The organism is Ureibacillus chungkukjangi (assembly GCF_044795995.1).
In the GTDB taxonomy this organism is placed as follows: domain Bacteria; phylum Bacillota; class Bacilli; order Bacillales_A; family Planococcaceae; genus Ureibacillus; species Ureibacillus chungkukjangi.
Genome location: NZ_CP085009.1, coordinates 2,148,500 through 2,206,170, shown reverse-complemented (window position 1 = coordinate 2,206,170; position 57,671 = coordinate 2,148,500). Strand labels below are relative to the sequence as shown.

The 57,671-nt window shown below is 33.9% G+C and carries 61 protein-coding genes, 2 pseudogenes and 1 other annotated feature (2 of these 64 running past the window's edge); of the genes and pseudogenes, 43 read left to right on the top strand and 20 right to left on the bottom strand.

Annotation, left to right across the window (positions count from 1 at the left end; genetic code table 11):
- The 3 genes from LG296_RS10930 to LG296_RS10920 form a co-directional block, all read left to right on the top strand.
- Positions 1–67: the 3' end of a DUF1259 domain-containing protein gene (locus LG296_RS10930; RefSeq protein ID WP_107933147.1), read on the top strand. 317 nt of this gene lie to the left of the window's left edge; the window shows 67 of its 384 coding nt (coding positions 318–384); its start codon lies beyond the left edge, outside the window; it ends in the stop codon at positions 65–67.
- 428 nt (positions 68–495) lie between these two features.
- Entirely contained in the window at positions 496–861 is a 366-nt protein-coding gene (locus LG296_RS10925; protein ID WP_107933149.1) for a hypothetical protein, read from the top strand.
- A 194-nt stretch (positions 862–1,055) separates the two neighbouring features.
- Positions 1,056–1,688, top strand: coding sequence for a YdhK family protein (locus LG296_RS10920; RefSeq protein ID WP_107933151.1), 633 nt, complete (start codon positions 1,056–1,058; stop codon positions 1,686–1,688).
- A gap of 38 nt (positions 1,689–1,726) precedes the next feature.
- On the opposite strand, the gene spoIIP (LG296_RS10915) is transcribed toward LG296_RS10920, so the two are convergent.
- Positions 1,727–2,641, bottom strand: coding sequence for a stage II sporulation protein P (gene spoIIP / locus LG296_RS10915; protein ID WP_404426986.1), 915 nt, complete (start codon positions 2,639–2,641; stop codon positions 1,727–1,729).
- 396 nt (positions 2,642–3,037) lie between these two features.
- Between spoIIP (LG296_RS10915) and spoIIP (LG296_RS10910) the strand changes: the two genes are divergently transcribed.
- Positions 3,038–4,087, top strand: a complete 1,050-nt coding sequence (gene spoIIP, locus LG296_RS10910) for a stage II sporulation protein P (protein ID WP_107933155.1) — start codon at positions 3,038–3,040, stop codon at positions 4,085–4,087.
- 220 nt (positions 4,088–4,307) lie between these two features.
- On the opposite strand, the pseudogene LG296_RS10905 reads toward spoIIP (LG296_RS10910), so the two are convergent.
- Positions 4,308–4,833: pseudogene (locus tag LG296_RS10905) on the bottom strand (SRPBCC family protein).
- 287 nt (positions 4,834–5,120) lie between these two features.
- Here LG296_RS10905 and LG296_RS10900 point away from each other — a divergent pair.
- On the top strand, positions 5,121–6,614 hold the full coding sequence (locus LG296_RS10900) for a multicopper oxidase family protein (protein ID WP_107933157.1): 1,494 nt from the start codon (positions 5,121–5,123) through the stop codon (positions 6,612–6,614).
- A gap of 583 nt (positions 6,615–7,197) precedes the next feature.
- Here LG296_RS10900 and LG296_RS10895 read toward each other — a convergent pair.
- Entirely contained in the window at positions 7,198–7,551 is a 354-nt protein-coding gene (locus LG296_RS10895; protein WP_107933160.1) for a helix-turn-helix domain-containing protein, read from the bottom strand.
- A gap of 136 nt (positions 7,552–7,687) precedes the next feature.
- On the opposite strand from LG296_RS10895, the gene LG296_RS10890 reads away from it, so the two are divergent.
- The 7 genes from LG296_RS10890 (at position 7,688) to LG296_RS10860 (ending at position 16,518) form a co-directional block, all read left to right on the top strand.
- The gene (locus LG296_RS10890) at positions 7,688–8,683 is read left to right on the top strand and encodes a DGQHR domain-containing protein (RefSeq protein WP_107933162.1); all 996 of its coding nucleotides are present in this window, start codon (positions 7,688–7,690) and stop codon (positions 8,681–8,683) included.
- A gap of 928 nt (positions 8,684–9,611) precedes the next feature.
- On the top strand, positions 9,612–10,463 hold the full coding sequence (locus LG296_RS10885) for an abortive infection system antitoxin AbiGi family protein (RefSeq protein WP_107933164.1): 852 nt from the start codon (positions 9,612–9,614) through the stop codon (positions 10,461–10,463).
- 1 nt (position 10,464) lies between these two features.
- Positions 10,465–11,661, top strand: a complete 1,197-nt coding sequence (locus tag LG296_RS10880; RefSeq protein WP_107933166.1) for an abortive infection system toxin AbiGii family protein — start codon at positions 10,465–10,467, stop codon at positions 11,659–11,661.
- Positions 11,662–12,181: 520 nt separating this feature from the next.
- The gene (locus LG296_RS10875) at positions 12,182–13,540 is read left to right on the top strand and encodes an IS1182 family transposase (RefSeq protein WP_107933168.1); all 1,359 of its coding nucleotides are present in this window, start codon (positions 12,182–12,184) and stop codon (positions 13,538–13,540) included.
- 396 nt (positions 13,541–13,936) lie between these two features.
- Entirely contained in the window at positions 13,937–15,151 is a 1,215-nt protein-coding gene (locus tag LG296_RS10870) for a DNA polymerase IV (RefSeq protein ID WP_107933170.1), read from the top strand.
- 72 nt (positions 15,152–15,223) lie between these two features.
- Complete coding sequence (gene rnz / locus LG296_RS10865) at positions 15,224–16,165, top strand: ribonuclease Z (RefSeq protein WP_107933172.1); 942 nt, start codon at positions 15,224–15,226, stop codon at positions 16,163–16,165.
- A gap of 122 nt (positions 16,166–16,287) precedes the next feature.
- Positions 16,288–16,518 carry an acyl-phosphate glycerol 3-phosphate acyltransferase gene (locus LG296_RS10860; RefSeq protein ID WP_107933173.1) on the top strand — a complete coding sequence of 77 codons (231 nt, stop codon included), beginning with the start codon at positions 16,288–16,290 and terminating at the stop codon, positions 16,516–16,518.
- Between the two features lie 264 nt (positions 16,519–16,782).
- Here the strand turns inward: LG296_RS10860 and proC are convergent, their stop codons facing one another.
- Entirely contained in the window at positions 16,783–17,589 is an 807-nt protein-coding gene (proC, locus tag LG296_RS10855) for a pyrroline-5-carboxylate reductase (RefSeq protein ID WP_107933175.1), read from the bottom strand.
- Positions 17,590–17,722: 133 nt separating this feature from the next.
- Positions 17,723–17,940: a binding site (T-box leader), on the bottom strand.
- Positions 17,941–18,087: 147 nt separating this feature from the next.
- Here proC and LG296_RS10850 point away from each other — a divergent pair.
- Positions 18,088–19,032 carry an MBL fold metallo-hydrolase gene (locus tag LG296_RS10850; RefSeq protein WP_107933177.1) on the top strand — a complete coding sequence of 315 codons (945 nt, stop codon included), beginning with the start codon at positions 18,088–18,090 and terminating at the stop codon, positions 19,030–19,032.
- A 70-nt stretch (positions 19,033–19,102) separates the two neighbouring features.
- Here the strand turns inward: LG296_RS10850 and hmpA are convergent, their stop codons facing one another.
- Positions 19,103–20,275 (bottom strand): NO-inducible flavohemoprotein, encoded by a 1,173-nt coding sequence (gene hmpA / locus LG296_RS10845; protein ID WP_107933179.1) that lies wholly within the window; start codon positions 20,273–20,275, stop codon positions 19,103–19,105.
- Between the two features lie 230 nt (positions 20,276–20,505).
- Between hmpA and LG296_RS10840 the strand changes: the two genes are divergently transcribed.
- From LG296_RS10840 to LG296_RS10820, 5 genes are all read left to right on the top strand, one after another.
- Positions 20,506–20,949 (top strand): Rrf2 family transcriptional regulator, encoded by a 444-nt coding sequence (locus LG296_RS10840; RefSeq protein ID WP_107933180.1) that lies wholly within the window; start codon positions 20,506–20,508, stop codon positions 20,947–20,949.
- Positions 20,950–21,042: 93 nt separating this feature from the next.
- Positions 21,043–21,792 carry an SDR family oxidoreductase gene (locus LG296_RS10835; protein ID WP_107933182.1) on the top strand — a complete coding sequence of 250 codons (750 nt, stop codon included), beginning with the start codon at positions 21,043–21,045 and terminating at the stop codon, positions 21,790–21,792.
- Positions 21,793–21,966: 174 nt separating this feature from the next.
- Positions 21,967–23,181: an argininosuccinate synthase gene (locus LG296_RS10830; RefSeq protein WP_107933184.1), complete on the top strand. Its 1,215-nt coding sequence runs from the start codon at positions 21,967–21,969 to the stop codon at positions 23,179–23,181.
- Positions 23,182–23,247: 66 nt separating this feature from the next.
- Positions 23,248–24,618 carry an argininosuccinate lyase gene (gene argH / locus LG296_RS10825; protein ID WP_107933186.1) on the top strand — a complete coding sequence of 457 codons (1,371 nt, stop codon included), beginning with the start codon at positions 23,248–23,250 and terminating at the stop codon, positions 24,616–24,618.
- Positions 24,619–25,030: 412 nt separating this feature from the next.
- Positions 25,031–25,381, top strand: a complete 351-nt coding sequence (locus LG296_RS10820; RefSeq protein ID WP_235867582.1) for a DUF3889 domain-containing protein — start codon at positions 25,031–25,033, stop codon at positions 25,379–25,381.
- A 36-nt stretch (positions 25,382–25,417) separates the two neighbouring features.
- Here the strand turns inward: LG296_RS10820 and LG296_RS10815 are convergent, their stop codons facing one another.
- The 7 genes from LG296_RS10815 to LG296_RS10785 all read right to left on the bottom strand — a co-directional run bounded on the left by LG296_RS10815 (position 25,418) and on the right by LG296_RS10785 (position 31,201).
- The gene (locus tag LG296_RS10815) at positions 25,418–26,056 is read right to left on the bottom strand and encodes an alpha/beta family hydrolase (protein WP_107933188.1); all 639 of its coding nucleotides are present in this window, start codon (positions 26,054–26,056) and stop codon (positions 25,418–25,420) included.
- 47 nt (positions 26,057–26,103) lie between these two features.
- On the bottom strand, positions 26,104–26,583 hold the full coding sequence (locus LG296_RS10810; RefSeq protein WP_107933190.1) for a hypothetical protein: 480 nt from the start codon (positions 26,581–26,583) through the stop codon (positions 26,104–26,106).
- 297 nt (positions 26,584–26,880) lie between these two features.
- Complete coding sequence (locus tag LG296_RS10805) at positions 26,881–28,146, bottom strand: glutamate-5-semialdehyde dehydrogenase (protein WP_107933192.1); 1,266 nt, start codon at positions 28,144–28,146, stop codon at positions 26,881–26,883.
- 14 nt (positions 28,147–28,160) lie between these two features.
- A complete protein-coding gene (gene proB / locus LG296_RS10800; RefSeq protein ID WP_107933194.1) occupies positions 28,161–29,243 on the bottom strand; it encodes a glutamate 5-kinase in 1,083 nt (360 codons plus the stop codon).
- Positions 29,244–29,660: 417 nt separating this feature from the next.
- Entirely contained in the window at positions 29,661–29,798 is a 138-nt protein-coding gene (locus LG296_RS10795; RefSeq protein WP_181417969.1) for a hypothetical protein, read from the bottom strand.
- Between the two features lie 86 nt (positions 29,799–29,884).
- On the bottom strand, positions 29,885–30,007 hold the full coding sequence (locus tag LG296_RS10790) for a hypothetical protein (RefSeq protein ID WP_268968867.1): 123 nt from the start codon (positions 30,005–30,007) through the stop codon (positions 29,885–29,887).
- Positions 30,008–30,664: 657 nt separating this feature from the next.
- Positions 30,665–31,201 (bottom strand): GNAT family N-acetyltransferase, encoded by a 537-nt coding sequence (locus LG296_RS10785; protein ID WP_107933196.1) that lies wholly within the window; start codon positions 31,199–31,201, stop codon positions 30,665–30,667.
- A 300-nt stretch (positions 31,202–31,501) separates the two neighbouring features.
- On the opposite strand from LG296_RS10785, the gene LG296_RS10780 reads away from it, so the two are divergent.
- Both LG296_RS10780 and hslO read left to right on the top strand, forming a co-directional pair.
- A complete protein-coding gene (locus LG296_RS10780) occupies positions 31,502–31,924 on the top strand; it encodes a MarR family winged helix-turn-helix transcriptional regulator (protein WP_107933198.1) in 423 nt (140 codons plus the stop codon).
- Positions 31,925–31,994: 70 nt separating this feature from the next.
- On the top strand, positions 31,995–32,888 hold the full coding sequence (hslO, locus tag LG296_RS10775; protein WP_107933200.1) for an Hsp33 family molecular chaperone HslO: 894 nt from the start codon (positions 31,995–31,997) through the stop codon (positions 32,886–32,888).
- 163 nt (positions 32,889–33,051) lie between these two features.
- On the opposite strand, the gene hpaB is transcribed toward hslO, so the two are convergent.
- Positions 33,052–34,491, bottom strand: coding sequence for a 4-hydroxyphenylacetate 3-monooxygenase, oxygenase component (hpaB, locus tag LG296_RS10770; RefSeq protein ID WP_107933202.1), 1,440 nt, complete (start codon positions 34,489–34,491; stop codon positions 33,052–33,054).
- Positions 34,492–35,030: 539 nt separating this feature from the next.
- Here hpaB and LG296_RS10765 point away from each other — a divergent pair.
- The 13 genes and pseudogenes from LG296_RS10765 to LG296_RS10705 form a co-directional block, all read left to right on the top strand.
- Positions 35,031–35,183 (top strand): annotated as a pseudogene (locus LG296_RS10765) (MerR family DNA-binding transcriptional regulator); the annotation flags it as partial.
- Between the two features lie 15 nt (positions 35,184–35,198).
- Positions 35,199–35,438, top strand: coding sequence for a transcriptional regulator (locus tag LG296_RS10760; protein ID WP_235867583.1), 240 nt, complete (start codon positions 35,199–35,201; stop codon positions 35,436–35,438).
- 35 nt (positions 35,439–35,473) lie between these two features.
- On the top strand, positions 35,474–36,784 hold the full coding sequence (locus LG296_RS10755; RefSeq protein ID WP_107933206.1) for a hemolysin family protein: 1,311 nt from the start codon (positions 35,474–35,476) through the stop codon (positions 36,782–36,784).
- A 114-nt stretch (positions 36,785–36,898) separates the two neighbouring features.
- Complete coding sequence (locus LG296_RS10750; protein ID WP_107933209.1) at positions 36,899–37,315, top strand: hypothetical protein; 417 nt, start codon at positions 36,899–36,901, stop codon at positions 37,313–37,315.
- Between the two features lie 240 nt (positions 37,316–37,555).
- Positions 37,556–37,942: an aspartyl protease family protein gene (locus LG296_RS10745; protein WP_107933211.1), complete on the top strand. Its 387-nt coding sequence runs from the start codon at positions 37,556–37,558 to the stop codon at positions 37,940–37,942.
- A gap of 40 nt (positions 37,943–37,982) precedes the next feature.
- Entirely contained in the window at positions 37,983–38,834 is an 852-nt protein-coding gene (locus tag LG296_RS10740; protein ID WP_107933213.1) for an alpha/beta fold hydrolase, read from the top strand.
- Between the two features lie 99 nt (positions 38,835–38,933).
- The gene (locus LG296_RS10735; protein WP_107933215.1) at positions 38,934–39,608 is read left to right on the top strand and encodes a GNAT family acetyltransferase; all 675 of its coding nucleotides are present in this window, start codon (positions 38,934–38,936) and stop codon (positions 39,606–39,608) included.
- 294 nt (positions 39,609–39,902) lie between these two features.
- Positions 39,903–40,967: a branched-chain amino acid aminotransferase gene (locus LG296_RS10730; protein ID WP_107933217.1), complete on the top strand. Its 1,065-nt coding sequence runs from the start codon at positions 39,903–39,905 to the stop codon at positions 40,965–40,967.
- A 150-nt stretch (positions 40,968–41,117) separates the two neighbouring features.
- A complete protein-coding gene (locus LG296_RS10725; protein ID WP_107933218.1) occupies positions 41,118–41,267 on the top strand; it encodes a YfhE family protein in 150 nt (49 codons plus the stop codon).
- Positions 41,268–41,472: 205 nt separating this feature from the next.
- Positions 41,473–42,243, top strand: coding sequence for a 3-hydroxyacyl-CoA dehydrogenase (locus LG296_RS10720; RefSeq protein WP_107933220.1), 771 nt, complete (start codon positions 41,473–41,475; stop codon positions 42,241–42,243).
- A gap of 67 nt (positions 42,244–42,310) precedes the next feature.
- Entirely contained in the window at positions 42,311–43,462 is a 1,152-nt protein-coding gene (locus LG296_RS10715) for a thiolase family protein (protein WP_107933222.1), read from the top strand.
- Between the two features lie 84 nt (positions 43,463–43,546).
- A complete protein-coding gene (locus LG296_RS10710; RefSeq protein ID WP_107933224.1) occupies positions 43,547–44,233 on the top strand; it encodes an MOSC domain-containing protein in 687 nt (228 codons plus the stop codon).
- 202 nt (positions 44,234–44,435) lie between these two features.
- On the top strand, positions 44,436–44,891 hold the full coding sequence (locus tag LG296_RS10705) for a helix-turn-helix transcriptional regulator (RefSeq protein WP_107933226.1): 456 nt from the start codon (positions 44,436–44,438) through the stop codon (positions 44,889–44,891).
- A gap of 92 nt (positions 44,892–44,983) precedes the next feature.
- Here LG296_RS10705 and LG296_RS10700 read toward each other — a convergent pair whose 3' ends face one another.
- Complete coding sequence (locus tag LG296_RS10700; RefSeq protein WP_107933228.1) at positions 44,984–45,478, bottom strand: GNAT family N-acetyltransferase; 495 nt, start codon at positions 45,476–45,478, stop codon at positions 44,984–44,986.
- A 128-nt stretch (positions 45,479–45,606) separates the two neighbouring features.
- On the opposite strand from LG296_RS10700, the gene LG296_RS10695 reads away from it, so the two are divergent.
- Complete coding sequence (locus tag LG296_RS10695) at positions 45,607–46,392, top strand: metallophosphoesterase (RefSeq protein WP_107933230.1); 786 nt, start codon at positions 45,607–45,609, stop codon at positions 46,390–46,392.
- A 199-nt stretch (positions 46,393–46,591) separates the two neighbouring features.
- Complete coding sequence (locus LG296_RS10690; protein ID WP_107933232.1) at positions 46,592–46,849, top strand: DUF2164 family protein; 258 nt, start codon at positions 46,592–46,594, stop codon at positions 46,847–46,849.
- A gap of 63 nt (positions 46,850–46,912) precedes the next feature.
- On the opposite strand, the gene LG296_RS10685 is transcribed toward LG296_RS10690, so the two are convergent.
- Both LG296_RS10685 and LG296_RS10680 read right to left on the bottom strand, forming a co-directional pair.
- Positions 46,913–48,082, bottom strand: coding sequence for an MFS transporter (locus tag LG296_RS10685; RefSeq protein WP_107933234.1), 1,170 nt, complete (start codon positions 48,080–48,082; stop codon positions 46,913–46,915).
- Positions 48,083–48,200: 118 nt separating this feature from the next.
- Complete coding sequence (locus tag LG296_RS10680) at positions 48,201–48,365, bottom strand: aspartyl-phosphate phosphatase Spo0E family protein (RefSeq protein ID WP_107933236.1); 165 nt, start codon at positions 48,363–48,365, stop codon at positions 48,201–48,203.
- 645 nt (positions 48,366–49,010) lie between these two features.
- Here LG296_RS10680 and LG296_RS10675 point away from each other — a divergent pair.
- From LG296_RS10675 to LG296_RS10655, 5 genes are all read left to right on the top strand, one after another.
- Positions 49,011–49,442, top strand: a complete 432-nt coding sequence (locus tag LG296_RS10675) for a GNAT family N-acetyltransferase (RefSeq protein ID WP_107933238.1) — start codon at positions 49,011–49,013, stop codon at positions 49,440–49,442.
- Between the two features lie 33 nt (positions 49,443–49,475).
- Complete coding sequence (locus LG296_RS10670; protein ID WP_107933240.1) at positions 49,476–49,946, top strand: SRPBCC family protein; 471 nt, start codon at positions 49,476–49,478, stop codon at positions 49,944–49,946.
- A 199-nt stretch (positions 49,947–50,145) separates the two neighbouring features.
- Positions 50,146–51,669 (top strand): DEAD/DEAH box helicase, encoded by a 1,524-nt coding sequence (locus tag LG296_RS10665; RefSeq protein WP_107933241.1) that lies wholly within the window; start codon positions 50,146–50,148, stop codon positions 51,667–51,669.
- 63 nt (positions 51,670–51,732) lie between these two features.
- Positions 51,733–52,506 (top strand): YqhG family protein, encoded by a 774-nt coding sequence (locus LG296_RS10660; protein ID WP_107933243.1) that lies wholly within the window; start codon positions 51,733–51,735, stop codon positions 52,504–52,506.
- A 149-nt stretch (positions 52,507–52,655) separates the two neighbouring features.
- Positions 52,656–53,486, top strand: a complete 831-nt coding sequence (locus tag LG296_RS10655; RefSeq protein WP_107933245.1) for a carbonic anhydrase — start codon at positions 52,656–52,658, stop codon at positions 53,484–53,486.
- A gap of 44 nt (positions 53,487–53,530) precedes the next feature.
- Here the strand turns inward: LG296_RS10655 and cbpA are convergent, their stop codons facing one another.
- The gene (gene cbpA, locus LG296_RS10650) at positions 53,531–54,178 is read right to left on the bottom strand and encodes a cyclic di-AMP binding protein CbpA (protein ID WP_107933247.1); all 648 of its coding nucleotides are present in this window, start codon (positions 54,176–54,178) and stop codon (positions 53,531–53,533) included.
- A gap of 200 nt (positions 54,179–54,378) precedes the next feature.
- Between cbpA and LG296_RS10645 the strand changes: the two genes are divergently transcribed.
- Positions 54,379–54,801, top strand: a complete 423-nt coding sequence (locus tag LG296_RS10645) for a DUF378 domain-containing protein (RefSeq protein ID WP_107933249.1) — start codon at positions 54,379–54,381, stop codon at positions 54,799–54,801.
- Between the two features lie 92 nt (positions 54,802–54,893).
- Here LG296_RS10645 and LG296_RS10640 read toward each other — a convergent pair whose 3' ends face one another.
- Entirely contained in the window at positions 54,894–55,529 is a 636-nt protein-coding gene (locus tag LG296_RS10640) for a hypothetical protein (RefSeq protein WP_107933250.1), read from the bottom strand.
- Between the two features lie 282 nt (positions 55,530–55,811).
- On the opposite strand from LG296_RS10640, the gene LG296_RS10635 reads away from it, so the two are divergent.
- Both LG296_RS10635 and LG296_RS10630 read left to right on the top strand, forming a co-directional pair.
- The gene (locus LG296_RS10635; RefSeq protein ID WP_107933252.1) at positions 55,812–56,297 is read left to right on the top strand and encodes a hypothetical protein; all 486 of its coding nucleotides are present in this window, start codon (positions 55,812–55,814) and stop codon (positions 56,295–56,297) included.
- A gap of 6 nt (positions 56,298–56,303) precedes the next feature.
- Complete coding sequence (locus LG296_RS10630; RefSeq protein WP_107933254.1) at positions 56,304–56,831, top strand: HAD-IIIA family hydrolase; 528 nt, start codon at positions 56,304–56,306, stop codon at positions 56,829–56,831.
- A 47-nt stretch (positions 56,832–56,878) separates the two neighbouring features.
- Here the strand turns inward: LG296_RS10630 and LG296_RS10625 are convergent, their stop codons facing one another.
- Positions 56,879–57,097: a hypothetical protein gene (locus LG296_RS10625; RefSeq protein ID WP_107933255.1), complete on the bottom strand. Its 219-nt coding sequence runs from the start codon at positions 57,095–57,097 to the stop codon at positions 56,879–56,881.
- Between the two features lie 169 nt (positions 57,098–57,266).
- On the bottom strand, positions 57,267–57,671 hold the final stretch of the coding sequence (locus LG296_RS10620; RefSeq protein ID WP_107933257.1) for a uroporphyrinogen-III synthase. 411 nt of this gene lie beyond the right edge of the window; 405 of the gene's 816 nt are visible here — the last part of the coding sequence; its start codon lies beyond the right edge, outside the window; the stop codon is at positions 57,267–57,269.

Genomic DNA, 57,671 nt, shown 5'->3' with positions numbered 1-57,671 from the left:
GGATCCGGAAGAGTTCGCTAGAAGAAGTTTTGAGGCAGCAAAAGAAGCACGTCTTAGATTTGTTTGACATTTAAAAGTAATATTCGACAATCGGGTTCGATTTGTGGAGTACATAGATAGAATAATCAAACTTCTTTATTGTAAATAGTAATTCATTTTAGTACATTAAAACCTTAAAATCAAGTCGCAGAAAAATGATACAAAAATTAATATGGGCTTCAGGTTATAATATTATAGCCATTCGATTTGCTGTAGGTGTTCCTGTGCATAGATTGTTATTACTCCTGAAATTGGAGAGGCAATCATGTCACTAAGTACAATTATGGGTGTTGTATAAGCACAATTGTTTAAAGATCGATTAATTAGTGAAAGTAATTAATTCGCCTACATACTTTAGGTGGATTTTTTATTATTAAAGTATTATAAGAAGTATTAGAATTAAAGAATACACTATATAAAATGAAATGAATCTAAAAAGTTATTGAGGTGAGAGAGTTGTGTGTTAATAATGATTTTATTGAACAGTTTGCATATAAAATGTATGAGGAAATAAATAAAAGTTCATTGTTTAGAGTCGTTCGAGTAGAAGGAATAGAGGGGACATATTTAAATTCTGAAAGTTCAAAGAAACAATGGGATAGTAAGAATCTTATTACAAAGCTCGTGCTCAAAGATAAAAATAATAACTCTTTTGTTGTAAACCCAGATTCTATTGGTTTAAAATTTGCCACTGGAGAAATTAGTTATAAAGAATATAAAAGAATGCAAAAACTGGACGATTTTAAATGGATAAGTTTTTCGCTTTTAGGAATTAGTTTTTTATGTCTAATGATTTATTTTCTATTAAAATTTTTTAACTAAGAATAGCTATGAATAACTTAGATTTAGATAAAAAACAAAGCTAATCTACAATTTGATTAACTTTGTTTTTAATTTGTCATTTCAACTAAAGTAATCATTAAAAAAGTTTTTCTGCATAATTTTTGCAAATTTAAAGTTTATACTACGAGAAGTAGGATAAATTAAAATGAAGAAAATTTTAGGAGGACTATATAATGACAAGTAAAATTATGATAAGTATTATTTCATTGACTGCAGCTTTAGTGCTTTCCGCATGCTCAGGAGATAATAATGAAGAGGCAAATCAAAATGAAACAGCTCAAAAAGAAACAAATGAAATGTCCGGGCATGACATGGAGGGAATGGAAGAGACTGATGAATCTGAAGGAATGGAGGACATGGATCATTCCTCAATGAATCACTCAGGAGATGGTGAAATTCCAGAAGGATTAGAAGAATCAGCTGCTCCTGCATTTCCTGTTGGTAGTAAAGCGACAATTCAAGCAGATCATATGGAAGGCATGAATGGTGCTGAAGCTACAATCGTAGGCGCTTATGATACTACTGTTTATACTGTTTCCTACACTCCTACAAATGGTGGAGAGCCAGTAACAAATCATAAGTGGGTAATCCATGAAGAGTTAGAAGGAGCAGGAGATGAACCATTTAAACAAGGTGATGAAGTAACGATTAATGCAGATCACATGGAAGGGATGCAAGGAGCTACAGCAACAATTGATACTGCAGAAGAAACAACAGTCTATATAGTAGATTATACTTCTACAACAGGCGTTGAAGTAACAAATCATAAGTGGTTAACAGAAAGTGAACTTTCTGCTACTGAATAATTGTAATTAAAGTACACCTTGAACTTTCAAGGTGTACTTTATAATTTTAGGGTGTTAATTAACATTTTCTGTTGGGAGTGTTTCTTGAAGAATAGTTGAAATGGCTTTTGAAAGAACTGATAGAGTGCGATTGAAATTTCCTCTTCAGTATTATCAATGCCACCTAGCTCAATCAATACCATATTTTCTGCGAGATCTTGATTATAGACGCCATCAACATGATCTCCTTTTTTACTAATTACACCACGCGAAATACCAGGGATCAATTCATTTAATTGCGTTGACATCTTTTGAGCATAAGATTTATTCGCAAGGTAATTTGAATGTTCTTCGCCGACAACAAAGTATAGTTTTCCATAAGTCTCATTCTGGTAATTAAGGGTTGTAATTTCCCGGTTTGCAGAGTCCCTGTGCAAGTCTATTATTATGTCATATTTTTTGTTATTAATCTGAGATTCTAAGGCAGGTCTAACTATATTGTAAGCCTCAGAAAACTTTCGATTAGTTTTTGCCATTTCATCCATTGTATTGAATTCCAAAAAATCTGCAGTTATTGAATTAAGTGTAAAGTAATTTTTAATTGTCTCGTTAAATGACATAATATTAGATGTGGAATCATAAACAGCTGTTTTCCCATCTTTACTTTTAACTATCGGTTTAAAGGCTTCGTGTGAGTGAGTAAACAGTATTAATGCATTCCTTGGTACTATTTCTTTAGTATTATCTAAGGGGGTATCGCGGGTATCACTGTTAGTAGAATATACAAGCTGGTTACTTTCTATTTTTTCAGCAATAGCTAAGTCCTCTTGTTGTGTTGTGGGTACTAGTTCTTGTTCAGTACTTGTATTTGTACTTGCAAGGAGTGTAGCATTACTATCCAAAGTTGCAACAACTATTGGAGATATAAATAATAGTAATATAAATCCAAAGAATATTAGTATCCTATTTTGCACATCTTTTCACCTCACAACACTATATGTCAGAGGTGAAATTATTATTTAATAAAAAAATTAAAGTTTTAATATGAAATTTTAACTTTTAAATTTTATAAGGGGTTAGTTTTAGCCATGTTTTTTTAATAGCAAATAAAAGAGAACAATATATCAATCTTATTAATAAGGTAAGTCAATGAATTTATGAAAATGAGTTGGTGCTATGATGAAAATTTTAGGTCCAGCTGGGATGTTTTCGATTTTTGAGAAACGAAATTTAGGCTATAATAAGTAGTTAACAAAAAATAAATTTGTAATTGTTCGTACTTTTATAAATTTTTTACTACAAAAATAAGTTTTTATTATTCGCATTGGATACAAACGAAATGAGAGTCAGGAAAGGATAGAAGTAACTGAATGTCTCCAAGATTAAAACAGAATAAAAAGGCTAGTCCCAAAAAAAGAACTTTACTAGTACTTCTTTTAAATTTTGCATTAATATTATTTTTCCTTTGGTTTCTGAGTTTCCTATGGTTTATGTTTTTTAATGAACCTAATAAAAATGAAAACAGTGAAACTTTTGATAAAACTACTTTACCTGCTAAAAGAAATGTAGGCGATGGTTCGAGTAATTCAAAGAAACCTAATGATACATTTGGTGAAAATACAGAAATAGAAAAAGAAAATAACTTAGGTCCACCAGAGCGTGATGAATATCAACCTTCAATGAAGTCTCTTTTTGAGAAAAGAGAACTTAAATTTGAAAACATAGAAGCTATTTTCGAAAATATGAAATCACCCAAAAGACCTGAAATGCATTCTACTTTTGGAAAAGATGTAGTTTTCGTCTATCATACCCATAGTAGAGAATCTTTTTTGCCCTATCTTAAAAATACATTTAGACCAGAAGAAGCTTATCATTCAGTAGTAAACATTACTTTAGTTGGGAAAATGCTTGCTAGAGCTTTAGAAAGTAATGGTGTAGGGACAAAAGTTGATACATCAGATATAGTACAACTATTAGAGACAAATAATTTAGATTATGTTAGTTCATATGATTTATCAGGAGAAATAGTAAGTGCTGCACAAAGCGAAAATAAGGATTTGGCCTATTTTATTGATGTACATCGTGACTCTTTAAGAAAAGAAAATACTTCAATTGAAATAAACGGTTTAAAGTATGCTAGGTTACTTTTTGTGGTGGGTACTGGACATCCAGATTATGAGAAGAATCTTGCGTTTGCAAATGAATTACAAACAATGTTAGATACTTTATATCCAGGACTATCGAAAGGAATTTTACAAAAAAGTAGTAGTCAAGGAAATGGGGTCTATAATCAAGATCTTTCGCCAAATTCCATTATATTAGAAATTGGCGGTGTAGATAATACAGTTGAAGAACTTAACCGTTCTACTGAAGCTTTTGCTGAAGTGTTAAGTGAATTCTATTGGCATGGCGAAGAGTAATGGAAGGCCAAAATTTTTGCAAATATTAATTTTTGAAAGATGTCCGAAAAAGATGGGCATCTTTTTTTATAAGCTCTTTTAAAAGTAAATGTTGATAGGGATACCTGTTTATTAAACTAAGGGCTACAGTTTAAATAATTTTGGATTTTTCAAAGTAAGAACCGAATTATTAAAACCATCTACTAAATTCTGAATAATAGATGGTTTTGTGCAGTTTAATTTATTTCACAAGTTGGCAACATAAACTGCCTTTACCTTTTTCAAGAGCAGACTTTAAGCTACTTAAAACACCTGACCATGCCATTTGATGCCATTCAAATGCTTCTTTCCAAATATCATCTTCTTTGAATCCTGTATGTTCAATAGTAACTTTAGTAGTGTTGGTATCAACTGGTTCAAAACTAACATTTACAGTAGTTAATTCATTTTCATTATTCATTATAGATTCAAATTGATCTGGGCCTTTCCAAGTAAATCGTAATTCATTCTCGTCAACAAGTTTAACAATCTTGCAACCTTTGGTATTCATTCCAGTTTTATTCCCAGGAATAAAAATAAAGTTCATAAGCCCAACCTTCTATAGCTTCTACGACTGTTTCAGGTGGGAACCATTCTGAAACCCGTTCAGATATTGTCCAAGCGAACCAAACTAAATGCAAAGGGGCGTTAATTGTAACTTCATTACTAATGGTTCTATCATTTGTAGTGGTTCTTAAAACAAATCCTCCTTTTGTAAATAATTTCATTTGTAGAATAGCATTAATAGTAAGTTGAATAAAGAATTTTCTGATTTATCTATCGAAAAAGACTGTGAAGGTTAGTACTTAAAGTAACTGGTAATGTTAGTTGAATAAGTATTAAGGAAACCCAGTTTATTAGGGTTTCTTCTTGCTTTCTCGCCTTTATTAATATTAACGTTTAACAGAGTCTTTATTTAATTTTACGATAAAAAGCCATGGTGCTTTAAAAATGCATATTTTTTTCATATTTATTTGTTACATTACAAGTGTGATATATATAAGGGGGAGATAATATGAATTCAAAAGTTTTATTTACTTCATTATTACTTGGTATTGTAATCATTGGGGGATGTAGTGGAAATAATTTTGAATCCAATGGAAATGCGTCTATGGATCATTCGAATATGTCAGAAGAAGAAATGATGGATATGGAAGGAATGGAAATGGAGGGCGATCCAGAACCTGTTGAATTAAAAAATTCTACAGGAGAGAACGAACTTGTACTCCCACCATTACTTGAGCCTGAAAATGAAAAAGGAATTGTTTATAATATTACAGCTCAAAAAGGAACAACTGAAATCTTTGATGGTGTTCAAACTGCCACATATGGATACAATGGTTCTTTTTTAGGTCCAGTCATTCGACTAACTGAAGGTGATACAATAAAACTTCGCACAAACAATGCTTTGTCAGAAGCAACGACATTCCACTGGCATGGTTTAGATGTACAAGGAGCAGGAGATGGAGGACCTCATCAATTGTTACAACCAGGGGAAACTAAAGAGGTAGAGTTTACAGTAAATCAACAAGCCTCTACATTATGGTTCCACCCACATCCGGAGGGTGCTACAGCTGAGCAAGTGTACAATGGGTTAGCGGGGTTAATTTATGTGGAAGATGAAAATTCTAAAAATCTAGCTTTACCAAATGAATATGGAGTAAATGACTTTCCGTTAGTATTCCAAGACAGAGAATTTTCTAATGATAAACAATTAGATTACCAAGCTGTTTTAAATGAAGATGGGACTCTGGGTGATACGTTATTAATTAACGGAACACTTAATCCAAAACTGACAGTTAGAAAAGAAAAAATCCGACTACGCTTATTAAATGGATCTAATGCCAGAGAATATACATTTAAGTTAAATACAGGTGATAAGTTCCAACAAATTGGAACAGACGGTGGCCTATTAAATAAACCAACGAAACTTACTGAAATAATTTTAACAACTGGAGAACGAGCTGAGATTGTTGTTGATTTTTCAAAGTACAAACCATCAGAAGATATTGCAATAATCAATGAAAATGGTGCAGTTTTGTTACCCTTTAAAATAGATGAACAAAAGTCAAATTCGGTTGATCTACCAGAAACATTAAATAATTATGCAGTTACTGAAGAAGAGCGTAATTTACCTGTTACGAAAAAAATTGAACTTTTCGGAATGGGAGATATGGTAACTATTAACGGTAAAAAATTTGATATGAACCGAATTGACTTTACCCAACAACAAGGTGAAACAGAGATTTGGGAACTCTATAATAAACCAGATATGATGGGGGGAATGACGCATCCATTTCACATTCATGGAACTCAATTTAAAATTGTCTCAATTGATGGAAAAGAACCACCTGCAAGTCTCCAAGGGTGGAAAGATACTGTTGCCATTCAACCGAAGCAAACAATTAAACTAGCTGTGAAATTCAATAATAAAGGAGTATATATGTTCCACTGTCATATACTTGAACACGAAGAAAACGGGATGATGGGACAAGTTGAAGTGAAGTAGAGATAATTTATAAAGCATCTTAAAGATAAATTATGTTTTTTGTAGTTATATTAATATTTTCAATTACTAGCTGAAATTGTTTTGAACAAAATGAAAGAGGTTAGAAGTAGTTATAAAAAAGCAAACCACTAATTACTTAATAAACCTCTATAGAGTCATATTATCATGTATCTTAATAAATATGGGGGAGTTAGATTATATTGTAAGTTTACTTGGTAACGAGAGTGAAACAAGAAAAGAATATATACTTAATAATTTCTATATTCCAATAAATTTAATTGAATTTAAAATAGAAGAGAGAGATATCAAAAGTGCTTTTGAAATTGCAAGAGTCGATTTATTAATATTATTAATTCGATTGAGGAAATTGATATCAAAGTATTAAATAAAGATTCTTTGATATTCACGTTTAAAATATTGAAGATGGAATGAAAGTGGTATGTCGAATTTATTCAAATATTGAACAAAGAGATAAATTGCATATAATATCTAATTAAATTAGTAATAGTAAAAATGCTAATTAGGATTCTAGGAAATTAAAGATTAGAACAGCTTGTGGATACAAATATCTACAAGCTGTTTTTTATTTCACTTTATAAGTACTAAAAATTTCATTTGCAATTTTTATAATCATTGTAATTTCTTCTTCGTTTTTATTTTCAATAAGATTTAATAAAAGAGTTATTAATTCTTTTCTCTTAAAAAATTGATCATTAAGGTTTAAATTTTCGAAATTAAAGATGTTTGCGGGAACTTCATCAAGACCTGTTATTATTTTTTCTAATGTTTGTAGAGTGATATTTCTATCTCCTCTTTCAACATTTGCTATATATGGTGTTTGTAGACCACATTTTTCAGCAAGTTCATCTTGTGTCATTTTTTTTGATTTTCTAATCTCTTTTATATTCAACCCTACTAATTTAACTAAATTATCCACATAATCACCTCACTTTAAGATTATGTGAGGTAATCAAATGATTACAGATACATATATGATAACTTTTATTGAAAATTTAACTTATAAGTTATATAATTTCAAAGTGTCAAATTTTTAATAAGGAGAAATTATTTATATGAGTAATGACTTACTTTCAAATATAGCAATAGAAAACGTAATACAATCAAAGATGCGTGGTCGTGTAACATATCAAGGTTTTGTATCATCTCAAGTGGCAGTTAATTTTTCATATTCAAAACTATTTAATGATCCTTCAGGTAAAGGATATCAACGTCCTATAGATAAAAAACGTTGTAAGGATTTTGCTAATTATCTATCTAAAGGGGAAGAGGCTCTCTATACACCAATATTATTGAATGCAGCTGGGCATTGGGAATTCCATTCATACGATAATCTGCGTCCAAATTATGGGAGGCTAATTTGTAAAAAGAAAGCAACTTTAATGGATGGTCAACATAGACTAGGTGGAATTGAAGCGTATATAAAGGAAACTGATACAACCTTAAATGTTCCGTTTCTAGCATTTCATTTTTTAGATGAAGATGAAGAGATTAAATTATTCGATGTTATAAATACCAAAGCAAAAGGTATAGGTACTTCATTAAGCCGTTATCTCAATAGAGGAAATGATGAAATTAGTTGGATAGCAACAAATTTAATTCTTAAGCCGGAGAGTCCGTTCTTCAGTAAAGGAACACTAATAGGAAAAAGAACAAAAGAGAAAAATATTACTCTTCAAAACTTATATAATATTGTTAAATATTTAACTAAGAAGTCAGAATTAGAGGGATTATCTAAAGAAAAAAAACTTAATATCGCATTGTTTTATTTTAACTTAATCAAAGAATTATTTCCTGAAGAGTGGGAAGATAGCAAAGATTATAAAATCACACATATAACTTGCTTGTATGGCTTAGCAATAGCGGGAAATAAAATATTAAATGATAATTATTTAGCTAAACCACAACAAGTAGATTCAGTAAAAATAGCAAATATATTAGTAAATTTAAAAGAGATCGATTGGTCTTCAAATGGAGATTTAAAGTATATAAAAGGTTTACCTGGAGCAAATATGTTAGCAAGTGATATTTTAAATTGCTTAAGGAACTAAGTGATTGAAAAATCTCAAAATTTATCACAGTATTGATCCCTACTTTCAATAATATAGTAGGGATCTTATTTGTGTTTCAAAAACTTGTGTTTGCAGGAATTTATCTTATTCCACAATAGGCGTGTTTCTGTAACAAGGAACAGCGCTTATTTTTTCATTATAGGGCCATATTATTGAATATAAGCTTTTATGAAAGTTACCAAACGACACTTTTGGGGCATTTTAAAGGATTCTTATAGCCCTGTCTAGAAGTAGTATGTTATTAAAATGAAATTAAATTGGAGGTATTTTATATGAGACATTCTATATATTATATATTTCAATTTGTTTAATGCAATTATGTATATTAACAAACATAACTTTATTAGAAGGTGAATGGAATCACTATGTGGTTAAGTACTGGTAACTTTTCTTTGCATCTACAATTTTTGGATTAAGCCGAAAAAGATTACTCTAAGAAAACAATTGATTTTAAGTGATTTTATCTAAGGTAGTTTCCAAACAACGCTTTGGTACCTTTTGTAACGCAAAAAATAAGCAGGTTAGCTAGACTGAATATCATTTTGGAACTTCAAATTTTTAATTGAGTGGGGGATAAAAAATAAGGATAACAATACAGTATACGATATAAATTCGACTGATTACCAATAATGATTTTTATTTAATGATTACATGGTTAAATCACCCGAAGGTATTAGAGTTCTATGAAGAACAACCTTCAAATAGAGAGAGTGATAAATAAATGTGGTCCCAAAATTTAAGGAAAACACTATATTACACCTTTTTTTATAGAGTACAAAAATGAACCAATAGGTTATAAACAACAATATAAAATTCAAGAAACTTATTATATAGAATAATAAATCCATTTCTGTATAATAAGTATAATTATAATTTTCAATATTGTGAATAAGGATGTGGATTTTGCTTGGTAGAACAAAAGCATGGAAATGAGAAGAAAATTTATGTCGGTGAGGGAAATGTACCTCGAGAAAATAATAGACAATACATAAAACCCGTACAAAGTGCCAATGTACTTTTTAAATTTATGAAGGACATAGAATATTTAAAGACAATTTTATTACATAAAGCCATATTACCTCGATATTGTGAAGAAGATATTAATTACTTAAATATCAATGGGATAAATAAAATTGCTTTTCCTATGTCTTGTTTTTGTGATATTCATTTTAATAAATTGAAATTTCATGTTCATAAATATGGGGCGTATGGAATTGGTCTTAATAAAACATGGGGAATTGAACAAGGAATTCAACCTATTCATTATATAAATATGGATTCGAGATTACGCAAAGATTTTAGTGATGCGTTTAATATTGCATTAGAAAATACTTTTGAGAATAAAGAGTCTGTGAAATACCTTAAGAACTATGTTCTACATCATTTGTTATATATGAAACCAATAGATGGGCAGATGAAAATTGGAAAGGATGAAATTGAAGACCGCAATTTCCATGATGAGAAAGAATGGAGATTTATCCCCGACTTTAATAAGGTTGAAACCCAACTTCCGCAAATCGTGATTCCCCCTCATATAAATTATGGAAGCCTAAACAGTTATTCGGAAGGAATAATTAAAAAACCAGATTTATGGTTACATTACAAACTTGAAAATATAAAATATATCATAGTTAATTCAGAACAAGATAGAACAGAACTAATACGCTTTATCATCAGCAACAAAGTAGCCACTGACGAAGAACAGTATATATTATTTAGTAAAATTTTGGTTTTCAAAGAGTTAGGAGAGGATATTTAATATGTTTATTAATTTTGATAAGGTTTTTTTTAACGAAAATAATTCAAATCAGGTTCCTAAAGAAGTAATAGAAGCATTAACAGATAAATTGCCAAATGGATTTAAGTATGAAACTTTAGAGGGTGGAGCATTAGTTTTAAATCCAACAACTCAAGGAATAAAAATAGGTGGGCTTAAGATTGATTATACTGATCCTATATTTGAAGATTTTGTTCCTAAAGATAATGCAGAAGCTTTAGAGTATTTATACCGCGCCCAAAGAAATTTGCAAATAAAATTGAATGATGAAGATGGATTGTTTATTAATGATAAATTTTTCAGTATGAGTGATGTGATTAAATTACCATTAGTAGAAAGTATTAAAGGGGAACATCAAATTTCAATTATTCCGGAACCATTTCAACCGCCATTTGAATTAAAGTTAGAAACAGAGGACATAAATGAAAAATTTATGGTTCAACGTATGCCCTTAGCCGACATGAATAAATTAAAATTTGAAAGTATTGATGAAGGTAGCTTTAAAATTTCATATATTATAGATGAGAAAAAGAAGACATTTAATTTTAATTTTAAAATTCAGTTCGATAAGATAATAAGCACTTTGGATATGCTTAATGCTTTGAAATTATACTATGGATGTCTCACAAACAATTTTATAATAAATGGACATGAAATAAATAATAATAGATTTAATGAAGAAGAAGCCAAATCTGTATCAAAAAATATAGAAATATGGAAAAAAATTCTATCATTAGAAAGTAAATTAAATGTAAATTTTATTCCGGAAATTGGGCTGGACAAAGAGGATGTAATAATTATTGAGAAATTATATAGAAGTTTAATTGAAAATATGCCTTATAAAGAGTTTATAACACTTAATAATTTTTCAATGAACAGAGTTGGAAGCATTGAAAAATTACACGAGGTCTTGGGCAAAGAGGGAATAATGTTTAGTTTAACAAATGAGGTTGAAATTAATTTGCTAGGTATTCAATTGAAGCTTTATCAGCTGGCTTACTTATTTGATTTAATTGTGATTGATCTTGAAGAAGAGAATGATAATATAAAACTTATAACAGTTGCACCCAAAGGGAAGAAGACATACCAATCTGTGAAATTTTACTTAAATGAATCAGAAATAGAAATTTTTGATAAAGAGACAACGGAATTTCATTATGCCAAGGAAATTATGATATAAGTGGTTGGCATCAGATTTTTAAACGGTCTTCTTGTGTTATCGGGTATTATAATAAGGAGCCATATAATTTAAAAATTCCTAAAAATAAGCTATTGTTTTGAACAATCTTTAATTAAACAACAGGTTTTTATTTGCGATGAAATTAAGATTTAATTGTAATTTTTAATCAAACTTACTATAAAGCTACAACAATCAGACTTTCTAGATATTGCAAAAAACGCTGTAGGTGTATTATCTGAATTAAACGGGTATATACCGAAATTTATCTTGGTATATCTGAATTTCTTAATCTGTACCTCAAAGTCAATAACAAGGGCATTTCTTGAGATGAGCTTGAGCAATCGGGCGCTAAAATTTCTTAAAATATAATTCATCAGAAAAATAAAAAAGAAGCGTAATATACAAATTGTATATTACGCTTCAGACTGTAGACAAACTCGAAATTTCGAGTTTGCCTACAGTCTTTTTTCTTTTAAAATAGTATTAAGAGCTTTTGAAATATAGGTTGAGGTGAATGGATATGATGTCGAAAAATCAAATAAATGAACGTGATCAAATTGAGATGATTACAATTGAACAACTTGTACCACGGGATCATCTTGTCAGAAAGCTTGAATCAGCTATTGATTTTTCTTTCATTTATCCACTAGTAGAACCACTTTATTCAACACTAGGTCGGCCTAGTGTTGACCCTGTAGTATTAATTAAAATGACATTTGTGCAATATGTATTTGGGATTCGTTCAATGCGTCAAACAATAAAAGAAATTGAAACGAATATGGCATATCGATGGTTTATAGGGTTTGGTTTTCATTCTGAAGTACCTCACTTTTCTACCTTCGGTAAAAACTATGAACGTCGTTTCAAAGATACCGATATCTTTGAACAGATTTTCTATCGTATTCTTAAAGAAATCGCAGATAAGGGATTACTTAGTGCTGATCATGTTTTCATCGATTCAACTCATGTTAAAGCGAGTGCGAATAAACGTAAATTCGAAAAGAAGATTGTCCGTAAAGAGACTCGTGCATATGAAGCTAAACTTCAAGAAGAATTGAATCAAGATCGTATCGATCACGGGAAGAAGCCATTTCCACCTGATAAATTTGAAAAAGAAGAAGTGAAGGAAATTAAGCAAAGTACGACAGATCCTGAAAGTGGATACTATGTAAAAGATGAAAGAACGAAACAGTTTGCTTATTCATTTCATGCTGCAGCTGATCGGTATGGATTTATACTTGGATCGATTGTGACACCTGGGAATGTTCATGATAGTCATATTCTTCAGCCGCTTGTTGAAAAGATTATGGAAAAAGTGAAGAAGCCACTTGCTGTTGCTGCCGATGCTGCTTATAAAACTCCTGCGATAACTAAATTCTTATTTGACCAAGAGATTCAACCTGCACTCCCTTATACACGTCCAAAAACGAAGGATGGATTTTTACGGAAACACGATTATGTATATGACGAGTACTTTGATTGCTACCTTTGTCCGGAAGGGCAAGTTCTTAAATATTCGACTACCACTAAAGAAGGTAAACGCCAATACAAATCGAACCCTTCTCAATGTGCAACCTGTCCTTTGCTTACTCAATGTACGAATAGTAAAGATCACCGAAAAATCATCGAGCGTCATATTTGGGCAGAATATGTAGAGGAAGCGGATCATCTTCGTCATCATAACGAGATCAAACAAATATATTCGAGACGTAAAGAGACGATTGAACGTGTCTTTGCGGATGCGAAAGAAAAGCATGGTATGCGCTGGACAACCCTACGAGGGATTAAAAAATTGTCCATGCAAGCGATGCTTACTTTTGCTGCCATGAACCTAAAGAAGCTTGCCAATTGGACATGGCAAGCTCCAGAAATGGTCTAAATTATAATACTCGAAGAGTACTTTTGACTAAAATCAGACTATAAAATACCCAAAAGAATCTCAAAAAGACAAAAGGCCTTCAGAATGTGACCATTCTGAAGGCCTTTTGTCGACAATCTGAAGCGTAATATACAAATTGTATATTACGCTTTTTTCATAATTTAATTTGATTACAAGAAAAATTTTTATATGTTTCACTTTTAAATAAATCTCAAAAAAATTTAAAAAGTGTCTAATAAAACCATATAAAATATTATCAAGTAGATAACAATTAATGAATTTAAAGGTAATCTACTGTTTTATTTGTGTCTAAAAGGTTTATTATGTTAAATATAGCTATAGAGCCTAGTGTATCAATAAATGATAACGATTAGACATTTTTCCCACTAATCATAAATGATTGATATGAATAGCTTTTATGCTTCAGTTGAACAAGCACATAATCCTGATTTGAAGGGGAAAGCAATCGCGATAGCTGGTAATCCAAAGGAACGTCGGGGAATTATTGTTACGAGCTCATATGAAGCGCGGCACAAAGGTATTTATACGACCATGAATGTAGGAGAGGCCCTTCGCAAATGTCCAGAATTAATCTTATTACCTCCTGATTTTCAGAAATATCGTGTTGCCTCCAAGGCAATGTTTACAATCTTAAGGAGCTACACGCAATTAATAGAACCTGTTTCTATCGATGAAGGCTACTTAGATATTACTCAAATAGCATCTACAAGACATCCAATCGAGATAGCGAAAGAGATTCAAATGAGAATTTTTCATGAATTAGACCTTCCATGTTCGATAGGGATAGCACCGAACAAATTTCTTGCAAAAACTGCTTCAGATATGAAAAAACCAATGGGCATATCAATTCTAAGAAAACGTGATGTACCAGAAAAGCTTTGGCCATTACCTGTCATCGAGATGCATGGAGTAGGGGAAAGCACTGCAAAAAAGCTTGCTACACATAAGATTAATACAATTGGTGAACTAGCGAATATAGAAGAATATATAATTCGACAGGCTTTAGGGAAAAATGGGATTCGGTTAAGAATGCGTGCGAATGGTGAGGATTCTCGTGAAGTAGATCCTAATTCTATATATGAAACAAAAAGCGTTGGCAATTCTACCACGCTGCCAATAGATGAAACAGAGCTAGAAGAGTTGGAAAAGACATTTCTAAAATTAGCAGGAAAAGTTGCCGAACGATTGGATGCAAAAAAACTTAGTGGTTCAACAATAAGTATTCAAATACGAGATGCAGATTGGCACAACCATTCTAAGAGTAAAACATTCCAAAATCCGGTTTACAATAAGGATGTAATTTATGAAGAAGCTGTAAAACTATTTCATAAATCATGGGATGGGGCTCCAATTCGGCTATTGGGTATTACGGTTTCAAATGTGATGGACCGAAAACAATCCGTGGAGCAGCTATCAATTTTTAATTTTGAAGATTTCGCAAAACAAGAGCCGATTTATGAAGTGATCGATGAAATAGAGAAGAAATTTGGCAAAGGAGCCATACAAAGGGGAATTGAGATTTCCAAGTCAAGTTATGCGTCAAAAACAAGCTTTAGCAAAGATTTCCTGGAGGACTTAAAGGATAACTAAGTAAGGGCTATTAGGATCTATGAAGGAAAACTAAATTAAATTAAATAGAGTATTACGAACGGGAGAATTAAAATGCAGCTACAATTTTTAGGAACAGGTGCTGGAATGCCCTCAAAGGAAAGGAATACGAGTGCTCTTGCTCTAAAACTATTAGAAGAACGTGGAACGGTTTGGCTTTTTGATTGTGGGGAAGCAACTCAGCATCAAATTTTACATACGACAATAAGACCGCGTAAGGTGGAGAAAATTTTTATTACTCATCTTCATGGGGACCATATTTTTGGGTTACCAGGATTCCTTAGTTCAAGGTCCTTTTTGGGTGGGGAAGATATATTAACAATTTATGGGCCTAAAGGGTTAAAAGAGTGGGTTACGGCTAGTTTTAATGTTTCTAAGACACATTTAACCTATCCTATCGAATATGTCGAAGTCCAAGAAGGCGTAGTTTTTGAGGATGAGCAATTTATTGTTAATGCTCAGTTACTTGAACATGTAATTCCGTGTTATGGCTATCGAGTTGAGCAGAAACCATTACAAGGGGAGCTCTTAATTGAAAAAGCTAAAGAACTCGGTGTGCCCAAAGGTCCTTTGTTAGGGAAATTAAAAAATGGGGAAGATATAACGTTAGAAGACGGAAGGACTGTGTATAGTAGAGACGTAACAGCTCCGCCGAAAAAAGGGTATACAATTACCGTATTAGGGGATACGAAATACTGTGATTCAGCAATAAAATTAAGTGAAAATGCAAATGTTGTCGTACATGAAGCAACCTTTGATCATAAAACGGAGCATTTAGCAGCGAGCTATGGTCATTCTACAAATGTTGAAGCCGCACGCGTCGCAAAGGAAGCCAATGCTGGGTTTTTAATTTTAAATCATATAAGTTCGCGCTTCCTACCTCATGATCTTGAAGACTTACTATTAGAAGCAAAAGAAATTTTTCCAAATAGTTTTTTTGCTAATGATTTTTCACACTTCGAATGGAAAAATAGCGAATTATTAGAAGATAAATAAAGCATCTTAAGCAGGCTTGTTGTAAGCTTGCTTTTAATTTGTCGAAAAATACGATTATATTAAGAAAATAATAGATTATTCGAGCGAAATTTTATATGATAGTGCTTGGGGAGGGATTATGAATGAATCAACCAAAAATAAGTCCCGCAGTTCTGCGTTTACTTGTTATTTTTCCAAATGTTATAAGTTATATTTTATTGATTGGGGTCTTAATATATATCGCTACAAATTTTTCTGGTTTAAGAGCTGCTGAAGCACTTAACTTTTGGCTTATCTTAGTGGCAATACTTGGTCCAATGGCTGTATTTACAACATATTCTATCGTTAAGCGTATACGGGCTGGCGTATTATAATCGAAAATAATTAAAAACGCGTGTGCAAATTTCTACATTTGCACACGCGTTTTTATGTGAAAAAAAGAGATATTTGTAAAATGGTGAAATAAATTACTAGGAAAAAGTACACCTTTCGACAGATGAAAATAGTAAAAAACGACATTTCCTAGGAAATATTATGATTAAAAGTGGAATATTCAACAAAAATCTATTAGGAGTTGCCATTAGTAACATGATTGATGTTTAGTTAATTTGATAGTCTTCACAAAAAACAGTACTAATCTATTGTCCGTTCGCCAGTTCTCTTGATCTTGCTTCAGCGCTTTTTACACAAGCATAAATAGCTTCATTAAATCGATTACTTTCTAGTGCGTGAATTCCAGCTTCAGTGGTACCGCCTGGACTTGTTACTTTCCTTCGCAATACATTCGGTTCCTCATTCCCAGATTGAAGCATGGCAGCAGAGCCGGCAATTGTTTGTACCATTAACTCTCGCACAATTTCTTTAGTCAGTCCGAATTCAGCGCCAACAGCCTCCCAAGCCTCCATTAAGTAGTAGAGATAGGCAGGACCACTACCTGAAAGAGCGGTTACAGCATGCAATTTATCTTCTTCTACTTCAATCACAATGCCAATAGCTTTAAGTAATTGCAGGTAAAGGACTTTTTGATAATCATCTACCTGTGCATTGAATGCTATGCCGCTAGCAGACATTCCGATTGTTGCTGAAGTATTTGGCATTACACGAGCAATTGGTCGCTTTCCTATTCCTTCTTCAATAGTGTTAATTGGAATACCAGCCAAAACAGATAGAACAGCTGTATTTGGACTAATAAATGGTTGAATTCTTTCCATCGCATGAAAGATATCCTTTGGCTTTGTAGCTAAAATAATCAAATCCATTTCACTGATAAATGCATTATCTTCTAGGATATTTACGGAGTAACTCTCATTCAATTTGACTAGTCTTTCGTGATTCGAACGATTTGTTATATAAATGTTTTGGCTTGGTATTACCTTTTGTTCAACCCAACCATGGATTAATGCCTCTGCCATAGAACCAGCACCAACAAAAAGTATTTTTTGCATAAATTATCCCTCCATATAATGTATTTATCCCCCATAAACTTCCATTAGAACCGCTTAAGTAAAATCGATTAAATCTTATTCAAAGGACGAAAATGTATTTAAATAGCAATATAAAAAGCGTTCCCATCCTTATACTAAGGACGAAAACGCTTGAAAGCTTTTCAGCGGTACCACCTTTATTTGCCTAATTTAGGCACAACTCGAATCCTCCTTATCGCAGAGGGGACGGTCATGTTTACATGACAGCTCCGAAGTAGGTTCAATGAAAATAGTGGGTTATGCTACTTGCAGCAAATGTAGCACTCTCTAAAAACCTTAGATTCATTTACTTGTCTTCATCATCGCTTTAATATTTTTTGAATTATGAAAATTATATGCACACTTTTTAATTCTGTCAATTACATACGTGACGAAACACAAAAAAAGAGATAAAATGAATGAATAACAATTCATTATAGGAGTAAAATAGTTTCACTTTCAAGATGAGGGGGATTGTTCATGAATATACATAAGATTATCATACCTACACCATACCCAATAGGGGATGTTAATGCTTTTTTAGTAAAGGGAGATCAGCTTTCGCTTTTTGATGTTGGACCAAAAACAGAGGTAGCTTTAGATGCTTTAAATAAAGGAATCAATGAGGCAGGTTATAAGCTAGAGGATATTGAGCAGGTTGTGTTAACACATCATCATCCAGATCATGCCGGGTGGGTAGATGCATTTCCTAAAGCAGATATTTTAGGTCATGAATACAATGATCATTTCCTTCGCAGAGAACCAGAATTTATGTCTTATCGTACGAACTTTTATCGCAATCAGTTAAGCTTGCAAGCAGTTCCAGAAAAGTATCTTGAGAAAATTGTTGAATCCAAAGAAGCGCTTAAACTATATGGTTCAACGCCTTTAACTAAATTTATAGGTGATGGAGATGTGGTTCCAGGGCATCCAGGCTTGAGAGCAATTTATACACCTGGTCATGCACAAAGTCACCTTATTTTTCTTGATGAATCAACAAATGAGGTAATTGGTGGAGATCTTTTGTTAGATAAAGTTGCGGCCAATCCATTAGTAGAGCCCCCGACGGATCTTTCAAATCGTCGTCCTAAGGCATTAATCCAACAACAAGAATCCTTAAAGCTTTTACGTGAGTTAAACGTTTCCAAGGTATATGCAGGGCACGGAGAAGAGATAGTTGAAGTAAACGACTTAATCGACAAGCGTTTAGAGAAAGATCAACTGCGTTTAAAACAATTAATAAAACATGTTGTTAATACTCCTAAAACAGTTATTGAGCTAACGATGGACTTATATCCAGCACATTATAGGGCTGAATTAGGCTTAACATTGTCTAAAACCTTAGGCTATCTAGATTGTTTAGTTAGAGATGGGCTTGTGTCTGAAGAAATTGTAAATGATGTAATTGTCTATACACGTAACTAAAAAAATCCACAGCTAGAGTGAAATTCTCTGTCTGTGGATTTTTTCGTCGTTAAATATAGATACAACAAAATTAGTTAGCGTTTGATTGTGCTTCTAATGACATTGCAGGACCGAAGAATTCAAAATGAATATTTTCTCCTGAAATGCCAAGCTCTCGAGCAATGGAAATAACTGTCTCCATAAATGGAGCTGGCCCACAAATGTATACTTCTGTATACTCTTTAACAAATGGTGTTAAATCTTCTTTAGTTACATAGCCATTTTCATCTGAAAATAAAACACGATAAGAACCATTTAGATCATTTACCTTTTTCTCAATTTGCTCTCTAAATGCTACTGCTTTTTTATCACGTACACATTGAACAAATGCCACCTGTCTGCCAAGGTCCATTGTTTGCAGCATTGTATTTAAAGGTGTAACACCAATCCCGCCACTAACAAATAGAATCGGGTTGTTATTTTCCTCTAATGTGAATAACCCAGCAGGTGCACTTACCTGAATTGAATCGCCTTCTTTTACTTGTTCGTGAAGATAATTTGAAACAACACCTATTGGATTAACTGCATCTTCACGTTTCACTGTTATACGGAACTCATTTTTATTTGACGGCTGTGATAAAGTATAGTGACGATTTGAAGTGTATTCATCTCCTGGTACTTTCACACGAACTGTAATATATTGACCTGCTTTATATTCAGGTAATTTTACACCATCTTCAGGTACTAAATAAAATGACGAAACTAAATCATTCTCTTCAACTTTTTTTGCTACTTTGAACGATTTAAATAATCTCCAGCCGCCATTTTGCTCAGCTTCCTTGTATAGATCTTCTTCTATAGAAATAAATACATCTGCGATAACTCCATATGCTTCTGCCCATGCATTAATTATGTCATCAGTAGCTGCATCTCCAAGTACTTCTTTAATAGCAGCCAATAAGTTTTCACCAACGATAGGGTAGTGCTCAGGTAAAATTCCTAGGCCACGATGTTTGTGTGCAATCTGCATAACAGGTGGAATAATGGCCTGTAAATTATCGATATATTTTGCTGCAGCCAGAACTGTATTTGCTAATGCAGTTTGTTGGCGACCTCTTGCTTGGTTTGCGCGGTTAAAATAATTTAATAGTTCAGGATGTTTGTTTAACATATTACTGTAAAAGGTTTTTGTAATAGTAACTCCGTGTTGCTCTAATACTGGTACGGTTGATTTGATAATGTCGATTGTTTGCTGTGATAACATACGATCACGTCCTTTCAAGGTCATCTTACGCCTGGCAAATATTAAAAGCAATATCCTAAATGCATCTTTAACAAATCTGACACAAAGTAGTGCGGAGAATACATCTTTAACATTTTAGACAAATATATGTATTGAAAATACATGTTTAAATCAAAGTATTACAATTTATTTTTATAAAAATAAAGAAATCAAGTGATATAATAGTGATATAGAAAGAGTGGTGTTCTAAGATGCGCTTAACTTTATATACCGACTATTCCTTAAGAGTATTATTATATCTTGGTGTAAAAGGGAATGATCGTTTATCAACTATACAAGAAATTGCAGATAGCTATCATATATCAAAAAACCATCTTATGAAGGTTACCTATGACCTTGGACAGCTTGGTTTAATTGAAACAATCCGTGGTCGAGGCGGTGGAATTCGTTTAAATCTCCAGCCAGAGGAAATTAATATTGGACAAGTTGTAAGGCATACTGAGGAAGATTTTCATCTGGTTGAATGCTTTGATGAAGAAAATAACCTTTGTAAATTATCGCCTGCCTGTAAGCTTAAGTTTGCTCTTAATGAAGCTTTAAATGCTTATTTACAAGTATTAGATCAATATAGTTTAGCTGACTTTCTAATGTCGAAGGATGAAATGTTTAGATTGCTTGGAATTGAACAGTATTAGAAGGGTATAGATTAATTCTATACTCTTTTTTGCTTTTCGAGCATAAAGAGCCAGAAATAGTATCCACTAAAGTGAAAGGAGTATACATAATTTATGAATAAAAAGGCAATTTTTATAACAGGAGCAACAAGCGGAATCGGGAGAATTATTACAGAGCTTTGTATAGAGAAAGGTTATACCGTTTATGCAACAGGTAGAAATGAATCTTCGCTAGTAACCTTATCCAGAATGGGGGCTATCGTGTTCCAGGCAGATTTATCAGAGCTTGAAGATATCGATCGAGTTTGTGAGCAGCTTCCTTCTATAGATATAGCTATTATTAATGCAGGTGTCGGTATCTTTAATAATGCTTTTGATTTAGATGATGAAGATATCGAAAATATGATTAATGTTAACGTAAAAGCGCCCATTTATCTATCAAATCGATTGGCGAAGAAGATGATTATTCAGAAGTCCGGACATTTTATATTTATAGGCTCCCAGGCAGGAAAAGTTCCAACAAAAAAAGCGAGTGTTTACGCAGCATCAAAGCATGCAATAACGGGCTTTGCAAATGGCTTAAGAATGGAACTAGCTTCGTATAATATTCAAGTAACAGCCATCTATCCTGGCCCAATTGATACGCCATTTTTACAAAAAGCTGATACAACGAATAATTACAGAGAGACCATGAAGCCTTTTTTATTAAAGCCTGAGAAAGTGGCGTCAGAAGTATTAAAAGTAATTGAAAAAACCGTAAGAGAAGTGAATCTTCCAAGGATAATGTCTATCACAAGCAAGCTTTATGCTGTAGCACCTTCACTTGTTGAAAAGCTGGGAAGCGGTTTCTTTAATAAAAAATGATACATTAGTAAGTATTATTATACGCCTTTAACTTAGGCGTATTTTTATTTGTTTTAAAAATCTAATATTTTATAAAAATACACTTGAATTAATTTTTATTAAATGATAACATTCATGTATAAACAATTATTCGAATGTATAAAAATACATATTTGAAATTGGAGGAGCGGGAACATGGCAAATAAAAAAGTGATTTTAGCTTATTCAGGTGGACTTGACACATCAGTTGCAATCCCATGGTTAAAGGAACAAGGCTGGGACGTAATTGCAGTATGTCTAGATGTGGGTGAAGGTAAAGATCTTGAGTTTATCAAAAATAAAGCACTTCAAGTAGGGGCAATTGAATCTTACATGGTAGATGCAAAAGATGAATTCGCTGAAGAATATGCTCTTATCTCTTTACAGGGTCATACTTGGTACGAGCAAAAGTATCCATTAGTTTCTGCGCTTTCTCGTCCACTTATATCAAAAAAATTAGTTGAAATAGCTAACGAAACAAAAGCTGATGCTGTAGCTCATGGCTGTACTGGAAAAGGAAATGATCAGGTACGTTTTGAGATTTCTATTAAAGCACTAAATCCTAATCTTGAGGTTCTTGCACCAGTACGTGAATGGGGATGGAGCCGTGATGAAGAAATTGAATATGCAGAAAAGCACGGTGTACCAGTACCTGCAACGATTGACTCGCCATTCTCAATCGATCAAAACCTTTGGGGGCGTGCAAACGAAGCGGGAGTTATGGAGGATCCGTGGGTAGCTCCTCCAGAAGAGGCTTATGGATTAACAGTTTCTCTCGAAAATACGCCTGATACACCGGAATTCGTTGAGATTGAATTCGTTGAAGGAAAGCCGATTTCTTTAAATGGTGAGGAGATGAAGCTTGCCGATCTAATTCAAGAGTTAAACAAAGTAGCAGGTGCGCATGGAATCGGACGTATTGACCATGTAGAAAATCGCTTGGTGGGTATTAAATCGCGTGAGGTTTATGAAATTCCAGGTGCTAAAGTGCTTTTAACCGCTCACAAAGAATTAGAAGATATCACTTTAGTGAAAGAATTAGCTCATTTTAAACCAATTATTGAGCAAAAGCTTTCTGAAATCATTTATGAAGGTCTATGGTTTAACCCGATTCGCTTAGCTTTAGAGGGTTTCCTAAAAGAAACACAGAAATATGTGAACGGTACAGTTCGTGTGAAGCTATTTAAAGGTCATGCCATTGTTGAAGGTCGTAAATCGCCAAATTCTTTATATAGCGAAGAGCTTGCAACATACTCAAAGGCAGATCAATTCAATCATGCTTCAGCTGTAGGTTTTATTGAATTATGGGGGTTACCGACAGTAGTAGCTTCACAGGTTAATAAGAAAATAGAAGAAGTAGTTAATAACTAATATAATCGAAATCGATTCAAGCTCTCGAAGGCTACATGAGGGTATTGATAGAAGTAGGTGTAGGGGATGACAAAATTATGGGGAGGTCGCTTCCAAAAGTCCGCTGAAAGCTGGGTAGACGAATTTGGAGCTTCCATTGGCTTTGACCAACAGTTAGTTATGGAGGATATTGAAGGCAGTGTTGCACACGTAACAATGCTAGGTGCTCAAGGGATTTTAGACTCTAAGGATGTAGAGCAAATTCTGGGAGGTTTGGCTGAGTTAAAGCATTCAGCAGAGGCTGGAGAACTCGAGTTTAGTGTTGCAAACGAAGATATCCATTTAAATTTAGAAAAGCTATTAACGGATATAATCGGACCTGTTGGAGGAAAACTTCATACAGGCCGTAGCCGTAACGATCAGGTTGCGACAGATATGCATCTGTTTTTGAAAAAACGTGTTGTTGAGATTGTAGACTTAATCGAAGCTTTCCAAAATACGATTTTACAAAAGGCAGAGCAACACGTTGAAACAATTGCACCTGGTTATACACATTTACAGCGAGCACAGCCAATAAGCTTTGCACATCATTTGATGGCCTATTTCTGGATGCTCGAGCGTGATAAAGAACGCTTTAATGAGTCAATGAAGCGTATAGACATTTTACCATTGGGTGCAGGTGCTATGGCGGGAACTACTTTCCCAATTGATCGGGAAAAATCTGCAGAGCTACTTGGATTCAGTACTGTCTATGCAAATTCTATGGATGCGGTTAGTGATCGTGATTTTATAGTAGAGTTTCTTTCAAATTCATCACTGGTCATGACACATTTATCTCGTTTTGCTGAGGAAATTATTATTTGGTCAACGGATGAATTTAAATTTATCGAACTAGATGATGCATTTTCAACAGGCTCATCCATCATGCCACAAAAGAAAAATCCAGATATGGCAGAGCTTATTCGCGGCAAGACTGGTCGTGTATATGGAAATCTTATTGGATTGTTAACAGTATTAAAAGGAACACCTTTAACTTATAACAAAGATATGCAGGAAGACAAAGAGGGGATGTTTGATACAGTTCATACCATCCTTGGTGCATTGAAAATCTTTGAAGGTATGGTTCGTACAATGACTGTTAAAACTGAAAGGCTTCATCAAGCAGTGCATAGTGATTTTTCGAATGCTACTGAGCTTGCAGATTACCTTGCAACTAAGGGGATGCCATTCCGTGAAGCTCATGAAATTACAGGTAAACTTGTGTTCACTTGTATTCAAAGAGGGATATTCTTATTAGATTTACCTCTTGAGGATATGAAAAATGAAAGTGATTTAATCGATGCTGATGTTTATGACGTTTTAGCTCCTGAAGCTGCTGTTAGACGTCGTAACTCACTTGGGGGCACAGGCTTTGAACAAGTGCGCTTGCAGCTTGAGAAAGCAAAAGCTTGTCTTTAACTATTTGTTACAAACCTAAATTTTAGGATTTGTTATATAGGCCGCTATTAATGATGTACAGAGATGCACAATAGTTTGCCGACTTTTATCAACAAGCCAGAGGGTAACTTGATAAAAGAAAAACTTTATAAGCAGCCATTACTTTTTTAAGTACAGGTGACCATATAAAGTTACATAAACCGTTCTCGGGGTCGCGAGGCGGTTTTTTTGTTTTTGGTGAGAAAATTCTTGAAGTTTTTAATTATTGTTAAGAATTACCCAAGCATGATTATTTAAAAATGGACAATACTTATTTAGATTGCACATTAACTTATTAATTATGAATTGAATCTGTTGTTAATTAATACATAAGATAATTAAGAATATCCTCTTTAGATTAGAAAACACTAATCAAAAGGAGGATTGAGGTCAGTTGAAAACTAAAGTTGCTATTTCTGTGCTGTTGGTTTTAAGTACGATTGCGGTTGGAAAGATATTGACGGTACCTCCAGAGGATCAAACAACGAATGCTGAAGAAATTGCACCTGCTTATGCAAAATGGGGAAGGATGGCCATGCAAAATGTTATGGCCAAATATCCAACATCTGATGTAATCGATTATTTGCATATTGGACGAGAAGTAGGTAGTGTGACTTCAGTTGAAAAGTTCAAGCTTTGGTTAAAGGCAGAGGATAATAGTGAATTTGGAGTTTTCGTCGATATCACTTTTAATAACCAAACCGAAGAAGTTGTCGATATTAAATATACAGAAACAAAACAATAGTATGATGAAAAGAGGTGCGGTATTTTCGCACCTCTTTTATAATATATTTTGAACGTTTTTCATTATTTTGGACAGAGCATTTATAGATTTACTCGTATCAAATTCTACAATATCCAATGAATGGTTCGCATCTTGGACTACTTCAATTTTCAAGTTAGTTTCTTTCGTTAATCGATTAATATTCTCTGCATTATAATGAGGGTCCCTGTCACCTATGACTAATAGCCCTTTATGTTGGCTTATTAATACAGGATCAAATATCTTACCAAAATTTAAAAGTGGGGTGAATAAGATCATTTTAGAATTTAGATATTCTTCTCTTTTCATTAAAGAATTGGCAATAGGAATAGTTCCAAGAGATTTGCCCAAAAAAATAGTCTCTTTATAATCTCCATTAAAAAGAACAGTCGAAATAACTTGGTCAATATCCTCCAACATTATTTTAGACAATTCCTCAATTGATTTTTTCAATGTTTGTTCATCATAGGAATAATGAATATGTACGATATCGATATTATTCTCAATCATCTTCATTGTTGAATAATAAAACAATGGTTTGTCATAATTGTAACCAGAGCCAGAAAACATGAAGCATATCGTTTTAGAACCTAATTTGATATGGGTAAATTTAATTACTTTACCTTTGTGATATATTTCCCTGTTAGATACCTGCATCGTTTCCTCCTAAATTCGTTTATATTTATTTTAACATTTATTTCCAGTTATTTCACCTCAATTTTGAATACATAAGAGCTGTCACCACTTGTTCCCGAGTCATTTTTCTCCCATATTGCATAATAGTTTATGATGTATACCCCCTTCGTAGCAGGAGCTTTAAATTTATGATTTTTAGTTAGGGATATTTCTTCTATTTGATTAGATTCAACGTCACTGATTGTTAGAGTTTGCTCTGTCGGGCGGCGTTTTGTGAGTAGGGTAACCGTTGCCTTTTTTTTAATAGGCAAAGCCTTTTCATATTCAAGAATTTCTATCGGAGTAGGAAGGCTAAGGCATTCTGCTGATTCTTCATCTCGCCAACAGTAATCTCCTTGTTCCATATTGTAAACAGTGTCCTCGAGTTCAAGCTGAACTACTGGAGGTAGAAGCTTCTTAGAACCTTTTTTTACTTGTTCCTCACTACTATCATAAGAACATCCAGCAATTAAAAATAAAAGACTCACAACAGTTAATAATTTGTACAAACAGTAAGCTCCTTCCTATCTTTCACTAACCATTTACGTAAAAATCAGTCCATTTATGCTTTTAATGAAGATTTATTTTCAAAAATATTCGTTTTAGGGGCATTGGGAGTATTATTATTGATAGTAATAATAATAATAGAATCGATAAATAGAATTTTAATAATAAAACTACCAATCTTTTGGAAATTTGAGGTGATTCCATGGTTAATGGGAATTGGTTTCTGGATTTTCCTTATATTCCTTTTTCCAGCAAGAATAGGCACTTTAAACAGCGTTGTAGTTTAAAGTGCCTTAGTTTTATTCTCTTATTTGTCCATTCCCGTAAATAAAGTACTTTGTCGAGGTTAATGCCGGTAAGCCCATTGGACCTCGGGCATGTAGCTTTTGAGTACTAATTCCAATTTCTGCTCCATAGCCGTATTCAAAACCGTCTGTAAAGCGAGTAGAAGCATTATGATACACTGCAGCCGCATCGACACTAGCTAAGAATAGTTGGGCTGCGATTGGATCTTCTGTAACTATGGCTTCAGAATGATTAGTGCCAAATCGGTTTATATGTTCAATTGCTTCATAGACATTTTCAACAACCTTCACGCTTAGCGTTAAACTTAAAAACTCTGTAGCATAATCTTCTTCTGTGGCAAGTGAGATAGAAGGGAGCAATTCACAAACCTGTTCGTCTCCGATGAGATGGATATTGGTAGCTTGTAATTTCTCCAATAACAGTTTTCCATGCTTTGTAAACCAACTACTTTCAATAAGTAAGCTTTCTGCAGCATTACATACAGAAGGTCGCTGAGTTTTAGCATTTAAAATAATTTCTGTGGCCATTTGATAGTTTGCATTTCCATCAACATATACATGACAATTTCCAGCGCCTGTTTCTAATACAGGAACAGAGGCTTCATTTACAACTAGATCAATTAATGCTTTGCCACCACGAGGAATTAACACATCTAAGTATTCTTTTAGATGAAATAATTCCTTTGCGGTTTCATGGCTCGTATCCTCGATTAACTGAACAGATTCTTTAGGTAGGGCTGTGTGCTCTAATGCGCGGTGAACCGTTTCAATAAGTACTTGGTTTGAGAATTTAGCTGAAGAACTTCCGCGTAATATAACAGCATTTCCAGTTTTTAAACTAAGTGTTGCCGCATCAATTGTTACATTTGGCCGAGCTTCATAAATCATGCCAATAACACCGATTGGTACCCGACGTTTCTCAATAAGTAGCCCATTTTCTTTTGTTATGGTTTCAAGAAGTTCACCGACCGGGTCTTTTAAATTGATAAGCTGTTGGATTGCATCAGCCATTGCTTGAATACGTGCTTCATTTAACATGAGTCGATCAAGGGTAGATTCAGAGAGGCCTTTTTCTTTGCCAGCAAGTAAATCCTTTTTATTTTCTTCTATAATACTGTTTTGGTCGAGGAGTAATTGATATGCTATTTTTGCTAACGCATCATTTTTTTCAGTGGTAGTTTTTAAGTTCAGCAGATAGCTCGCTTGTTTTGCTTGTTTTCCTTTTGTTTTCACTTCACTTTTAGTTACAATATCCGTCATATATGAAACCTCCTTTAGATTCTGACCCATTTATCCCGATGGATGACTTCGATTGATGTAGAGGTTATTTCATTAGTCCGTTTACCTAGTGCACGACCAAGTTCATCACTGGAATAAAGCACCTCTCCACGTCCTAATAATTCTGTTTCACTATATACCTCTACTACATCGCCCTGCCTAAATACACCTTCTAGCTTATATATCCCGGCAGGCAGGAGACTTTTTCCTTTTAATAAAATGGCTTCTGCAGCGCCTTTATCTATAAACAACTTCCCGCAAACCTCTGTAAATGAAATCCATTGTTTAGGATTCGGTAGGGGAGTGTGCAAATCATTTCCAATATACGTACCGTCCCCGAGTCCATCAAGAATGTCAATTAACTTATTTTGTCCATTGCCATTGCCTATAAAAACTTTGACCCCTGATTGAAGGGCAGTACGAGCTGCTAATAATTTTGATTGCATTCCGCCAGTACCAACCTTAGAGCCACTACCAGTCGGGATTTTGAGTAAATCGTCTGAGATAGTAGATAAATAGTCTATTTGTTTAGCGTTAGGATTTTTTGGATTCTGGTCATAGAGGCCGTTAATATCCGTTAAGATAATGAGATAATCAGCGTGGATTAGTCCACTAACCAAAGCTGAGAGCATGTCGTTGTCACCGAATGTTAATTCTGAAACTGAAACTGTGTCATTCTCATTAATAATTGGAAGTATGTTTCGCTCCAGTAATTCAGTAAAGGTTGCATAAGCATTTCTATAGCGATCCTTTTTAGAAAAATCAGTACGTGTTAAAAGAATCTGAGCTGTGCTAATATGATGCTCACTAAAGAGCTCTGAGTAATATTGAATGAGTAAACTTTGACCAACTGCAGCAGCAGCCTGTTTACCTTTTAATGTAACAGGACGGGAAGGGTAACCTAATTTACGAAAGCCAGCTGCAACTGCTCCTGACGAAACAAGTAAAACATCATGACCATCTTGCTTTAATGCTACAAGTGCTGAAATATGATCTTGAAGCCTGATGTGGTCAATTTCTCCCTTGGCATTAGTGAGAGAGCTGCTCCCGATTTTAACGACAATACGTTTTTTTTTCACCTAATTTCCTCCTAGATACCTTTAACTTGATTTAAAAGAGAGGGAAAACCCTGCTTTGAGTAAAAATAAAAAGCCTTCTTCACCCTAAAAATTAGGGCGAAAAAGGCTTCTTTTCCGTGGTACCACCTAGTTTGGAATGCAAAAGCAATTCCCACTTATGCTCGATAACGCTTGAGTCTGCGTCTAGTTTTGCTAGAGGCTAGCGAAGTAGGTTCCGTAATCCTTTTTGTACGATGTCTCGCAGCCATGTACATCGCTCTCTTACCAACAGGGTTTTACGTACTATTCTTCGATAAGCTGATAGATATTGACTCTAATATGCAACAAACTTTTTAAATTGTCAATATATTTCGTGGAATATTCAGATTATTGTAAAATTGAAAAAGAGACATCAATTCATCGATGTCTCCGGAAATATTAAGCTATTAAAGTTAAATTTGTGTATGAAAGAATTGCTGGTATTTCGATTTTTTTTAATGCAGTAGTGGCTTCTTCTTTTGTGTCGAACTCAAAAATACGATAAGTTTTTTCCTCAAAAATTGTTACTACCCACATGTCGGGTCGCCTCCTAATGTTTTGAATTTATTTATCATAAAAGACCGCTGCAATTTTAAAAGTAATTCTTTATCAAAGGACTAAGGTTATTTGGTAAACGATAAAATGGCGGAGCCTTTTAATCCTATGAGGGCTTGACGTGCTTCCATTTTGTTTTCAAACTCGAACATACGATACGTATTTCTTTCAAATACAGTGATAACCCACATAACAGGATCTCCTCCATTTAATATTATTAATTGTTATATAACAATGCGTTTTGTATGGGTGATGATTGGTTGTTGTTATATATCAACTTAAATCTATTGTACCCCTAAAATAGTAAAAATAAAATAGCTAGTGAAACATTTCACATATTGTTCATATTGATGACGTTTTCATAAAAATTTCCAGCCTATCCAAACTAAATTCGGTTATATTTCATGAAATAAAACGATTAAATAGGAGTCATTTTTGTGTAAATAAAAGAGTGAGGAAATCAATTTTGATTGGAGAGGGGAGTGGTGGTAATATATAGGATTAATAATATTATTATGTTAACTAGATGGGGTGAGCTGGACTTGGGTTATTGGAATGAACAGCATGGAGCTGGCTTTTGACTTCGTGGTGCAGTTCATCCGCCATATGAACGGCATGGCGAAGCCTTTCTAACTTCGTGATGCAGTTCATCAGACATATATACTCCATCAAGCGACATTTCTAGCACCGTTCTGAAGTTCTCCCGCTATCATGAACTCCATCCATCCAGCCGTCTTTCTTGCCACAGCATGAAATTTATCCTCATCTCAAACCGCATCCCACCGTATTTCTAGCTCCTAAGCATAAAAAAAGAGCTAGTCTAAAAAGACCAACTCTCCTTCGAATTTTTATTTTATTTTCTCCCATTCTTCACGTAATAGTCCCATGCGAATGGAATCGTAATACTCGCCATTGTATAATCGAACCTTACGAATTCTTGCCTCTAGGGTCATGCCGAGTTTTTCACCAACTCGAATCATACGATCATTCCCAGACCAGGTTGTATAGCCAACTCTTATAAGTGGCATTGTAGAGAATAGATGATCAATCCACAACTTCATGGCTCGTGTACCAAGACCCTTGCCCCAGGAAGTGGGCTCATGAAAAACAATTCCCATCTCCAGCCACTTTGATGGCTCGTGCTCCCAATAATATGAAACAATCCCTCGTATTTCATTATGAACCTCAATTACCCAAAAATCTTTACTATCAACTAATGATGCTCCCGTAGGTAAAAAATCTTCTAAGGTCATGGCCGTATGTGGATAGTAGGGGGCGTCCCATTTTTTCCATTCTGGCTGCTCTTCTTTATAAATAAGCTCCCAAAGCCTATTTAGATCACTTGTCTTAACTGGTCGTATTGTTAATTCGTTATCTGTATACATAATTAGCCTCTTTTCAAAAATAATAGGTTGGTAGATTAGATTGAAAAGAGAGTACAAGACTTTTACTTTTCAATCACATTTTCATTTATAGTCATTTTCATCACACCTTTCGTTACATTACTATCATTATAAACTAGAATTATTTAAATTTTCTACATTTTTACAAAACATAACTATAAATAAGACTTATTCGTTTTATTTGCTTTTGAAATAAAAAGAGATTATATTATTGAGGGCTCAATGATTGATAGCTCAAATAATCAATAACTAACTTTGTAGTTTTTGACTGGAGGGAGAGGCTTGAACATTAAAATTTCAGAGCAGGAAGAGCTGTTATTTTTACTTAAAACACTTAGTAATCAGCTAGGACCTAAATTTGAGAGAAGTACAAACCTTAGCTTATCGCGCTTTGAGCTTTTGTATCAGCTTATTCAATATAGTGAAATTTCTCAATCCAATTTACAAAAAATTGTTAATATCGATCATGCCGCAATTACTCGTCATTTAAAGCAATTGGAGTCGGATGGCCTTGTATCTAGAAGACGTAATCCAGCTGATAATCGGGAAACGATTGTACAATTAACAGAAGAAGGCTACAAGCAAATCATGAGTTGTCAAAAGGATAAGTTAAGCTTTGCTAATCAAATGTTTCAACAATTCAGTGATGTAGAATTACAGAGTTTAATGGTTATGCTAAAACGTATCCAAGAAAATATAAAGTAAGCATTCAATCAAGGGTTTATCTTTTAGTATTGAAAGAAAAAATAATTATTTACGTTAGGAGCTTCTATAGATGAAAGATTATTTAGTAAGAGCAGTAGGTTATAATGGACAAATTCGTGCATTTGCAGCACGTACGACAGAAACAGTTGGAGAAGCACAAAGAAGGCACAGTACGTGGCCAGTTGTTTCAGCAGCACTTGGTCGCTCAATGACAGCAAGTGTGATGATGGGTGCGATGCTTAAAGGGGAAGACAAGATTACTGTAAAGGTAGAAGGAAACGGTCCAATTGGTGCAATGGTCCTTGATGCAGATGCAAAAGGAAATGTCCGCGGTTTTGTAACACATGGACAAGTTCACTTTGACCTAAATGAGCAAGGTAAATTAGACGTGCGTGCAGGTGTTGGCACAGAAGGATTTTTATCTGTTGTGAAGGATTTAGGAATGAAGGAAATGTTCTCAAGTCAGGTTCCGATTGTATCAGGGGAAATCGCTGAAGACTTTACTTATTACTTCGCTACAAGTGAACAGTTACCTTCATCAGTTGGTTTAGGGGTTCTAGTAAATCCTGATAACACAATTCTAGCCGCAGGGGGCTTCATCATTCAGTTAATGCCTGGCTGTGAAGAGGAAACAATTGCGGCATTAGAAAAGCATTTAGCTACAATTGAGCCTGTTTCAAAAATGATTGAAAAGGGATTGACACCAGAGGAAATTCTAGAAGCTGTTTTAGGTGAAGCAGGCAATGTACAAGTTTTAAGCCATATGCCAGTACAATTCGAATGTAATTGCTCAAAAGAACGATATAGTCGTGCAATCATCGGATTAGGTGTTCAAGAATTAGAAGAAATGATTAAAGAAGAAGGCAATATTGAAACACAATGCCACTTCTGTTTAGAAACATATGATTTCTCTGAGGCTGAATTACAAGCATTAGTAAATGAAATCAAAACCCAATTAAATTAATGGAAAAGCCTATTTTGAACGCTGAACGTTTTAAATAGGCTTTTATAATATTTAATTCTATTTATAATCTAACTCTTAAGTTAAATATATGCACAAATATAAAAACTACTGACAGTAGATGAGTAATTTAAGTAGTTTTTTGTTTGTATTAATTTAAATCATACTAAAGTTTAAGAAAATGATTAACTTTACTAACGTATTCATTGACAGGATAACTGAGATAAAGATCACTAGATAAACGGATTGGATCACCAAAAAAATATCTTTCATACTGTGTTTGTCTAGTTCCAAAAGCACTCATAGATAAGTCCCATGCTAATCGGAAAATTTTAACCCTATCATAAGCAGGTTTTGTTGCGGATTGAAGATATTGATCTAAATCTTTACGAATAGGAGAGTGAAAAGATTGTTCTGTAGGTAAGGTAATCATCCCACTAGCTCCGATTAATTGCATAATTTCAATAAAACGTGGATAAATTTTAGAAAATAGATTTCCAGCTACCTTTAAAGGAAGCACATCAGGTCTCATGTTGCCCCATTCATCTAAAGAAGCATGGTTCTCTGATTTTTCTAACAAGGCTCTTAAGGTTTCAAGACCGATAATGATTTCTGACATTTTTTCTTGAATATGTTGATATTCTCTAACATTAATAGTTTTTATTAGTAATTCTGTAAGTCCTAATATAAATTCGGTTTTCACGATTTGTCGAATTAAAACTTGATGTTTGGCAAATGCATGGAAGGAACATTTCTCTAAAAATTCTTCTGCTACATCTCCATTATTATAAAAAAATACTCTTTCCCAAGGAACTAAAACATTATCAAAAACAACAATTGAGTCCATTTCTTCGTAACTGGAACTTAAAGGATGGTCAAAATCTGACTCTCCCCCAATAAATGAATCTCTACAAATAAATTTTAACCCTTTTGTATTCGAGGGTATGGAGAAGGCAAATGCTTCTTCTTCATTAAAAATGAATTTTCCAATACTAAAAACCAATACTTCATCAGTTAGTCCTCCTTGAGTGGCAAGAAGGCGAGCCCCTTTAATAACAATTCCTTGCTCATTTTCCGCTATTACCCTCGCTGCAATTGGTGATTCGCCATTTTCAAGGTGAAGTTGAGAACGATTTACTTGTGGTGTAATAAAGGTATGTGTAAAAGTTAAATCTTTTTCTCTTGCAGTTTCATATAGTCTAATAAGATTTTCAGGAAAGCTTTTCTCTTTTCCCTTTAAGTAATCAGCAGAAGATGCAAAGCTCATTAACACCGTATTTAAATAGTCTGGACTTCGCCCCATAATACCGTGAGTATGTGTTGCCCAGTGCTCAATCATTTTTCTTCTTTTTAGTAAGTCCTCTTTAGTTTTCGGTGCTAGGAAGGAAAGACCAACAGCATCTCCTGATATAGGAGAGGGAAAGGTCAGTTCATCTTTAATTTTTGGATTATGCTGTAAATCATAAAGTGCTGCTTTTGATAGTATTAACCCTTTAAATAGGGGATGTTCTGAAAGTAGCCCGCTAATTCGTTTTCCATCAGCCCAAATTTCAGGGTTCAATTGGTTTATCCTATCAATATATTGTTGCCCACTAATAGCCCCCATATTTTACACTCCCTAAAATTAAATTCTAAGGTTAAGTATATTCAGTAGTTGTTGAACAATTTGGGTAATACAATTTATTTTATTTAAAAATTACTAATTTGTTCCTTTCCTGGTTAGTATAATTGGATTGGGACAAAAAATTTTAATGTTCTTTGGATAAGTCAAAACAATGTCTCTTATAAATTGAAATAATAAAATAGAAGTTCGGGATGCAACGGGAGCAAATATTACACCTGAAAATAGCAAAATTTTTATTATTGCGATTTATAAATAATTAAACGTTTGCTAACAACAAAATTACCTAAAAAAATCTTTTAAAAATATGATTAAATAAGAGCTTTGAACTAATTTATATAAAAATAAAAGTTTAGCATTTAGAGTGGTCTGTAAGTATCTTTTTTGAATATAATATGAAACAGTTAAATGGAAATAAAAACTCTATAACACAAAATACAATGTGACAAATACAAAATAACCTGGAAATTAAAAATGAACATCTGTATAATAAAACCATCACGTGATGGTTTGGAGGGAAGTAAATTGGGATCGAGAAACTGAAAATTGGCGAATTAGCTGAAACCACTGGAATCACAAAACGCACAATTGACTATTATACAAATCTTGGCTTACTCAAAGCTGAACGTTCTACTTCAAATTATCGTTTCTATACTTCTGAAGCAATCGAACGTATTAAAATAATCGAAGAGATGAAAGCACAAGGCATGTGCTTAAGTGATATAAAACTTTCCTTTGAAAATTTAAATGTGCAAAAAGAAGAAATTGATATACAAGATATTTGTAATCAAATGACTTCATTGAAAAATGAAATTTCAACACTTGTACAAAAAATGCAACAGCAGGAACAATCAAAAAATGAATCCATTAAAGATAAAGTTTCATCAGAAAGTGTTGCATTAATGCAATCCTTATTATTACTTATAACCTAGGAGGTGAAGTCTTACTTTTTTAAGTAAGACGATGATTGACCGCACTGAATTTAACAATATTTGCAATTTTATTAGCTTTAACTGCATTTTTCGTGGCAACTGAGTTTGCCATTGTAAAAGTAAGACATTCAAGGATCGACCAATTAGTTGCTGAAGAGAGAAAAGGTGCTTTAGCTGCCAAGCATGTAACTACCCACTTGGATGAGTATTTATCTGCCTGTCAATTAGGAATTACTGTAACGGCATTAGGTATTGGTATGGTAGGAGAATCAACCTTTGAGTTTATCTTAGAGCCATTGTTTGGAATGTTTGGGATTGCATCAGAGCATATTCATTATTTCACTATTGCTGCTGCTTTTGTAATCGCTACATTCTTACACGTAGTTGTTGGGGAATTAGCACCCAAAACAGCTGCTATTCAAAAAGCTGAAACAATTACTCTTTCATTTGCAAAGCCAATTATGATTTTCTATAAAATACTTTATCCTTTCATTTGGTTCTTAAATGGTGCAGCTCGTATTTTAGTTGGAATTTTCGGCATGAAGCCAGCTTCTGAGCATGAGCTTTCACATACCGAAGAAGAACTCCGTTTGTTAATGACAGAGAGCTTTAAAAATGGTGAAATCAATCAAAACGAATTAAACTATGTAAATAATGTTTTTGAATTTGATGCTCGTATTGCTCGTGAGATAATGGTTCCAAGAACTGATATTATTGCTTTCGATAAAAAGGCAACTTATGATGAGGTTTTAACGACTATTCAAGAAGAGCGTTATACTCGTTACCCTGTTTATGAAGAGGATCGAGATAATATTATTGGGTTCATTAATATTAAGGATTTTTTAACACAGGGAATGACCAATCGCATTACGGTAGAAAACTTTAATATCGAAAATTTCATTAATCCAGTGATTTATACAACTGAGGTTACACCGATTCAAGTACTTTTAACCAGGATGCAAAAAGAACGAACACATATCGCTATTTTGTTAGATGAATATGGAGGTACCTCTGGACTTGTTACAGTAGAGGATATATTAGAGGTATTAGTTGGTGAAATTCGAGATGAATTTGACGATGATGAGATTCCTGAAATTCGTAAGGTAAATGATGGTCATTTTATTGTCTATTCAAAAATACTATTAGAAGAAGTAGCACGATTCCTGAACATTGAAATGGATAATTCAGATGTCGATACACTCGGTGGGTGGTATTACTCGCAAGATATGGAGCTAAAGCAAGATTACATCATTGAACATGCTGGTTATACATTCTCTATACACGAGATAGATGGACTTCAGTTACGCTATATCGAAATTAAACAAAATTCAAACTTAACAGTATAAACCTTTATTCGACCTCTTTTGTCTTATTGAGACTAAAGAGGTTTTATCTTTAGGCTTTTTTATTATTATTTGGACGCGGATGGGACTGTGTATATTATCTAGAGGGGGAATATTTTGAAGAAGCTCTTTAATCTTTTGTTCCTATGTTTGCTGGGAACGATGCTTGTGGCATGCTCAAATGATGAAAATTTCTTGATAAGAATAGATGTCCAACGCGTAGCAAGTGATGATTCTTTAGAGGATGAGGATATGATTCTTGATCTTATTACGTTAGATTCTATTAAAAGTCTACTAGAAGAAGTTAAATGGGAGCCAGAAGAAGAACCAGAGGATGCTGGTTCTGAGGATTTAATTGCCACTTTGTTTTATGCAGATGAAAAGGATAAGCCAGACGAGCTTTATCTATATAGAATTTGGTATAACTTTGACGATACAATCACTATAATCAGTAACAATGAAGAAGAGGGCTACGGCAAATTGGATGAGGAATATGCAGACAAATTAAAAAGTCTATTGGAAAGTGAATTGTGAAGTTCACTTTAAAAGAGGTGTTTCCTAAATGGGACACCTCTTTTAATTTAGGTTGAATAATTCGTTACCTTTATTTGGTTCTTTAATGCAATTTATCCCCATCATTTTCATAAACTTATTTTGGCCATTTTAACCCACCTATTAGGTACTTTATGGATATGGACTAGCATATATTGGGGCAAATATAGTTGGAAAATTGAATTATAGATTTTCTAACTTATTATATAGGTAGGTGGCTGAATGAAAAAATTATCCATCAATGAAGGATTATTGTTAACGGATATGGAAATCCAATACAAAGGGAGAAATTTACATTTAACTCGTGTGTTGATTGATACTGGTTCATCGAGCTCTATAATTTCATCAGAGATAGCTGAAATGATTGGGATTTTTCCAGAAGCAGAGGATCCAATTTATCGAGTGTATGGAATTGGCGGCTCTGAAATTGTCTATTCTAAAATACTTGATTCCATTCATATCGGCCAAATGAAGGCAGAGCAAATTGAGATGGAAATTGGTGAGATGGATTATGATTTTCAGTTAGACGGGATAATAGGTTTAAATTTGCTAATGCGTATGAAAGCATTGATCAATATTGAAAAACTTTTAATACAAAGTGAGAGTTAGATTCTTCCTTACCAAATAAACCCTTGGAGTAGTGATGAAAATGTGGACTCAAAAAATTATTGAAACAAAAAGAGGATCATTTGAATACTTTGAAAAAGGTGAAGGGGAGCCTTTAGCTGTTACACATTTATATAGTGAATATAGCCAATTAGGTAATACCTTCGCGAATCCTTTCACTAAGCACTACAAAGTCTATTTAATCAATCTTCGCGGGGCAGGTAATTCAGCCGCTGCAGCTAGTGAGAATCAATTCAGTATGGGAGAAGCTGTACTAGATTTAGAGGCAATTAGAGAAGCGTTAAATTATGATGAGTGGGGTTTTGCAGGCCATTCTGCTGGAGGGATGCTTGCTTTAAAATATGTAATTAGCTTTCCACAAGCTTTAACTAAAATAATAGCTGGTGGGGCGGCAGCTAGTTACGAGTATGCGAATGACCCGGATAGTATTTATTGCTCTCTAAATCCTAATTTTACTCGTATTCTAGAAATTATGGATGCCCTAAATAACCCGAATACACCGATAGAGGAACGTCGGAAATTAGGCTATGAGTGGGCATTAATGTCTTATGTTAGTGAAGAAAAGCTACAGGAATCCTTAAAGGTTCCAAATAGTGGTAAAACGGTTGGTCCGCGTTTAGATTATTTTAGAAAGATTGAATACTCGAATTTTGACGTACGGGAGCAATTAAAATCCGTTTCAATACCAAGCTACATATATGCGGGGAAGTTTGATGCACAATGCCCTATGAAATTCGGTGAAGAGATTGCAAGTTTAATACCGAATGCACACTTTACTTTATTCGAGGAAAGCAATCACTCACCGTATTCTGAGGAAGAAGATAGGTTTGAGGAATTCGTAAACAGTACCATGACAGTAGCAAGTCCATCTTAGGATGGGCTTTCTTTTTTGACGTGATGAAAAAGGATTTTTAAAATAAGATGTCGAATAAAGTATTATTACTATCTATACACTAAAGGAGTGGCATTCACTATGGAATTTATTCGGATTACTAACATAAATGACCCTTTATTTGCAAAATTGCATACGCTTTTAGGAGAGATCTTCCCTCCAGAAGAAGTATTAGAATTTGACCTATGGAAGGAACCGTTAGAGGATCCAAGTATCCGTGTTTTTGTTGCGGTTCACGAAGGAGAAGTTGTGGGTGCTACAGAATACCGCTATTACCCAGGTTGGTCAATTGCCATGACTGATTTTACGATTATTGGTAAGCCTGGTCAATCTATCGGGCGTTTTTTAGCACAGGAGCGACAAAAGGATTTAAACCGATTAGCTGAGGAAAATGGCGAAGTTTTAAAGGGTGGATTTGCCGAAATTTATAATCCTTATATGATGAAGGAGGAATTTGATTTTGGTGGCGTGATGCCAATGAATCCTTATGTTCGTCGTGAGGTTTTATCGCATCTAGGCTACAAAAAAATCGATTTCTCATATGTTCACCCATCGTGGAAAAATGATGGAGAAGCTGTATCGGGATTAGATTTTTGCTTTATGCCAACAGATGGAGCTTTAAGTGAAATTCAAGCTTCATTAGTTATTGATTTTTTGAAAAATTACTACTCAGTTTTATCAAATAAACCAAAGCAATGGTTGGAGATGATTGAGAATTTAGAGGCACAAGAGACATTGAGGCTCTTACCTCTATAGGCTTTAACTTCTTATAAAGTTTAATAGTGCAGTGGGGAATTCTATGCATAATAGAAATCCCCCACTTTTTTTATGAAAAAATATTTTACTTTCCCCTGAAAATATAAAAGCCTCAATTCCCTTTTATGAAGCGGACAGAGCGATTTAGCAGCATACGAACAAAATTCCTTAATAATTTGTCAGAATTTATCGATATTTAAGACTAGTATGTTAATGAAAAAAGTGTAATATTAATCTATAGAAAGTTTATTAGAAAAATTTTTTAATTTTTAAGTTTAATGGGGGCTATAAACAATGTTTGACATCAAAACAGAACTAACAACAAATCCAAAAGAAAAACCAGCTCCGGAAGAGTTAGGTTTCGGTCATTTTTTCTCTGACCATATGTTTATCCTTGACTACACTGATGGAGTGGGGTGGCATGATCCTCGTATCGTACCCTATCAACCGATTTCTCTAGATCCTTCTGCAATGATTTTCCATTATGGTCAATCTGTTTTCGAGGGCTTAAAGGCTTATGTTACTGTGGATAATGACGCTTTATTATTCCGTGCAGACCAAAACTTTAAACGTTTAAATAGATCTAATGAACGTCTTTGTATACCAGCAATTGATGAAGAGCTAGCATTAGAGGGCTTAAAGCAATTAGTTACAGTAGATCGTGATTGGATTCCAAATAATCCAGGGACTTCACTGTATATTCGACCTTTCATTATTGCTACAGAACCAAACTTAGGTGTACATCCTTCTAAAAAATATCATTTTATAATTATAATGTCTCCATCTGGTTCATACTATAAGGAAGGTATTAATCCGGTGAAAATTTTGGTTGAAGAACAATTTGTCCGTGCCGTAAAGGGAGGAACTGGAGAGGCGAAAACTGGCGGAAACTATGCCAGCGCCTTAAAGGGACAAGAAATTGCGAGTCGTGAAGGTTATGCTCAAACTTTATGGTTAGACGGTAAGGAAAATAAATATATTGAAGAAGTTGGAAGTATGAATATCTTCTTTAAAATTAATGGTATTGTGATCACACCGGCTTTAAATGGCAGTATTTTGCCTGGCATAACTCGTGATTCCATGATTCAGGTGTTGAAATTCAAGGGTATTCCAGTTGAAGAAAGACAAATTTCGATCGATGAAGTGGTAGAAGCTCATCAAAATGGAACACTTGAAGAAGTGTTCGGTACTGGGACAGCTGCAGTAATTTCTCCAGTTGGAGAGTTAAAATATTTAGATGACAAAATGAGTATTAACAAAGGTGAAATCGGTGAAATTTCACAAATGCTTTATGACACATTAACAGGTCTTCAATACGGTTCCATTGACGATACCTTTGGGTGGACAATTAGATTATAGATATTTGCTAAAACGCGGTCAGCTCTTTTGCTGGTTGCGTTTTTTATTGTTGCTGAATACGTTTTTAACTTCTTTTTAAACAATTACAGAATATGAATTCTGACAACGGTCAAACTAACAAAGATTAAATTAGGAGAGGAGTGTTATACCATGAAGGAGCATAAGCAGCCACATGAGCAGTTAACAGTACAAGACAATCAACTAACTGCAACACAAGAAGTTCTATACCATGATGAATTTAAACGTGCAGATAGTGCAACAAAACGAGATAATCAAAATAAACAAAAAAAGAATATGTAACAAATCGCCCCAAGGCAGGTAGCTGCTTTGGGGTTTATAATTTCCCTTTACTTTTATACATATTAACCTTCACATACGAGACAGTAATAGATTGCAAGTAATAATGTCTAATAGAAATCCATATAATAGTATTAGCTTTTTAACATGAATTATTAGTTTGTAAAATTAGGCATAAATAGAAAAAATATTTCTAGGGGGAGTAGGAATGGATTTACAAAGCAAAATAGCTATCGTTACTGGTGGTGCATCTGGATTAGGTCTTGCTACAGTGCGCAATCTTCATCAAAAGGGTGTTAAGGTTACTATTTTTGATATTAATGAGGTAAGAGCGAAAGAAATTGTGGAAGAGCTAGGAGATAATGTTGCTTTCGCCTCTGTAAATGTAGCTGATGAGGCATCGGTAAAGGCTGGAATCGAGCAAACAGTGCAGCAATTTGGAGGTCTTCATATTTGTGTGAATTGCGCGGGGATTGCTCCTCCTGCTAAAACAATTGGTAAAAAAGGGATTCACTCATTAGAGCATTTTAAAAAAGTAATAGATATTAACTTAATCGGTACCTTTAATGTAATTCGATTAGCTGCTGAACAAATGGCAAAGAATGAGTCAATTACAGAAGATGGAGAAAGAGGAAGTATAGTGAATACAGCTTCCGTTGCTGCTTTTGATGGGCAAATGGGTCAAGCAGCATATGGTGCAAGTAAAGCTGGAGTAGCAGGAATGACTTTGCCAATAGCTAGAGATTTATCTGAATTTGGCATTCGCATCAATACTATTGCTCCTGGGCTTTTCCATACACCAATGGCGGCGGGTCTATCTGAAAAAATAGTAGAAAAATTAGGCAGTATGGTAGAGTTCCCCAAACGGCTTGGAAAAGCGGAGGAATATGCTGAGTTAGTTCAATTTTTATTAGAAAATAATTATATTAATGGGGAAGTGATTCGATTAGATGGCGGGATTCGAATGGCTCCACGTTGATTGAAAATTGGAGGGGTGTCACCAATATACAATATAAGGCAAGAACCAAAGGGGGATTTTTAGGGAAATGAGAGAGGTCGTAATTGTAGAGGGTGTCAGAACAGCTGTGGGTAGACGAAAGGGAGCGCTCTCGGGCATTCGTGCAGATGAGCTGGCTGCAGTGGTTCTAGATGAAGTCGTAAAACGTGCGGGTGTAAATAAAGGGGATGTCGAAGATGTAATTTTAGGCTGTGTGACTCAAATTGGGGAGCAAGGTTTAAATATTGCAAGAGCTTCTTTGTTAATAGCAGGCTTCCCAATACATGTACCTGGTGTAACGATTGATCGACAATGTGGTTCCAGTCAGCAAGCAGTACACTTCGCAGCACAGGCCATAGCGTCAGGGGATATGGAAATTGTAATAGCTGGTGGAGTTGAAAGTATGACACGTGTACCTATGTTTTCAAATAGCTTAGGTGTAGAACCAAGCTCAAAGCTAACTGACAAGTATTTGATTGTAAATCAAGGAATCTCATCAGAGTTGATGGTCAAAGATTATGGATTTAAGCGAGAACAGCTTGACGAATATTCTGCAAATAGTCATTTAAAAGCACTAGCTGCCATTAAAGAGGGAAGATTTGAGAAGGAAATAGTTCCTGTACAAATACAACAGGAGGACGGAACAACAAAGCATTTTTCAGTAGATGAAGGACCTCGTGAAGGTTCCACTGTTGAAGTACTTAGTCAGCTAAAAACAGTATTTTATGAAGATGGTGTCATTACTGCAGGTAATGCTAGCCAAATTAGTGATGGAGCATCAGCTGTTCTTTTAATGTCACGTGAAAAGGCGGACCAATTAGGAATTAAACCAAAGGCACGTATAATTGCTCGTAGTGTTGTTGGTTCTGATCCGACTTTAATGTTAACAGGTCCAGTTGAAGCCTCGAGAAGAGTTTTGGAAAAAGCGAATTTATCTATTAATGATATGGACACATATGAGATTAATGAAGCGTTTGCTCAAGTACCTCTAGCTTGGTTAGAGGAGTTAGAAGCTAATCCTGAAAAACTAAATCCAGACGGAGGGGCAATCGCACTTGGTCATCCATTAGGCGCAACTGGAACGAAACTTTTGGTTACTCTTATGAATCGACTAGAGCGTACAAACCAACGTTATGGTTTATTAGCAATTTGTGAGGGGATGGGGATGGCAAACGCAACCATTATCGAGAGGCTGACATAAAAATTCATATCCAATTGTAACTATTTCAATTCCATTAACTACCAATCTGGTACTTGATGTTCTATAATGAACTAACAAGTAAAAATGAAAGCGAGAACTATTAAATTGAGTAATCACGATAAATACCTACTGAAAAACTTTTCAATTGGGTTACCGAAAATCATGACTTATGAAAATGAAAAACAAGTAGAAACGGCCATTTGTAAGGAAGCAGTTATTGAAGCATTTCTAACAAAGAATGGTTTTGTTGGGGATGGTGTTGCGGATTTAAAGAACCATGGGGGACCTGACCGTGCTGTTTGTGTCTATCCATTTGAACATTACGCACTATGGGAAAAGGAATTTGGTATTACATTGCCAAAATCAACCTTTGGAGAGAATATTACAGTGACAAATATGCTTGAGGCAGATGTATGTATTGGAGATATATACAAGCTTGGAGATGCAGTAATTCAAATTACACAAGGTCGTGTTCCCTGCAGCACGATCAATAAAAGAGTCGGGCTTCCATTAATAATGAAAAGGATGGTGGAGACTGGTTTTACAGGGTACCTTTGTCGTGTATTAGAAGAAGGAAATGTGTGTGCGGATTCAAAAATTACCTTAATAGAAAAACATCCAAAAGCTATTTCAGTTCTTTTTGGCAACGAAGTTTATTTCAGAAGAGCAAAGGATGCTGAAGCTATGAAAACTCTTCTATCCGTGGAAGAGCTTGCAGGAGAATGGAAGGGGTATATGACGAATAGATTAGCAAAACTAGCCTCATCCTAAAAAAATGCGTACTCAGTTCAGCTAATTGAACTGAGTATTATAATGTGCTGATTAGTAAAAAAGTAATATTTTTACAAACTCCAATAAAAAATTCGGAAAATCTGTAACTTTCTTGTCGTTTTTATAGTCTATATTATGAGAGCAATTTACATAAAAATTTTGGACATATGAAAAGTTAGCTAAAACGTTTTGAGGTGATAAAATGGATAGGGATTTTATAATCCGAATTATTTCAGAAAATTTCAAGAATTTGAGAAGAGAAAGTCACTATACACAGGATAAGATGGCAGAAATAGTAGGGGTCTCCAAAAAAACAATCATCCAAATTGAAAAAGGAAGAGGGCTAGCAGATTGGACAACATGCATTGCAATTTGCGCTATATTCCGTGAAAGTGACATACTACATAAAATTTTCGGTGGGGATCCTTTAGAGGTAATTGAAATTACTGTTCAAGATGTGAATATCAGACCGCAGGAAAAAACGATGGGCGGACATATCATGTGGAAGAACATAACTGAATATAAAGGCTTTAAGCTTCAAAGAAATGTAATAAGTAAGCATTTTCGAATTTTAGATGAAGAAAATTATCGCTTAATCAGTACTTTTAATGAAGATGTGGCACATGAGATGTGGCAAGATATTCAAAAGACAATTTAATGATTAAGCTAATGCTTATAGATTGAAGAAGTTTTGCAAGATTGGTTACAAAACTTCTTTGTATATCTATTAAATCAAATCATCAGGGAATATTATAATATTTTATATAAATAATATTCATTTGTTGGTGCTCCATCAATCATTAGTGAGTGTACCTTTTCACCTTCTAATACAAAGCCCATTTTTCTATATAAATTAAAAGCTCTATCGTTTTCCTTGATCACTGTTAGTTCAAGACGAGTGATTCCGTTTTGTTTAGCCCAAATAAATAATTGCTCAAATAATGACTTTCCAATGCCTTTTCCTCGGAATTCTTCTAGTAAGCCAATAACGATATACGCCCGATGCTGTGTTCGCTTAAGGTTATTCCCAATAGCAGCGATAAACCCGGCAAGTTCTTCTTCAACTTCTGCTACTAACATAATCGAACGGTTATCTGCCAGGATTTTTTCTATGAATTTCTCTTGCTGTTCTAGAGTAATCTGTTTTTCACCTGGTTCATAAAGCATAAAACCAGACTCATCAATTTTCTTATTTAAATTAAGATAATTTTTTGTATCCTTTAATTCAATCGTACGTATTTTCATGGAAACTACCTCCCTTTATTTAGATAGTTTACCATATTTATCAAATGAGTCGCTGCTAAATTTTAATGTAGAATTCCTCACTAATATAGTCATACTAATTAGTAATTGATTTAAGGGAGAGAACTACTATGCGAATTGAATTAGGCTTCGGGTTGGACATTATAGGTGATATTCATGCTTGTTTTGAAGAGTTTATGACATTACTTGATAAATTAGGCTATCAAAAAAATAGAGAAGGTCTATATATACATCCAGAAGGACGGAAAATACTATCTTTGGGCGATGTTATGAGTAGAGGACCACAGTCAATTGAATGTATGCTGTTCTTCTTAAGACATGTGGAAGCAGGCCAAGCTTATATGATTGATAGTAATCATGGATGGAAGATTGCCCGCTGGTTAGAGGGAAGAAAGGTTCAATTGAAGCATGGTGATGAAAATGTTCAAAAGGAATTTAAGAATTATGAGTTAAAGCACGGTAAAAAAGAAACTTTAAATTTAAAGGCAAGGCTGAAAACATTACTTATGGATGCACCCTCTCACTATATCGTCTCTAATGAAGGTGAAGATCTAGTTGTTTGTGCACATGCAGGTATTAAAGATGAATATATAGGTAATGAAAATTCAAGAATAAAAGACTTTTGCCGCTATGGAGATGTAGCAGGGATGGATGAAAAGGGAAAGCCAATAAGAAGAGACTGGTTTAAAGAGCATAAAGGAGACCTACTAATTTTATGGGGACATGATCCAAAACCTGAGCCACTTTTAATTAACAATACTCTTAATATTGATCAAGGTGTTGTATTTGGAGGCAAGCTTACATGTTTTCGTTTCCCAGAAAGAGAGTTTGTGTTTGTAGAAGCATTGGAAAACTACTCAGGTAAAACTGGAGCAGATAATCCGATTGGAAAATAGCTTCTTTATGAAAATGTGGTCATTGTTGCATAGCACGATGACCCATTATGAACTAATAAAGGAAGGAAGAAATATTAAATTTCTTAAATTTGTAGATATTTAATGTAAAATTTTATAAAATATGTGTAACTTTTAATCTATAATTATGTCAGATTATTATGAAAAGTATATATGTGATACATAGAATAGGGGACTGGGTATGTTAAAGGATCTATCAAAAGAGCAGTATCAATTCATACTAAAAGAAATACAGCAGTTTTTTTTGAATGAAAGGCAAGAAGAGTTATCTGAATATGAAGTCGAAAAAATGCTTAAGTTTTTTAATGAAACAATATCACCGATTATTTTCAATACAATTATAAATGATGTATTTAATGCAATTGATAAACAATGCCAAAATTTAGAGGAAGAGCTATTAAAGCTAAAGCTACCCGGCTTGAGTAAATCATTAAACTAAATTAAAAATGTCCTACTAGTATGCAGCTTAACAACTAGTGGGACATTTTTAATTTAATAGTTTTTAGTCAAAGAAGAATGCTCCGACATAACCAAGCAGAAGAACAAACCCAAAAATTACGAAACTAACCAATGAATTAGTATGCAGCATTAATTGTGAGGCAAGCATTGGACCGAAGCTTGCACCAATAAAAAGTATAAAAGCATTAAAAAGAATGGCTGTTCCTCTTTGTGCGGCACTATTTTTATTTATCAGTGAAATATTTACTGGTACTAGTAATGCTATACAAGCAATGAAAAATAAGCTGAATAGTATAGACAAAATCGGATTAGGGCTAATCGCCATTAAGAATAATGAAAGCGAAGCCACTAACAAGCTGCACTTAACAGACTGTACTACACCAAATTTTCTCGTTATGTTATTAGCGAAAAGACTTGTTGTAACAGCAATTAGACCCGTTGCTCGTACAATAAGTATCTGTTCGTCAGTGAAGTATAAGGGTTTAGCTGCTAGGTATGTCCCCAAAATTGTATACATACCTATTAAAGAGAATAGCAGCATAAAAGATATAAGGAACGAAATACAAAGAGAACGATTTATAAATAAGTTTTTAATATTTATAAAGTTTGTTAAGATGCTATTTTCATGTTTAACTCTCGTGTCTTTGGGTAAGTAGACGATAGTAAGGATGGAGGTAACAATATAAAATAGCCCCAGTAGTAAAAATATGTAGTGCCAGCCAAAAGTCTCTTGGACAAGTGTGGAGAAAACCTGGGCGACTACACTAGCAATCAAAAAAGAAGAAGAAACAAAACCTAAAGCTTTAAGTCTTTTTTCAGCAGGTAAAACGTCTGCTATATAGACTAACGAAATGGGAACAAAAGCAGAAGCACCCATAGCTTGTAGGATACGAAGTATGAGAAGTAGCTCATAATTTTCGACAAATCCGCATAAAATGGTGATGATTGTAAGAAAGGTAATTCCATATACTAAAAACACCTTTCTACCAAATCGATCTGAAAGCGGTCCATAGATTAAGCTTGAAAAGGCATAGCAAAGGGAAAAGGCACTGCTTAACCAAATAGCTTTCGTTTCATTGATAGAAAACTCAGATATCCAGGTTGCTGTAAGAGGGATTGTAATATACATGGACATTAAGATAGTAAGTCCAGCAAAAGTTAATATAAATGTAATTAAAGGGTAGTTAACGGTTTTGAGATTATCATCATTCATAAAAAAACTCCTTTTAGAAAGAATTTAAACCCAGTTAGACAGATTAACTCTTGTCTAACTGGGCTCATAATCGGATAGATATTGTATTGTATTATTAATAAAAATTCCTCCTTAACCCTTAAGCTACTTTATGACTGTATATATTAAGCAATGCATCGAGTTCCTGACTACAGGTTACAGTTTCTGGATGTGTGAAACCTAAATTATTAGCTTTCTTATACATATCTTTTCTTTTCATCTCAATTAGTAGCTTTAAAATTTGTCTGTAAAATTTACTTCTCATTCAAGTAATCCCCCATGGTTTAGTATTATATTAATTGCTTAATATAATTTGTTAACTTTAGTAATTGTATATTACTTCTTTTGAAAATTATGTCGGTTCGTGGTTGATAAATGAAAATTCACATTTTTGTCACATTTAGCATTAATATTCTATAATCGTTTTCTTCAACTCTGATGTGTTTAAGCTTTTAATTCTGCGTAAATCTAGTAACCACCTGATAGATAGTGATGAATTAAATATTCAAGACTTGTTTTTTATGGAAGTAGAAAGTCAATTTATTTTGTCAAAAAGACTCTTTTTAAAGTCGACAAAAACTCGAAAAATGACGATTTTTTTAGAAAAGAATGGGTTGAAATTTGAAAAATAAGCGCGAGTTAAATAGTTTGAAAATTTAAAATTTTTAAAGCTGTTAATTATATTGATATACCTATTTTGTACGCAAAATTAAGCTTTTCATTTACTTTTTCCTATTGTTAGAAGAAATTAGTTTATATTTATTAAATAAATTTAAAGAGATTATAGAAAATGTATAAAATAGTATACAAAGACTGTACTAAAATATTTTAATTGATAGGAAATTAATTTACAATATTTTTCTTTTTTAATATACTTATGGAGATTTTAATGAGAGAAGGTTGAACTATAGTGCAAACAATTCGAGTAATTACACAAGAACAATTAGACCAAGCATTCGAAATTCGTAAAGAGGTATTTGTTATAGAGCAAGAAGTTCCTTTAGAGGATGAATTTGATCAATTTGATCAGCTAGATAGTAATTGTAAGCATATTCTTATAATGGATACAGACAAGTGTGTAGGAACAGCGAGGCTTAGAGAGGTAGACGGAACTGGAAAGCTCGAAAGAATCTGTGTTTTAGAGCCATTTCGTAAGCTGGGGCTTGGAAAAGTAATTGTTCGTGAATTAGAGGAAATTGCAAAAGAAAAAGGATTAAATAGAGTGAAATTACATGGACAAACACATGCAGAAGCTTTTTATAAAAATCTAGGTTATGAAACTTCATCGGACGTCTTTATGGAGGATGGTATCCCACATGTTCTAATGACTAAAAAGATATAATTCTTTTGACATTTGAAATAGCGGAGGATATATATGAAATCTTGGACGAAGGATATTGTGATTGAAGTTCCTATTGAACAGGTATGGAATTTGTTAAATGGAAGCTTAGAAGATATGCAAAAAATAATGCCTGCTGTTGTAGCGCATGAGCCTGTTAAATTGACAGATGAAAAAATAGGAAGTATTTACCTTCAGAGGTACCGTGAAGGTAATCGCGAACAAGAATATGAAGTACAAACATTAGATTATATTAATGACGATTTTTTTAAAAAACTAAAGGTTGGCTTTACTTTAGCCAAGTTGTTCAAAATTACAGCAGAATATGAGTTAAAGAGTATTGAAACCAACAAAACAAATTTTAGATATACAACGACAAATACCCCTTTAAAATGGTTTTTAAAGCCACTAGTGAAATTTGCTTCTGACAAGGTAGTCGTTCAATTTGTTGAACGTGTAAAAAAGGAAGCAGAGCAACAAGCATTACAATCAAGCGGACAGCTTTAAAAACTGTCCGCTCTTTTTCATTTTAGGAGCATTACCTTACCAATAGTTTCTCCAATTTCTCCGTTAAAACAAATATTTCCTCAATTCGTAAAAAGAATTTTAAAAGTTTAAATCTCATTTTAATAAAAAATAATAATTTTAAATTCATATGTTTGTTAGTTTTGGACAAACTAAAGGGTACAACAAGAGAGGTGTTGTTATGATTATTGAAAGGTCTTCAAATTGGCGAGAGGACTTTATTGAACGCTTTGAGCAAGATGGTCCATGGGATAGCTGGACACTTTATAACATGAGCTATGAGATAGAAAAGATGAACTTAATACCTGAATTTTCAGGCCTACAGGCACCAAAATTTTTAACAAATATACAATTGCTCCCACATCAGGTAGAGGCTGCGCAAACCGTAATTGAAAAAATGAATGGAAAAGCAATTTTGGCTGATGAAGTAGGGTTAGGTAAAACGATAGAAGCAGGGCTAATTATGAAGGAGTATATGATTCGCGGAATCGTAAAAAAAGTCCTCATATTAGTGCCGGCATCCTTACAAAATCAATGGGTAACAGAGTTAAATATACGATTTTTTATACCAGCCATAGCTTATAGAAAGAACACGCCTATTGAGAGCTACGATGTAGTTGTAATGAGTATGGATACGGCCAAAAAGAGCCCGCATCGAGAGAAAATCTATGAACAAGACTATGACATGATTATTATTGACGAGGCTCATAAACTGAAAAACCATAAAACACAAATTTATGAGTTCGTACAAAGCTTAAAAAAGAAGTTTTGCTTATTATTAACGGCTACACCGATACAAAACGATATATTTGAAATTTTTTATCTTGTGTCATTATTAAAGCCGGGCCACCTAGGTAATTACGAGACATTCCAGGCTTCATTTGCAGCTACTAAAAACTCCATTGATGGGGAAAGGTATTTAAAGGAACTCGTAAATCAAGTGATGGTAAGGAATCGAAGACAGGATACCGGCATTGAATGGACAACGCGTAAGGTTGAAACTATTCCGATTCAATACACTCCTGAAGAGAGAGAGGTGTATGACATGATTAGTGAATTGAAAAACGTGTCATCCGTCTTTTCTAGCTCCTTTACTATGGTAACTCTACTTAAGGAGATGTGTAGCAGTAAGGAAGCAACATTCTTAACGTTAAATAAAATGCTGCAAAAAAGTATCACAAAAGAAGAACATGATTATATAGAAGAAATACTAGCAAAGCTCATAAAGCTAGAAATCAATTCGAAGGCTGAAAAAGTCATTGAAATTATAGAAAAGGCAAATGATAAGGTGATTATTTTTACCGAGTACCGCGCTACACAGGCATACCTCCAATGGTATCTCTATACTAAAGGCATTACGAGTGTATTATTTAACGGGAAGTTTAGTAAAAGTAAAAGAGATTGGGTAAAGCAATTATTCCGTCAACGAGACCAAGTCCTAATTGCAACTGAATCTGGTGGTGAAGGGATCAACCTTCAATTTTGTCATCATGTTATCAATTATGACTTACCATGGAATCCTATGAAGCTTGAACAACGAATTGGACGTGTGCATCGTTTAGGACAAGAAGAAGATGTGCATGTATATAATTTAGCCATTGAAAATACCATTGAGCAAAAGATATTGGATTTACTAGAAAGTAAAATTGACGTCTTTGAGAAAGTTGTAGGAGAATTGGATGATATTTTAACTAGGAAAGCTTAATTTTTGTAAATTCGAAATGAAATAAAGTTGATAGTGTAATGAACAAAAGGAGGAAGCATAAGGATGTATGCAGAACAAGTTCATGACTATTTAAAAACGTTTTTTAAAGAAACCGATTGTGAGATTGTATCAGACGAGGGACATATGCTTTCAGTACAATTAACAATTGATATGGACAAAAGAATTATGAATCGTCCATTTTATTGGCAGTATATCGAAGCAACGAATAGTCCAGCAAATCCAGCTCGGTTGAATTTAATAACAGATCGTACAAAAATCCAAAATCAGTTTTTAGGAGAAATTATCCACTTTGGATCTGGTAGACTACATCAAATATTTAAATCCACGAAAGAATTAGGTTCCTTTGTACGTATGTATCAGCATGGAAATGAAGGAAGTAAAATGCTAACTCCATACTTCTGTGTTAATTACAAGGTATCCTATTATTGCGACCAAACTAAGGAAGTGCTTTACTCTTTAGGAATTAACTTAATCAATGGTGAAATAGAAGATAATTTCCATGAATTTGTTACTAAGCTTGCGCTTAAGCCAACTATTCCAGAAAAAAGTTTTTGTCTGCAATATATTATAAAACCCAAAAGAGCCCTTGAACGTCTGGATTCCATGATTCAAAATATTATTCAAAATGATGACCATTCATGGGCGGAAGAAGCAAAAAAACGATGGGATAAAGAGCTGGAGGTCCTCGACTATTTCTATGAGGGAGTAGAAGAAAAACCAGAAAGCTATGAAATCGAAAAAAAGGGACTAGAAGAAAGATTTAACCCCCGCATAAAAGTAGAAATCATTAATGGTGGTTTGTTTTTCTTACAATAAAGGGAAATTAAACTTCTTAAATGCTCAAGTATTTTTTGAGCATTTTATTATGTGAAAAAACGATATTTAATTGTGCTTAAAGTGAATAGAAATCAGTCTGAATGGGATAACTTGATAGAAAAGAGCATCTTAGAAGGAGAAAACTTATCATGCGTAAAAATTACATCTATGCCATATTATCTATTGCATTAGTTATAGGTATTGTCGGATATTTTGCAATTGATACGACAGAACAAGCGCCTGTTGAGGACAAAGAACAATTAACAGCAACTGGTGTCTATTGGTCGTATACAGGTGAAACAGGACCTGAACAATGGATGAATGTGAATTCAAATTATGAAGCATGTGGGAGAGGTGAGCTTCAATCTCCTATTAATATTGAAATAAAAGAAACTGCAGATCAACAAGAGGCTGTAAAATTAGCAGAACAAATTTCACTTAACTATGACCAGGCGATTTTTGCAGTAGAAAATAATGGTCATACAATTGAAGCTAATTCGACAACCCTTGAAAACTCGTTATTAATAAATGATAAAGAATACAAGCTTACAGGTATTCATTTCCATTCACCAAGTGAGCATCAGTTAAATGGACAATATTTTGATATGGAGGCTCATCTGTACCATGAGTCAGAGGAAGGAAAATTAGCTGTTATTGGATTATTCATTCAAAGTGGGGAAGAAAATCAAATATTAGCAGAAATGTGGGACGAAATACCAACAGACGGTAAAGAAGCAGCGAAAATATTAAAAAATCCTGTTGATTTACAGCTACTATTACCAGAACAGAAAAGTGTTTACCAATATGTTGGTTCTTTAACAGCTCCTCCTTGTACAGAAGGTGTAAATTGGTTTATTTTAGAGCAGCCTATAGAGATGTCAGACAAGCAAATCAACCGATTCAGCTCCATATTCCTACAAAACAACCGACCAATCCAAGAGTTAAATGGACGAGATGTTTATAAATTTAATCTAAACTAAATAAAAACGCGATTGGGCTAAAATTCCTAATCGCGTTTTTAAAATTATTTTTTGTTTTTGTCTTTATTAAATGTTTCGACATCGATTAAACGGGCACCAACCTTATGCAGGATATCTTCAATTTCCTTGATTGCTGCCTCGTGAGCATCTTTACCAAGAGTTAGAATGACTCTTCTTAAGTACCAATTATCATCATCAAGTGTAAAAACACTATGAACAGAAGTTTTTTTCTTTACAAGGGTTAGGACTTTTGCCAATATTCCTTCTGTATCGGGCAATGCAATGGTTAATGCGTAGCTTCCCGTTTTGTAGCCCCATGCCTCTTCAAGTAATTCAAATACCTTTGAATGTGTAAGAATACCTGTAAAATTTTCTTCCTCATCGACAACAGCAAGATAAGGAAGCCTTTTGATTGAAAAAAAGCTTTCAAAAAATGAGCTTTCTTCAGAGATTGTTCCATCCTGATCACGTGCCAGCTCAATGATCGGAATTTCTTCCTTTTCATGCTCTAGCATATGCTCAAGAATTGATACTTTATAAGCGTTTCCGATAAATTTTTGTCCGCTATTATCCAATATTGGAATACAGCGGTAACCTGATTCTTTGAGCTTTTTAAGTACCTGTGCTGTTGTTTCGGACTCTTTACACCAAACAACGTCATTTTTCTTCAATAATCTTTGTTTAATAATCATTTTGTTCGTCCCTTCTAATTACAAAACTCAATACAAGCAAGCAAGATAGAGATTTGGGCAAATGAGTTTCATTATATTTTATAATATGAATAGCCTTTTGGAGATATACATAAACAAGGTATAAATAAATAAGAATTGTAAAAGATAAATGGACACAATATTGAAGGTTGTGTACAAAAAAATATTTATAGGAGGGGAACATGGGAATAGTATATCGACTTGCATTAGTTCTTGTTATTGTAGGTGCAATCAATTGGGGGTTAATTGGGCTATTCCAGTTCGACCTTGTGGCAACACTTTTTGGTGGCCAGGACACGGCTTTATCAAGAATTGTTTATAGTTTAGTCGGATTAGCTGGATTACTGAGTATCCCATTACTATTTAAGGCATATGAAGAAGACGATGTAGAGCTTACAAATAATAACCATAGTAATGCCTACACTAATATGAATTATCAAACTGAGTTTGGTGAGGAAGCTGATTTAAATGAAGTGCAAAGAAACCGTACTACTGACGTAGATCAAGCTACACGTTTTCCTAAAGTTGAAAACAAACGAGCATTAGAGTTATATGAAAATGATGGTAAAGGGAAAGACAAAGGGGATAAGGATAGCATGGTTTAGGTCATTTATGAGTGGGTAATTAAACATTACCCGCTTTTTTTATTGGAAAATTTTAAGCGGTACTCTCATAGAAGAGAATACCGCTTTTGTTCTTACTCTGCAAAAAATTCGAATTTTTTAGGAAGGGTTATTCCTAATTCTTGAAGGTCTAACTTCGCCTGCTCTACACGTTCTTTTACTTTTATTTTCGATGCATTGTCAAGCTTCTCAAAGCTTTCATGCATTGGATGCTTAGGTATTTCAACACCCAACTCTGCTAGTTTTTTATGTGCTTCTTCTTTTGTAATTTTACCTAATTTTTTATCATTGAAGATTGCTTTTGCTTTTTTCTTAGTTGCTTCGTCTAGGTTTTCAAATACTTTGCATTTTTTATGCTCTGGTGGCTCTACTCCAAGCTCTGTCAGCTTTTTATGTGCTTCTTCTTTTGTAATTTTACCTGATTTTTTATCTTTAAAAATGGCTTTAACTATTTCTTTTGTTTCATCATCTAACTTTTCCATTTGTTCATGGAACTTATTTTGAGGAATTTCAATGCCCATCCCTTTTAAATCTGCCTTTAATGAGCTTAAGACTTCATCGACCTTTGCTTTTGTCTCATCATCTAATTGATCATACTCATCATGGAAATCGTGTGTATGAGCGTATGCAGGTGCAATCGTTGTACCAAATAAGCCTATAGAAATAACGGCAGTAAGGAAATAAATCCAAAGATTGTTTTGTTTTTTCAATGTACTCACTCCTAAGTGTTTTATTTATTTTAAATAGGTAGGGAAGTGAAAAGAATCTAAAATCTCACCACCTTGATATCTTCTCTATCTGTTTCAATTCCCAATATAAAAAGTGACAAAATGAGTCACTTATCACATTTCATATTTTGTGTCACCACAACTAGAATAATGTAACTAAATTGAAATTCTTTTTCCAAATAAGTTATAAAGTAATTCCAACTTTTGAATGGTAACCCATATTTTGGGTAATAATATTTATAATTGGAAGAAAGAGGTGTTATAATGAGTTATGCACATTTATTGCTTGTATGTTTGTTAATGATAGGATCTATTGCACTGGTTATGTATTATTTAGGAACCAAAATTTCATATAATTACATACTGTATAATGGCTCAGTCAGCATCGGATCTGGGGTGGTTTTCTTTGTATTTAAAATCCTACTAACAATGGGAAAAGTCGGTCCAATTGAACAAGTATTAGATGTCGTTATTACTTTATTGCTTCTAACAGTTTGGCTTGTAATCCTTATTGAAACTTTTACTGTAGAAGTAATGGAAAATGGTCGTGAAATAAAAGCAAGCATAATTTCAATGGTGAAGTGGATAAAAATGGTAGAAATAAAAACCTTGCCACAGCAAATTATTCAGAAAATAAATATAATTTCTGTAAAAACAAAAAACTACATGGTTAAAAATAAGCTGACTATAAAAATTCAAAAATTAATTGGCGAGCAGATTAAGCAAAGAGAATTAAATAAAAGGGTGTGATCAATATTGAAGAAGGCTGTTTTTTTAGATCGCGATGGTGTAATCAATGAGGTATTAACAAGCCGAGTAAAATTTGTAAACAAACCAAGGGATTTTTATTTTTTGCCTGGTGTGCCCGAAGCTGTAAAAAAGCTAAATGAATTTTTTGATTATGTATTTGTGGTAACTAATCAAGGTGGCGTCGGGTTAGGTTTTATGAAGGAAGCTCAACTTATTAAAATTCATGAACATATGATTAGTGAATTAAAGAAATCAGGTGCAATAGTACATGATGTAGCCTATTGTGCGCATAAACCAAAAGCGGGTTGTGAATGTAGAAAGCCTGGCAGTAAAATGATTATAGATTTGGGGAAAAGGTATGAAATCGACTTATCAAAATCATTTATGGTAGGGGACACCGATACAGACATCCAAGCAGGGAAAAAAGCTGGAACAAAAACAGTATTTTTAGGCGAAATCGATCCAATTGCAGATGCTATTTTTCCAGATTTAGCTACTGCTGCTGATTGGATAATAGAGAATTCCAGAAATTAAAAATAACCACTTTTGATGTAGCCAAAAGTGGTTATGAAATGCCTCTATTATTTTCTTTTCTTTTTATCAAGAGCACTAACTAGAGGGACCTTCTTAATAGCTTCTAATTCTATTTGTACATGGTATTTGTTTTCTTGGACTTCACTTACTTGTGTAACAATTCCTTTTCGACCCTTTAATTTAATTTCAGAGCCCTCTGTCGGAACCTCATTTAATAATTTACTTATAAATAGTGTGTTTCTTTCATAAAAATGAACTGCGTACATAATCTATCTCCCTTCAACTAAATATACTTACATTCTATGAAGCTAAATTAATTGTAGAAGGGAGAAATATGTAAATAGAGAAATTTTTCAACCCAGTATCTCTTTTTAGTAAATAAAAAACTAATTCGTAGGGAGTACACGAATTAGTCTTGTAATTAAGATTCTCATTCTATTTTGTAACAGTTTCTTTATAATACTTATTTAATGTCATCAGAGCACTACCAATTCTCTCGTCCTCAGGGATAATCATTCTTGTAACACCGCGCTCCTGTAGTGCCTTTCCAGTAACTTTTCCAACAGGTAGGGCTAGCACATGATTCTCGAAAGCGTGCAGAAGCTCGCCATCCTGGTTGTTTTCTACTGCATAATTAAATAAGAAACGAACCTGTTGAATACTTGTAAATCCTACTGCATCTACTTTGCTTGTAAGTATTTCATTCATTATTTGATCCAAAACCTCTTTTTGAGGTGGAATATGCTCATAAGGGATTATTTCTTTAAAATCAGCCTGCTGACCTTTTAACCAATTGATGAGCTCTACTGCAGGATCGCCATAAAGTTGTACAGCAACAGT

Bases quoted from the DNA above. Each gene is read 5' to 3' on its own strand.
- LG296_RS10655 (WP_107933245.1), top strand. From the start codon at position 52,656: ATGCGTAAAAATTACATCTATGCCATATTATCTATTGCATTAGTTATA.
- LG296_RS10705 (WP_107933226.1), top strand. From the start codon at position 44,436: ATGGATAGGGATTTTATAATCCGAATTATTTCAGAAAATTTCAAGAAT.
- spoIIP (WP_107933155.1), top strand. From the start codon at position 3,038: ATGTCTCCAAGATTAAAACAGAATAAAAAGGCTAGTCCCAAAAAAAGA.
- cbpA (WP_107933247.1), bottom strand. From the start codon at position 54,178: ATGATTATTAAACAAAGATTATTGAAGAAAAATGACGTTGTTTGGTGT.
- LG296_RS10850 (WP_107933177.1), top strand. From the start codon at position 18,088: ATGAATATACATAAGATTATCATACCTACACCATACCCAATAGGGGAT.
- LG296_RS10635 (WP_107933252.1), top strand. From the start codon at position 55,812: ATGAGTTATGCACATTTATTGCTTGTATGTTTGTTAATGATAGGATCT.
- LG296_RS10795 (WP_181417969.1), bottom strand. From the start codon at position 29,798: ATGTGGGTAGTAACAATTTTTGAGGAAAAAACTTATCGTATTTTTGAG.
- LG296_RS10735 (WP_107933215.1), top strand. From the start codon at position 38,934: ATGGAATTTATTCGGATTACTAACATAAATGACCCTTTATTTGCAAAA.
- hmpA (WP_107933179.1), bottom strand. From the start codon at position 20,275: ATGTTATCACAGCAAACAATCGACATTATCAAATCAACCGTACCAGTA.
- LG296_RS10720 (WP_107933220.1), top strand. From the start codon at position 41,473: ATGGATTTACAAAGCAAAATAGCTATCGTTACTGGTGGTGCATCTGGA.
- LG296_RS10875 (WP_107933168.1), top strand. From the start codon at position 12,182: ATGATGTCGAAAAATCAAATAAATGAACGTGATCAAATTGAGATGATT.
- LG296_RS10860 (WP_107933173.1), top strand. From the start codon at position 16,288: ATGAATCAACCAAAAATAAGTCCCGCAGTTCTGCGTTTACTTGTTATT.
- LG296_RS10840 (WP_107933180.1), top strand. From the start codon at position 20,506: ATGCGCTTAACTTTATATACCGACTATTCCTTAAGAGTATTATTATAT.
- LG296_RS10645 (WP_107933249.1), top strand. From the start codon at position 54,379: ATGGGAATAGTATATCGACTTGCATTAGTTCTTGTTATTGTAGGTGCA.
- LG296_RS10740 (WP_107933213.1), top strand. From the start codon at position 37,983: ATGTGGACTCAAAAAATTATTGAAACAAAAAGAGGATCATTTGAATAC.
- rnz (WP_107933172.1), top strand. From the start codon at position 15,224: ATGCAGCTACAATTTTTAGGAACAGGTGCTGGAATGCCCTCAAAGGAA.
- LG296_RS10670 (WP_107933240.1), top strand. From the start codon at position 49,476: ATGAAATCTTGGACGAAGGATATTGTGATTGAAGTTCCTATTGAACAG.
- LG296_RS10790 (WP_268968867.1), bottom strand. From the start codon at position 30,007: ATGTGGGTTATCACTGTATTTGAAAGAAATACGTATCGTATGTTCGAG.
- LG296_RS10690 (WP_107933232.1), top strand. From the start codon at position 46,592: ATGTTAAAGGATCTATCAAAAGAGCAGTATCAATTCATACTAAAAGAA.
- LG296_RS10665 (WP_107933241.1), top strand. From the start codon at position 50,146: ATGATTATTGAAAGGTCTTCAAATTGGCGAGAGGACTTTATTGAACGC.
- LG296_RS10695 (WP_107933230.1), top strand. From the start codon at position 45,607: ATGCGAATTGAATTAGGCTTCGGGTTGGACATTATAGGTGATATTCAT.
- LG296_RS10870 (WP_107933170.1), top strand. From the start codon at position 13,937: ATGATTGATATGAATAGCTTTTATGCTTCAGTTGAACAAGCACATAAT.
- LG296_RS10680 (WP_107933236.1), bottom strand. From the start codon at position 48,365: ATGAGAAGTAAATTTTACAGACAAATTTTAAAGCTACTAATTGAGATG.
- LG296_RS10785 (WP_107933196.1), bottom strand. From the start codon at position 31,201: ATGTATACAGATAACGAATTAACAATACGACCAGTTAAGACAAGTGAT.
- LG296_RS10685 (WP_107933234.1), bottom strand. From the start codon at position 48,082: ATGAATGATGATAATCTCAAAACCGTTAACTACCCTTTAATTACATTT.
- LG296_RS10625 (WP_107933255.1), bottom strand. From the start codon at position 57,097: ATGTACGCAGTTCATTTTTATGAAAGAAACACACTATTTATAAGTAAA.
- LG296_RS10715 (WP_107933222.1), top strand. From the start codon at position 42,311: ATGAGAGAGGTCGTAATTGTAGAGGGTGTCAGAACAGCTGTGGGTAGA.
- LG296_RS10760 (WP_235867583.1), top strand. From the start codon at position 35,199: ATGAAAGCACAAGGCATGTGCTTAAGTGATATAAAACTTTCCTTTGAA.
- LG296_RS10880 (WP_107933166.1), top strand. From the start codon at position 10,465: ATGTTTATTAATTTTGATAAGGTTTTTTTTAACGAAAATAATTCAAAT.
- LG296_RS10700 (WP_107933228.1), bottom strand. From the start codon at position 45,478: ATGAAAATACGTACGATTGAATTAAAGGATACAAAAAATTATCTTAAT.
- LG296_RS10920 (WP_107933151.1), top strand. From the start codon at position 1,056: ATGACAAGTAAAATTATGATAAGTATTATTTCATTGACTGCAGCTTTA.
- LG296_RS10725 (WP_107933218.1), top strand. From the start codon at position 41,118: ATGAAGGAGCATAAGCAGCCACATGAGCAGTTAACAGTACAAGACAAT.
- proC (WP_107933175.1), bottom strand. From the start codon at position 17,589: ATGCAAAAAATACTTTTTGTTGGTGCTGGTTCTATGGCAGAGGCATTA.
- LG296_RS10900 (WP_107933157.1), top strand. From the start codon at position 5,121: ATGAATTCAAAAGTTTTATTTACTTCATTATTACTTGGTATTGTAATC.
- LG296_RS10815 (WP_107933188.1), bottom strand. From the start codon at position 26,056: ATGCAGGTATCTAACAGGGAAATATATCACAAAGGTAAAGTAATTAAA.
- LG296_RS10710 (WP_107933224.1), top strand. From the start codon at position 43,547: ATGAAAGCGAGAACTATTAAATTGAGTAATCACGATAAATACCTACTG.
- hslO (WP_107933200.1), top strand. From the start codon at position 31,995: ATGAAAGATTATTTAGTAAGAGCAGTAGGTTATAATGGACAAATTCGT.
- LG296_RS10660 (WP_107933243.1), top strand. From the start codon at position 51,733: ATGTATGCAGAACAAGTTCATGACTATTTAAAAACGTTTTTTAAAGAA.
- LG296_RS10830 (WP_107933184.1), top strand. From the start codon at position 21,967: ATGGCAAATAAAAAAGTGATTTTAGCTTATTCAGGTGGACTTGACACA.
- LG296_RS10835 (WP_107933182.1), top strand. From the start codon at position 21,043: ATGAATAAAAAGGCAATTTTTATAACAGGAGCAACAAGCGGAATCGGG.
- LG296_RS10805 (WP_107933192.1), bottom strand. From the start codon at position 28,146: ATGACGGATATTGTAACTAAAAGTGAAGTGAAAACAAAAGGAAAACAA.
- argH (WP_107933186.1), top strand. From the start codon at position 23,248: ATGACAAAATTATGGGGAGGTCGCTTCCAAAAGTCCGCTGAAAGCTGG.
- LG296_RS10745 (WP_107933211.1), top strand. From the start codon at position 37,556: ATGAAAAAATTATCCATCAATGAAGGATTATTGTTAACGGATATGGAA.
- LG296_RS10730 (WP_107933217.1), top strand. From the start codon at position 39,903: ATGTTTGACATCAAAACAGAACTAACAACAAATCCAAAAGAAAAACCA.
- hpaB (WP_107933202.1), bottom strand. From the start codon at position 34,491: ATGGGGGCTATTAGTGGGCAACAATATATTGATAGGATAAACCAATTG.
- LG296_RS10890 (WP_107933162.1), top strand. From the start codon at position 7,688: ATGAGTAATGACTTACTTTCAAATATAGCAATAGAAAACGTAATACAA.